This window comes from Lactiplantibacillus sp. C232 (assembly GCF_023806725.1).
Lineage (GTDB): Bacteria > Bacillota > Bacilli > Lactobacillales > Lactobacillaceae > Lactiplantibacillus > Lactiplantibacillus plantarum.
Window position 1 is genome coordinate 230329 of sequence record NZ_JAMSKZ010000002.1, and the last position, 57671, is coordinate 287999.

Sequence of the window (57671 nt, forward strand, 5' to 3'; positions counted from 1 at the left end):
AGTATTTATCACTATTATCAACAGTTGCTGCAGCTAAAGCAGTGCGCACCCTTTACTAATGGTCAGTTCATTATGCTCGGAAGTGCTGAACAACTCTTTACCTACCTCATTGATGATGGTCAAAAACAAGCAGCGATAGTTTGTAATTTAAGTGCGCAAGCGCAAACGTATCTGTTGCCGTTTGTTGGTGGTAAAGTGTTGCTTGTACAGGGTGGTGCAACATATAGGGGACGCCAAGTGACGTTACCAGCTTGGAGTAGCTTAGTCGTTAAATCGGCATAAGCAATGTGAGTGCATGATTATCCTAAAATTGGTATATATAAATCATGTGATGTATTTTAATTAACTTATCAATCTTTATATAAATTGGTATAAAGGTTGATGGACCAATAAATCCTAACGTTTTTAAGCGTTAGGATTTATTTTTGGTATGATTCTGTTAACGTTAACATTACGAAAACGCTTGCGAAAGCGTTTGCACAGTTGCATAATAAATTATGGTAAATGAATTAAGATACTTCGCAAGGAGGAAGCACTATGAGTACTTGGAAAAAGTTGGGGATGGGTGCCCTAGCCACTGGTTTAGCACTCACGCTCGTAGGTTGTGGTAATAGTAAATCTTCATCTAGTAGTTCAAAGATGGACAAGACGTTAAAGGTTTCAGCGGATCCTTCATATAAGTCATACATGAAATCGGTGATTCCAAAGTTTGAAAAGAAGTACAACGTTAAGGTTAAGGTTTCATACAAGGCCATGCTTGATGAAGACGATGCTTTGAAGCTGGATGGTCCTTCCGGCAAGGGTCCTGATGTTTTAATGGCACCATACGACCGGGTTGGTCAAATGGCGTCACAAGGTCAACTATCAACAGTCAAGTTGACCAGTGGTCGTTACAACGCAACGGGGAAGAAATCTGTTACTTATAAGAATAAGGTTTATGCAGCGCCTGTAACGATCGAATCTGACGTTCTGTACTACAACAAGAAGCTAATCAAGACTGCACCTAAGAACTTCAAGGAACTTGAAAAGTTAGCTTCTGACAAGAAGTATGCTTACGCTAATGATAAGACTAAGTCAGTTGCCTTCTTGACTCAATGGACAAACTTCTACAATGCCTTTGGTGTCATCAAAGGTTATGGTGGTTACGTCTTTGCTGATGGCAATACGAACGCCAAGAAGATGGGCTTGAACAATTCTGGCGCCGTTGAAGGTTTAACTTACATGACGAAGTGGTTTACGAAGTACTGGCCAAGTGGGATGCAAAATGTCACTTCTAACGAAAACTTTGTGACCTCACAATTTACGTCTAATAAGACTGCTGCTGTTATTGATGGCCCTTGGATGGCTGCAACTTACAAGAAGTCTAATATCGATTATGGTGTTGCTGTTTTACCTAAGTTGAATAACGGCAAAGATTATCAAGCGTTTGCCGGTGGTAAAGCTTGGGCAATCTCAAACTACTCTAAGCATAAGACTGCTGCACAAGCTTGGTTAGACTTCATCTCTAACAAGACTAACCAAAACAAGCTTTACAAGTCTGCTAGTGAAATTCCAGCAAACACAGCTGCTCGTAAGGAAGCTGTAAGTACTGGCGATGACATGGCTACGGCCGTTTCAAAGCAATACGACAAGGATGTTCCTTTGATCAACTTACCACAAATGTCAGAAGTTTGGACACCAGCACAAACGATGGTTACCAATGCTGCTAGCGGCAAGATGACACCAAAGCAAGCTGCTAATAAAGCGCAAAAGACGATCTTAACTAATATCTCACAAAAGTATGATAAGTAATTAAAATTGTAATTTAAGGGGGCTGAAACAAAATTCGTTTTGTCTCAGCCTTTTTAAAAGGAAAAATGCACGATATTTAGAATTTATTTAGGAAAGGGGTGCGGGCGACATGCAAGTCAAGGATGTAAAGAAAGCGCAACGCCTGTCAATTATTCCCGGGCTCGGTCAGCTGTATAACGGTCAGACCATAAAAGGTGTTGGCTTCATTATTATTCTATTGGCATTTATTGCTGAGTTCATCTTCGGGGGCTTTAGCGCATTTGCCAATTTAGTCACATTGGGTTCAGTCTCAATGGAAGACAACTCTTTGTTCATGATGATCTATGGGACGTTGCAGATTCTATTGACAATTGTGTTTATCGTATTTTATATTGCAAACCTTTACGATGCGAAACACGTTGCACAGTTAATTAATAATGGTAAAAAGGTCTCCCATACGTTTAAAGAGTTAGGTGCGAGTTTAGTAGATGGTGGCTTTGCTTATTTATTAACCACACCGGCCTATATTTTAATGGTTTTTACGATTGTGTTCCCAGTATTGGTTACACTACTGATGGCTTTTACGAACTATGATTTTGCGCATATTCCACCAGCTATGTTATTGGATTGGATTGGGTTCAAAAACTTCACATCAATGTTCTTCTTGAGTAGTTACCGGGCAACCTTCAACGCTGTTTTTGGTTGGACCGTTATTTGGACCGTATGTGCAACCACGTTACAAATTATTATTGGGATTGCCACCGCAGTAATTGCTAATCAAAACTTCATCAAAGGTAAGCGCTTCTTCGGAGTGATTTTCTTGCTTCCTTGGGCGATTCCAGCGTTTGTATCAATTATGAGTTTTTCAAACATTTTTAATGATTCAGCTGGTGCGATCAATGTGCAGGCCATCGGCTTATGGAATACGTTAGTTCCATTTGCTCACATTGCGCCGATCCACTGGATGACGGATACGTTCTGGACTAAAGTTGCTATTATTATGATTCAAGGTTGGTTAGGATTCCCGTACATTTACGTTATGATTACTGGTATACTGCAAGCGATTCCAGAAGATCTCTACGAAGCCGCAACGCTAGATGGTGCGACAGTAATGCAAAAGTTCAACAAGATTACGTTGCCAACGATTTTTGCTATTGCAGCGCCAATCTTTGTGACGCAGTATACGTTTAACTTCAATAACTTCTCGATGATCTATCTGTTTAACCAAGGTGGCCCTGGTGATGTCGGTGCTAACGCCGGTGGGACGGATATCCTGATCTCATGGATCTACAAGTTAACAACGGGGACGTCACCACAGTATTCATTGGCCGCGGCCGTTACGTTGATTATTTCCGTCTTAGTTATCGGGATCTCATTGATTGTCTTCAAGAAGACCCACGCGTTTGAAATGGGGGACTAGTGTTATGGATAATGCACAAGCAGTGGCACCTAAGAATGCCAATTCAAAGCAAAATAGCGCGCGTCGGCACCGTTTCTGGAAAGAATTCTTTACGTATCTGTATATGGTCATTCTCGGAATTATTATTATTTATCCCGTTTTGATCACATTCATCACGGCGTTTAAGGATGCTAACGTGCAAGCCTTCGTCCTTGATTTTGGTGGTAAGTGGACGTTGGTTAACTTTAAGAACTTATTTACGCAAACCCTGTATGGTAGCTGGTATTTGAATACCATGATTATTTCAGTCTCATGTATGGTCATTCAAGTCATCGTTGTGACGTTAGCCGGCTATGTTTATAGTCGTTACCGTTTTGCTGGTAAAAAGTTCAGTCTAACGTTTTTCATCGTAATTCAAATGGTACCAACCATGGCCGCTTTGACTGCTTACTACGTCTTAGCTAACATGTTGAACGCTTTGGACCATTACTGGTTCTTGACCGCAATTTACATTGGTGGTGGGATCCCACAGAACACTTGGCTGATGAAAGGTTACTTTGACAATGTTCCGTATGATTTGGATGAATCAGCTAAGTTGGATGGTGCTGGTAATTTCAAGATTTTCTGGTCAATTGTCTTACCATTAGTTAAACCAATGATTGCGGTTCAAGCGTTATGGGCCTTCATGTCACCAGTTCAAGATTACCTGATGGCGAAGTTCTTATTGACGTCTGAATCACATTATACGGTTGCCGTAGGGCTCCAGACATTCATTAATAACGCTCAAAATCAACAAGTTGTGCTCTTCTCAGCGGGGGCAATCTTAGTCGCGTTACCAATTGCTGCCTTGTTCTTCTACTTACAGCGGTTCTTCGTTTCAGGATTGCTCGCTGGTGGCAGCAAGGGTTAACTCAAATATTAGTAGGGGTGAAATTAGATGCAGAGTACGAAAAACAAAACAACCGCCTTTCCGGTCCGGTTTTTTGGCAGCCTCTTCTCACCTCGAAGAATGTTTGCCAACCGTGATCAGTTTAATTGGTTACAGATTATTGTTTTATTTATCTTTTTGACCGCGGTAATGGTCATGCCGATTCCGTTTTACTATAATCACCAAACGAATTTTAATCTGTCACCATTTTTACCACACATTGATAAAATGATGGTCAGTGATCAGATGCAAACGGCAATGAAAACTGCGAACTACCGTGATCAGCGGTTCAAGGATGTCAAACATCAAATCATTATTAAAACTAAGGATAATGTTGCAGGCTTCGATCTCACGAACGATGATATGGCAGGACGCAAGAATGTCATTAATTTACATGCTAGTACGTTTCAAGTGAAATCGGTCGGTAGTGAATTTAAAGCCAAGTATGTGCCAGGCCATAACTTAAAGACAAACGCTCATGCGTTTCTGGTTAATTCTTGGTATCAAAGCAATAAAGTGATGATTGGTCTATTTATGCTCATGGCACTTGGATTAATTATTGTGGGGGTCAACCTGATCCTCGTAAATGGGGCGGCGTTCTTCTTATTCTTGTCACGACATAATAAGATCACGCATATTCGGAATTTCCGCGAAGGCGTTAACTTAACGTTGATGATGATGGGGATTGGGAGTCTGTTAGCGATGGTGATTGGCTTAATTCATTTTGATGTCACTATCGAATTGACCGTGCAGTCCCTCAGCTTGGCCTTCGTTGTGTTGTGGGTATATCTGAAAACAAAATTCAAAGATCCGGAAGTTGACCAAACCATGTTGCTTTAGGTCAATTAGTAAGCATAGAAATGAGGAAGATTAATGGCACGCGATACGCAAACGCAATTACGCAATGAGATGATTTACTCAGTCTTTGTTAGAAACTACTCAGAAGCTGGTAATTTTGCTGGCGTAACTGCTGACTTACAACGAATTAAGGATTTAGGAACCGATATTTTGTGGCTACTGCCAATCAATCCGATCGGTGAGGTCAACCGTAAGGGGACACTTGGTTCGCCATATGCAATCAAGGACTACCGTGGGATCAATCCGGAATACGGGACTTTAGCTGACTTTAAAGCACTCACGGATAGGGCGCATGAATTAGGAATGAAAGTGATGTTAGACATTGTCTATAATCACACTTCGCCTGATTCAGTCTTAGCAACCGAACATCCAGAGTGGTTTTATCACGACGCGGATGGTCAGTTGACGAATAAGGTCGGCGACTGGAGTGACGTTAAAGACTTAGACTATGGTCACCATGAGTTGTGGCAGTATCAAATCGACACACTCTTGTATTGGAGCCAGTTTGTGGACGGTTACCGTTGTGATGTTGCGCCATTAGTGCCACTTGATTTCTGGCTTGAAGCGCGGAAACAGGTTAATGCGAAGTACCCGGAAACGTTATGGTTAGCGGAGTCAGCCGGCAGTGGTTTTATTGAGGAACTGCGGTCACAAGGCTACACGGGTCTGTCTGACAGTGAACTTTATCAAGCTTTTGATATGACATACGATTACGACGTCTTCGGTGATTTTAAAGATTACTGGCAAGGACGCAGTACGGTCGAACGGTATGTTGACTTGTTACAACGCCAAGATGCCACTTTCCCTGGTAATTATGTCAAGATGCGCTTCTTGGAAAATCATGATAATGCACGCATGATGAGCTTGATGCACAGCAAAGCTGAAGCCGTTAATAACTTGACCTGGATCTTCATGCAACGTGGTATTCCGTTAATCTATAACGGGCAAGAATTTTTGGCCGAACACCAACCATCATTGTTCGATCGGGACACCATGGTTGCAGATCGTCATGGGGACGTGACACCACTGATTCAAAAGCTAGTGACTATTAAGCAACTACCATTACTGCGTGCTGCGGACTACCAATTGGCAGTCGTAGAAGAAGGTATCGTTAAGATTACTTACCGTGCGGCTGGCGAAGCGTTAACAGCCTGGATTCCGTTAAAAGGTCAGGTCACAGCAGTTGCGACTAAGCTAGCAGCTGGTAGCTATCAAAATCTGTTAACAGATGGTCCTACTGAAGTTGTGGATGGCAAGCTGACAGTTGATGGTCAACCAGTATTAATTAAATATGTCACCAATACGGCGGTGACTAAAGTTGCTGACCAGTCCAATTAGCTGATTAATAGCTTTGAATAATCGATCAAAAAGCAACCGTTTGCGGGCGATTGCACGTGTAATAGTAGTTTAGAAGTGAGAAAACAAGGGAGTGGATTTCGATGGTTGAAATGAATCTCGATCACATTTACAAAAAATATGAGGGTAACGATAAATATTCAGTTACCGATATGAATCTTGATATTAAAGATGGGGAGTTCATCTTCTTCATTGGCCCATCTGGCTGTGGTAAGTCAACGACATTACGGATGATTGCTGGCTTGGAAGACATCACTAAGGGTGACTTCAAGATGAACGGTCAAGTTATGAATGACGTGGAACCAAAAAACCGTGATATCGCGATGGTTTTTCAAACTTATGCACTATACCCGAACATGTCAGTCTTTGACAATATGGCCTTTGGATTGAAGATTCGGAAAACTTACAGTAATACTGAAATCAAAAAGCGAGTGGATAACGCTGCTGAGCAATTGGGCTTAACCGATTATCTACAACGGAAACCAGCCAATTTATCTGGTGGTCAACGGCAACGGGTTGCTTTAGGACGGGCCATCGTCCGGGACGCGGGGACGTTCCTATTGGACGAACCGTTATCTAACTTGGATGCTAAGCTACGGGTCGATATGCGGACTACGATTGCTCAAATGCATCAACGCTTGAAGACCAACATGATCTATGTCACCCATGATCAAATTGAAGCGATGACGATGGCTGATCGGATCGTCATTATGAATGACGGTAAGATCATGCAAGTTGGGACACCGCACGAATTGTATAACGAACCGGTTAATCAATTTGTGGCTGGCTTCATGGGATCACCTTCAATGAACTTCTTCAATGCCACCTTACATGATGGTCGGGTAACTGATGGTGAGGGACTCGACGTAGCTGTCCCGGAAGGTCAATTGAAAGTTTTAAAGGCTCAAGGCTATGACCAGAAAAAGATGATTGTGGGTATCCGACCAGAGGACATTCATGCTGAGCAAATTGCGCTTGAAGCGATGTCAGATTCAATTGTTAAGACGAAGGTCGTCGTTTCTGAATTCTTAGGTGCCGAAAGCATGTTATATTGTACAGCTGGCAAATCTAAATTTACTGCCCAAGTGGATGCACGTGATTATCATAACCCGGGTGAGAATGTGGAAGTTGCTTTTGAAATGTCGAAGGCCCACTTCTTTGATTCTGAAACTAAAGATGTTATTCGGTAATTTCGAACGACGGAGGAGCAACAACAATGAAACGTATTTTTGAAGTAGATCCGTGGCACGTCATTAGTCATGAACTCGTACCGACGGATAAGCGATTGCAGGAAAGCATGACCAGTATTGGTAACGGCTACATGGGTATGCGGGGAATGTTTGAAGAGCACTATTCTAACGATACCCTCAAAGGGATTTATATCGGTGGGGTCTGGTATCCCGATAAAACCCGGGTCGGCTGGTGGAAGAACGGTTATCCCGATTATTTCGGTAAGGTGATCAATTCGGTCAATTTCATCAAAGTCAATATCACGATTGATGGTGATCAAGTTGATTTGGCGAAGGACACAGTCAGTGACTTTACGTTGGATCTTGATATGCATACGGGAATTTTACGGCGTTCATTTATTATTACCAAGGGTGAAAAACGCGTCCAATTCATGATTGATCGGTTCGTCAGCGTTGCACAAAAAGAGTTATTTGATGTGCACTATAGTGTTCACAATTTGGGTGCGGAACCGGTCCAAATTGGATTTATTTCGCAAATTGATGCGGACGTCTTCAATGAAGATGCGAACTATGATGAGCAGTTCTGGCAAGTGCTAGACAAGAGTCATGCGATTACTGGTGGCAGCATGTTTGCAGAAACGAAGCCGAATAACTTCGGAACACCGCGCTTTACGCTCGGCATGCAGATGCTTCATGAAACGGCTTTTCGAGGTATTAACGCCCCAGAAACCGAAAAGGCAGTTACAAATATCTTCCGGGGAACGTTAGCACCGGATGAAACCAAGAATTTTGAAAAACGAGTCCTCGTGGTGACTTCACGGGATTACGCGGATATGGCGGCGATGCGGACTGGCTTAGCCGAATTAAGTGAAACGGTCAGCACACAGTCATATGAGGACTTACGGCAGGCCCATGTTGATGGTTGGGCTAAACGCTGGCAGTTATCTGACGTGTTGATTGACGGTGACGATGCGGCACAACAAGGCATTCGCTTCAACTTATTCCAGTTATTCTCGACCTACTATGGCGAAGATAAGCGCCTGAACCTGGGGCCAAAAGGCTTTACTGGTGAAAAGTATGGTGGTGCGACGTATTGGGATACCGAAGCGTTCGGAGTACCGTTCTACCTTTCATTGGCGAAACCAGAAGTAACGGAGAACTTACTGGAATACCGGTATAATCAGCTTGCTGGAGCTTTCCATAATGCTAAAATGCAGGGCTTGGCTGGTGCCTTGTACCCGATGGTGACCTTCAACGGAATTGAGTGCCATAACGAATGGGAGATTACGTTCGAAGAGATTCATCGAAATGGGTCTATTGCGTATGCCATCTTCAATTACACACGTTATACCGGTGATGAGATCTACTTGAAGACTAAAGGAATCGACGTTTTGACGGGGATTTCACGTTTTTGGGCTGATCGGGTCCACTTCTCAGAACGGAAACAACAGTATATGATTCACGGTGTCACTGGTCCTAATGAGTATGAAAACAACGTGAATAACAATTGGTATACGAACTTTATGGCGCGCTGGACGTTAGAATACACGTTAGCGAGTTTGAAGAAAGTGGATGCCGCTAAGCGTGCAGCACTTCAAATCACGGATGCTGAGCTTGCAAAGTGGCAAGATATTGTTGACCGGATGTACTTCCCGTATGATGAAAAATTAGGAATCTTCGTTCAACAAGATGGCTTCCTTGATAAGGACGTCAAGCCAGTTTCAAGTATTCCTGCTGATCAACGGCCAATCAATCAACACTGGTCATGGGATCATATTCTACGGTCACCGTATATCAAGCAGGCGGATGTCTTGCAAGGAATCTATTACTTCATGGATAAATTCACGGCGGAACAGAAGAAACGTAACTTTGATTTCTATGAACCGTTGACCGTCCATGAATCTAGTCTTTCACCAGCCGTCCATGCCATTCTAGCAGCGGACTTGCATTATGAGGATAAGGCCGTGGAAATGTATGAACGGACAGCCCGTCTTGATCTTGATAATTATAATAATGATACGGTCGACGGCTTGCATATTACGTCGATGACCGGTTCATGGCTCGCAATCGTTCAAGGCTTTGCTGGTATGCGAGTTAAGGATGATACCTTAGCCTTTGCACCGTTTGTGCCTAAAGCGTGGACCCATTATCAATTCCACGTTAACTTCCGCGGTCGCTTGATTAAAGTGGATGTCGATCAACAGGGTACGACCGTTGAACTGGTTAGTGGGGAACCACTGACTATCGAACTTAATGGGCAAGCTATCGAGGTCGCTAGCACCGTAACAACTAAGTAAATATGAACGCTTGATTGTGGTCTGACCGTAACTGGCCACAATCAAGTTTCCAACCTAAGAATGAGCTCAATTCATTCCAACCTAACTTCTAAATCGGTCCGTATCAGCTGATACGGGCCTTTTTAGTGTCTGGACATAAAAGAGTCCCTCACTTGGAAATATCGATTTCCAAGTGAGGGGCTCGGCTGTTCTATTCAAATAGCATCGGTAGGGTTATTTGAGTGTTTGCGTCAATCCTAGCACGTCCATTTCGTAAATCCGAACGGCGGTGTCAGCAACTTGGGTTGGTTTATCGACGACTAACCGGACGTAGCGCGCCGAAGTAGCCGCGAAAGTATTGAGACTAGTGGCTTGCGTGTTATTGTAGGTCCGGGCAACGTCCGTGTAGCGTTTGCCATCAGTGCTGACCTGAATGGTCCAAGCGCGGGTGTTCATATCAGCACCTTCGCCACCAGCTTTGGCATGCGCTAATTTAACCGCACTCACAGTCGTTTGACGGCCTAAATCCAGCGTCAAGGTATGCGGTGCCTTACCGGTTGCACACCATTTAGTATCGAGTTTCCCATCCACCGCCATTTTAGGTGCTTCACTACTATTCGTGTATCCGGAGGCACTGGTCTTGGCGTTCTTGGATAGTAAGGTTAAAGCGCCTTGAGCTTTCGGTGTAATCGTAATGAGCTTTTTCATTGTAACGTGCCGTTGGCCATCCTTATTTTTAGCGGTTAATGTGACGTTATAAGTGCCAGCCTTACGGTAAGTGACCGTGGGGTTTTTGGCGGTGCTGGTCGTCTTTGTGGCACCGTCAAATTCCCATTTATAGCTGGTTGCGTTTTTGGATGAGGCATTTGTAAACTTGATCGTGTTACCGGGAGCTGCCAGGGTGCGGTTAACCGTAAATGCCGCTTTAGGTTTACGATTATCCGGCCATTTTAAGGTAACTTGGTCAGAAGCATCGCCACGTTGGTTCCAAATATCAACTGGAACGACCATCAGATTGGTCTCGTTGTGCTGCCCATTCCGTTTCAACGCGTTTAAATAGAAATTAGTCGTGTTAGTGGCCCCCAGAAATGAGCGAGAACCGTCATTGTTAACCTGATAAATTTCGTAATGATCCAGCTTATTTTTAGTGGTGGCTTGCCAACTCAGGTTGACACCGGCGTACTTGCCTTCTTCGTCGAAGGTCCGATTATCAATGGTGACCTGGTTGACCTTTTTCGGCGCGGCCTGCTGCTTGCCGGTAATTGCGAGGCGACCTAATTGAACGCTGTAGCTAGCATCAGTCTCGGCGGCACTGATTTTGAGGCTAAGGCCTTTGATTGTTTTTTTTGTTAACTGACTAACGTCATAGCTAACGGTCGTCCAGTGCTTGCTGAGTGTCCGGTCACCCGCGATGGTCTTAGTGCGGCCGTCCTTTAAGGTCACCACTAGTTTAGCTGTAGATTTACCAGATGCCTTAGCGGTTAAACTAACCTGGGTATCGGCAGTGACGTCTAGGTCCGTGGTGTAGAGTTTGATTGTGCTAGCGGTGTCCTTACGCATTTTGCCGGCTAACTTGATATCATTGCCACCTTCGTAGGCGTCAGTGTAGTCAAAGCTGGCCTTTAACGCATTACCATTGCCATTATTGATTAACCAGCGGTAAGTCGGATTGACTGCTTGCAGTGAGCGATTGTTCCAATCACGTAGCGAAACATTTTTCCCCTTAATGAAGTAGTTATAGCCATTGCCTAAGCTGAAATTAGTGACAAAGGGCTGTTTCGTAATGGCACTTTGTTCAACCGCGTATGTTGAAACACCCGGCCAATGTGTTGAAGTAGTTGACGGAATGCTACGGGACGGATCATTTTGATCATTGACCCACAGAGCACCTTCTTTGGCTTGAAATTCGTCAACCGTATCGGAAGAAGCGTGTGTCCAGTCCGGTGCGTACAATCCTAGCGACGTGTATGGCACATGTTGTTTATTAGCGAATAGATTCCAACGAACAGGGGTAGCGGTTCCGTCAGCTTGAACATCGATTCCTGCAAAGAGGTTGTAAGGACTAATCCCAAGCTTTTCGGCGCGTTCGTGTGACTTTTTGAGTAATTCTTGACTGGCGAGACGCTTCTTCGTCCACCAGAAGTTAAGAAACATCGAGTCAGCAACTGGTTTCATATTGGCATCGACTAGATAAGATTGGTTTTCTTTGGTCAATGCGTTTTGCCAATCCATTTTACCATCCTTCGTCATCGAGTCATACCACATCAGGTCTAGCTTGGAGCCGGCCTTTTGTTTGTATTCTTTGATTAACTGTTGCATTAGTTGGGCGTGCTTTTTGCTCAGCCCATTACTAGTTGAGCTGGTTGCGGTCTTTCCGGTGGAAGCCGAATCAAAACTTTTAACTTCGGGGTCGGTCTCTTGGTTGATGAACCAGCCGTCAAACCCGTAAGCTTTCGCAACCGCGACTAGTTTATCAGCCATCGGAAAATGTCCGTCAGCATCTTGTTTTAAGAAGTCATTGAGCCACTTTAACTTCCCGCCACTAACCACTTGTGGAAAGAAAACGGTTCCAAGAACGGGCACGCCGTTTTTATGAGCAGAATCGATGACATCTGCGGTCGGTGGCACAATCAAACCTTCGCCTGCCGAACCGCCCCAGTAGACGAGTTGGTCAATATACTGCCAGTTGGAGAAGACATTCGCATCGAACGTATTAATCCCGCGAGGCGCGTTGCCACTAGTTGAACTATTCATAATGGATAACGCGACGACCTTCATCTTTGGGTCCTGGGTCTTGTTAACCGTCGGCAGTTGCCATTTATCGATCCGTTTGGCTAGTGGAACCGAGGCGGTGTTGTACTTGGCTGCTTTATCCTTGCTCAACTGCCATTTCAGCAGTTGTTTTGGAAACCAGTACGGTGCTTCGGGTTGATTATCCATCCCCTTATCAAGGGTGGCCTCAGCCGTTTGACGGTAACTGATCTGCTGATTAGCTGACTGTTTCGAACAAGCTACTAAACCTACAGCAGTCGTTATCAAAGCTAGTGTGCCAACAATGTAGCGATATTGTCCATGTCTCATAGCGATATCCTCCTGTGAACTAAGCAAAATTGACATATCCGCGTTATGTGAGCGCTGATTGCATGAATCGTAATTAAAACGTGGCCTCGACTTAGATTTTTGACCACCGCGCTCTGGCAATTGGCAGAAATGCCTGGAGGTCGGTGTAGGGTGAACTAAGCATATTTACGCTAACCTGAACTCTTTCCAGCGAGCCTAAGCCGACTGCTTTTGACGTTAATTATTTTGCCTACTTTAATCATGACTCATGACAAATTAGCTAGCACAACGCGTGAAATACAAATCTCTATATATTGCTGGTATGTATGATATCGGTTTCGGTGACAGATGAGTATAGCTAAATTAAGGGAATTCTTCCACAAATTAAACTAATTGATAGGGTCAATCAATTTTGATGTAAGGAGAATGCTGGGTTTCAACTTGCGCGCAATGTGTGAATAATTGAGGATTGTTGCGGTGCCGATACAATTTAACGAACGCGAATTTTTGCGTGATGAATGGTATGTAGTATAATAACTAGCTAGGAAGGTGATTATTTATTAAGTATAAAGTTGATAATGGTGAATATCCCAGTGGTAAGGACGCTGTGGATCCCAAGCGAGTTAAATATCTGAAATTGATTAGTAAGTTAGCGACATTTACGTGTATTGCGATGTACGTGTCATATATTCCGCAAATCATTTCGAATTTCTCAGGTGACCCAGTATCGCCGCTACAACCACTCGTGGCAATGATTAATGGGATACTATGGACTGGTTACGGCTGGTTCAAGACTTATAAGGATTGGCCCGTTATTATTTCAAATGTTCCCGGGGTGATTTTTGGATTTATCACTGTTTTAACCGTATATATTCATTAACCGAATGACAAATTGACTGTAAACTAAAAGTCCGCTGATACGTTTAAACGCGTATCGGCGGACTTTTTTGCAAGGTGTTAAGCGTTCTTTAAAGCAGCCTGAGCTAACAATAGGCCACCGGCAATGCCAGAATTGTTACCCAGTCCAGCGGGAACGATATAGTCATCCAGTGGTGGGACTTCTTCGTAGCCATTTAGATAGGCGGCAAACTTTTCACGAATCATGGGAAAGAGCTGCCGTTGATTCATAACACCACCGTTAAGAATAATTTTATCAGGTGCGAAGGCGACGGTGAGGTTGACACATGCCTGTGCGATGTAGTCAGCGATGATTGGCCAGACCGGATCGTCGACGGGAATATCTTTCCCAGCTTTCCCCGTTCGTTTTCCCACTGCTGGCCCAGCAGCTAAACCTTCTAAACAGATGTCATGGTAGGGGCAGTTGGACTTGAAATCGTCCCCAGGTAACCGGTTGAGTCGCATGTGACCAAGTTCAGTATGAGTGCGACCATTAAAAATGTGGTTCTGACTAATGACGCCAGCGCCAACACCGGTACCAATCGTCATGTAGATGCTGTTAGGGACGTCCTTAGCGATTCCAATCATTGATTCGCCATAAGCGGCTTCGTTAACATCAGTGGTCCAGTAGAGTGGGATGTTGAAGCGACTTTTAAGATGGCCTAAAAAATCGAAGTCACCCCAGCCGGGTTTGGGAGTCGTGGTAATGTAACCATATTTCGGATCATCGGGATTAACGCCGATGGGGCCAAATGAACCGATACCAATCGCGTCAACGGGATGAGTCGTAAAATAGTCGTCTACCGCAGTCATGGTTTCAGCGGGGGTTGTCGTGGGGATCGAAATTCGGTCGCTAACTTGCCCGTTTTCAGCGCCCGTGGCACAAACAAATTTTGTACCACCAGCTTCAATTGCACCTAAAAGCATAGTGTGCCTCCTGTAGTTAAAAATGTAGTCTTATTTATTAATAGTATACTCTTAATTAGAAATTTTGTTAACGATTACATTAACTTTGACGTAAATGTTGCGTGCTAGGCCTGATTAAACCTGTCAGATCGTTTTATATCGCTGTAGCAGCAACTGAGCTAGCTGTCGGTTCAGTCAACGCAACGAGCTGTTCACCAGCTTGGACATTTGTGACTTTGAGTCGTTCAACATTAGCGTAGTTGGCCGTATTTGTGACGACTAGCATGACGGTTGGATCATAGTTAGCGGCTTTTAAGGCAGCGACGTCAAACGTTCCGAGTAGATCACCTTGATGAACGGTATCGCCCTTCTGAACGTTAGTAGTGAAGTGTTCACCATTTAAATTGACCGTATCTAATCCTAAGTGAATCAGAATTTCGGCACCAGCAGTTGTTTTGATGCCATAAGCATGATGGCTATCATAAGTGACAGTGATGACCCCGTCAGCTGGTGCGACGACCTGATCAGCGCTTGGCACGATTGCGGCGCCTTTACCCATGATTTCGGCTGAGAAAACTTGGTCGTTAACTTGTTTGAGACTTTCGCTAGTCCCCGTTACTGGTGCACTGATAATCTCATCATTAACATTGATGACGGTACTCGTTGGTGCTGGTGATTTTACTTGATCACGATCGTCACCGAGTGTTCGTTTGGCATAGATAAAAGTTGGAATAAATGCGACGACGAACGAGATGACAGCACTGAGCATGAATGCTGGAATCGACTTTGAAGCAATCGAAATGAACCCGATGACTGATGCGGGACCCATCGCCACGGACAGAACGTGGAATAGTCCTAAGAAAGCTGAAGCAATTCCTGAGGCAATCGCTGCAAAGACAAATGGAAATTTCATCTTGAGGTTGACCCCGAAAATAGCAGGTTCCGTAATTCCGAGTAACGCTGAGACCCCGGCTGAAGAAGTCAGGGCTTTTTGCTTTTGGCTCTTAGTGGCAAAGAAAATAGCTAAAGTGGCGGCACCTTGCCCAATGTTGGCCATCGAGGCGACTGGGAAGATAAAAGAACCTCCCGTTTTGGCGACGTTAGCCAATAACTGGGTTTCAATAGCCGGGAAGGTTTGGTGGAGCCCAGTAATGACAATGGCCGAGTAGAGAAGGCCAAAGATGCCCATGCCAATCCAACCAGTCGTGTTATATAAGCCTACTAAACCGTTAGTTAATGTGTCGCTCACCGTTCGTAAGACAGGACCGACGATTGTGAAAGTTAGAAAGCCAGTGATGACAATTGCAAACATTGGCGTGAACGTAAAGTCAAATGCACCCTTGATATGTTTGTGGAAGAACTTCTCCAAAGTAGCCAAAATATAAGCAACGGCCAAAACAGGGAGCACTTGGCCTTGATAGCCTGCTTGTGCAACGTGTAAACCAAAGACGTTCCAGTAAACCATCTTGCCAGCAGCCATGGTCGTTGCAACGCTATAGCCGTTAACTAGTGATGGTAAGACCATGATCATGCCCATCGTAGCACCCAGATAGGGGTTGCCACCGAAGCGCTTCGTTGCTGAAAATCCTAAGAGGATTGGCAAGAAAGTAAACGGCGCACTAGCCATCGCGTTAATCATTTCGGCGATACCTTTGAGGCCAGGGTAAACTTCAACAACTGACTTCGCCATAAAAAGATGCTCGGCAGTCAAAACGTTGTTTAGTGCCATTAATAGACCCCCAGCAACTAGTGCAGGGACGATTGGAATAAAAATATCAGATAAGACTTTGAGGAAGTCCATTAATGGATTTTTCTTTTGACCCGCAGCGGCAACTGCCTTGATGTCATCGGGGGTCGCTTCTTTAAGACCTGTTTTGGCGATTAAGGCGTCATAGACTTTATCGACATCGCCAGGGCCAATAATGATTTGGTATTGGCCGTTAGTTTCGAAGGTCCCCTTAACGTCCGCGTCGTCATCTAAGGCTTGTTGATCAATCTTGGATTCATCCTTGATGACCAAACGAAGGCGTGTCGCACAGTGGGCGGCGGCTTGAATGTTGTTTTTACCAATTGCATTAAGTACGCGGTCGGCAACTTCTTGATGATTCATAATAATTCACTCCCTGAGTCTAAAATTATTTTTAATTTAATAATGCAAGCGCTTTACAGACCCAATAATAACAAGTTTGGAAAATATGTCAAGCGTTTGATACAAAATTGAATTGCTTGATAATCTTGTTAAAAAGCCGAATTTGAAACGCTGACATGAAAATATAATATAAAAATGTCAAACGATTGACATATCAGTGTAAGCGGTTTTATAATAGTGACAATTAAGTCGAACGTTAAAAAGGAGCTCATCGTCATGATATGGAATCGTAAAACCCGTTATACCCCTTATGAACAGTGGCCAGCAACTAAGCTACCACAGCTCGTTGCCCAGGCACGCCAGTCTAAGTGGCGGATGCAACATCATATTCAGCCTACATCAGGTTTGTTAAATGACCCCAATGGCTTTTCATACTTTGATGGTCAGTGGCACCTGTTCTACCAAGTCTTTCCGTTCGGTCCGGTACACGGACTGAAGTCATGGCAACACGTGACCTCTAAGAACTTGGTGGATTGGCATGATGAGGGCTTAGCGATTCGACCAGATACGCCGTACGACTCACACGGCGCGTACACGGGTACAGCACTACCAATTGATGATCAGTTATTTATTATGTATACGGGTAATGTCCGTACTGCCGACTGGCAACGTGAATCGTATCAATTAGGTGCCTGGATGGACACGGATAATCACATTAAAAAGCTGTCCCGGCCACTAATTGCGCATGCTCCGGCTGGGTATACGAGTTCGTTTCGTGATCCGGACTTGATCCGGACTGACCACGGCTACTACGCGCTAATCGGTGCGCAGACGACTACTGAGATCGGTGCTATCTTGGTTTATTTCTCAAAGGATCTGACCACCTGGACGTGTCAAGGCGAGTTGAACGTTCCCGCAAATGCGCGGGGTTATATGATTGAGTGTCCAAATCTGGTCTGGATCGATCAACAGCCCGTCTTATTGTTCTGTCCCCAAGGGTTATCACAAACAACGACCCCGTATCAGAATATTTATCCGAACATGTACCTAGTTGCCGATCAATTGGATCTGGCTCAGGCACAATTCACTGAACCCCACGCCCTGACGCAATTGGATGACGGCTTTGACGTGTATGCCACGCAGGCAATCAATGCGCCGGATGGCCGCGCGTTAGCCGTCAGCTGGATTGGGTTACCTGAAATTTCCTATCCAACTGATCGTGAAAATTGGGCCCATTGTTTGAGCTTAGTTAAGGAACTAACGCTTAAAGATGGGCACCTCTATCAAAATCCAGTGGCAGCGGTGGATGATTTGCGGACGACGGCGCATGACCTAGTCTTTGAGCAACAACGGGCGACGGTGGCCGCTTTGAATGGCAGCTTTGAACTCTTACTGACGGTTCCCGCTGATAAAACGGTCACGGTTAACATTGCTGATCAGCAGGAAAGTGGCCAGCTGCAGGTGACTGTTGATGCCAACCATGGTCAGGTTATGATTGATCGGCGGCATACGGGGAATTCGTTTGCTGAAGATTATGGTCAGACTCGTCAAGTTGAGTTAACGGCCCATAAGACGATAAAAATCCGGCTAATCATAGATGTGTCAGTCTTTGAATGCTATATTGATAATGGCTATTCCGTGATGACCGGCCGTTTCTTCTTAAACGCTACCCCGAGTCGCCTTAACGTTCAAGGTGACACTACGGCAGTTACCGGTAAAGTCTGGGAATGGCGCCAATCAGAGCATACTGGAGTCGATAACAATGAAACCAAAATTAAATGATGTTGCGAAGCTAGCGGGGGTCTCAGCGACAACCGTTTCTCGGGTTATTAATAACCATGGCTACCTGAGTAGTCAGACTAAAGAAAAAGTTTTCGCGGCGATGCGAGAACTGCATTATCAGCCGAATAATATGGCACGCTCACTGCAAGGAAAGAATACGCGCTTAATTGGCGTCATCTTTTCAGATATTAGTAATCCGTTCTTTGGTGAACTGGTGTCCCGGATTGAAAAAATCTTATTTGCTAAAAATTATAAGGTGATTTTATGTAATAGTGCGGATGATCCGCAAAAAGAACGCGACTACCTACAAATGTTGATGGCTAATCAGGTCGATGGGATTATTGCTGGTGCCCACAATTTAGGTATTGAAGAATATCAACAATACGGTCTTCCGATTATTTCATTTGACCGGTACTTATCCGACAATATTCCCATCGTTAGTTCGGATAATTACCAGGGGGGCTGGCTAGCAACCCAGACATTGCATCAGGCGGGGGCGACTAACGTGGCTATTTTTACTGGTAAGTCACACGCTGGTTCGCCAACGAATGGTCGCCGTGAAGGATATGAAGCCTACTTGACTGCCCAACAGCTAACACCCCATGTCCATGAATTACCGTTTGAATTGACCCCCGCGCTGAAGATGATGGAAATTAAGACGATTATGACACAACATCAGTATGATGGTATTTTTTGTAGTGATGATTTGACCGCTTTACTAGTGCTCAACGTCGCGCGACAACTGTCATTAACGGTTCCTGAGCAATTACGCGTTGTTGGTTATGATGGCACGGCGCTCATACGTGATTATCATTCTGAATTAACAACAGTAGAACAACCGTTAGCGGATATTAGCACGTTACTGGTTTCTCTACTATTGCAGCGGATTGAGGATGCGAATTGTACACTGGAATCAAAATATACGTTACCAGTTAAGCTCATCAAGGGCCTTACCGCGTAACTAAGGAGTTAATCGTAATTATGGCAGCAACAATCAAGTGGTGGCAACAAGCCGTTGTCTATCAGGTCTATCCACGGAGTTTTCAAGATACCAATCATGATGGTATTGGTGACTTAAAGGGGATCACGGCCCACCTAGACTACTTAAAGCAATTAGGAATCGACGTCATTTGGCTCAATCCCATTTATCGTTCACCCAACGATGATAATGGTTATGATATTAGTGATTATCAACAAATTGCGGCCGACTTTGGCACTATGGCTGATTTTGATGAATTATTGCAAGCCGCCCATGACCGGGGCTTAAAGATCATCATGGACTTGGTTGTTAACCATACCTCTGATGAGCATCCATGGTTCAAACGCAGTCGCCAGGACCGCACCAATCAATATCGTGATTTCTACTTTTGGCGCTCAGGTAACGGCAAAAAGGCGCCCAATAATTGGGATGCGGCTTTTGGTGGTTCAGCATGGCAATATGATGAGCAGACCCAGCAGTATTATTTACACACGTTTTCAACAAAACAACCTGATTTAAACTGGGAGAATCCGACCTTACGAGAGTCAGTTTATACGATGATGACCTGGTGGCTGAACAAGGGTGTTGACGGTTTTCGAATGGACGTCATTAACCAAATCTCTAAGTTACCCGGGTTACCAGATGGTCCACTGAAACCGCACAGTCAGTTTGGCGATGCTCGAGTAACGAACGGACCGCGAGTTCATGAATTCTTGCAAGAAATGAACCAAGAAGTGTTGTCACAGTTTGATATCATGACGGTTGGTGAGACCCACGGGGTGACACCAGCGGATGCGCTGAAGTATGCGGGCGCTGATCGGCACGAATTAGATATGGTCTTTGAATTTCAACATCTGCGACTTGATAATAGTCAGCATGGTCTTGGTAAGTGGAGTACGCGTAAGACACCGTTAGTGGCGCTAAAGAAAGTCATTAGTGACTGGCAAGTCGGACTTGAAGGGCGGGCTTGGAACAGCCTGTTTTGGAACAATCATGATACGCCACGAGCGGTCTCACGTTTTGGTGATGACCGACCAGCATATCGGGTACGTTCGGCTAAAATGCTCGCAACGTGTTTACACATCTTGCAGGGAACCCCGTATATTTATCAAGGTGAAGAACTGGGGATGACTGACGCTCATTTTACTGAATTAACCAGTTACCGGGATATTGAATCGCTCAATGCCTATCGTGATTTAGTGACTGAGCGCCAACTACTATCACCGGCAGATATGATGGCCCGATTAGCGGCGCGTTCTCGGGACAACTCGCGAACGCCGATGCAATGGGACACGGAGGTTAACGCGGGTTTTAGTGACGCGGCGCCATGGCTCACGGTCAATCCCAACTATCGTCAAATCAATGCTGCCGCAGCTTTGGCTGATCCGGATTCAGTGTGGTACTATTACCAGCACTTGATTCAATTACGACATCAATACCCCTTAGTGACGTTAGGTTCGTTTGAGCTCTTGTGGGCTGATGATCCGCAGGTATTCTTATATGCACGGCAATGGGAAGGGCGAACCTGGCTAGTTTGTTGCAATTTCACAGCCGAGACACTGTCCCGACCACTGGATCAATATCTGACGCCCACGGCCAAATGCTTGATTAGTAATTATGGCGAGCAGCAGCCAAATAAATTACGGCCTTATGAGGCTTGGGTCTACCAACTCGCATAGGTATCCAGGACTTGGCTAATTGAGGCGGTCTTTGAAATATACCCAATCGTTACGATTAGTGTGAATTGGGTTGCTTAAAATTCTGCGATGGTCTTAATAAGCGACCACCTGACTAAAAAACTGCTTTCAAAAGGATAACTTTTGAAAGCAGTTTTTTTAGCGCGCGACGACCACTTGACCCACGTGAGGCTCATCTAGTCGTTGGTGACCTTGAATGAAGCCCGTGAGGTTAAACGGTAGTTGTTCATTGATCGTCGTGGTCAATTGACCAGTATCTAGCAACTTGAATAGCAATTGTAAGGCGGCCTGATCAGAAATCACTTCGGTCGGTTGGATTGCTTGGAAACGAATTGATTTACTGGTGGCTGGCAAGTGACGGGCAAACGAAGCGATGGTCGCATCAAATTTGGCCATTGCTAAGTCATCTTTGCCACCAACGCCATCGATAGCGACATTGATTACGACGTCACCGCGGTCGGCTAACACGTGAACTGGATTTTGATGCTGATAGTCGACGAATTGGTCGACTCCCAGTGTCGCAATCAAGTTAGCATAACGGTCACTAGCAATCGCGATAACGTGGGCACCTAATCGTTTGGCTAACTGAATAATTAACAAGCCGACTGGGCTGCCAGCGCCTTTGACAATCACCGTTTGGTCGGCTTGGATGTCCGCAAAGTAGCGCACCGTTTTGTAAGCGACAATCCCTGGAGTGACTAAGCTGACGGCGGTGACCGGATCAAGATTAGTTGGCATGGTCACCGCTAGATCGCTATCTAAACAAACCTGGTCCGCGTAAGTATGGTTCGTGCGGGCAGCCACCACTGTCCCAACGTCCAAGTCAGTGACAGCGGCGCCAACTTGAATGATTTTCCCAATGACATCATGCCCAGGAATATGCGGTAGTGCGACGCTTTGGATAGTACCTAGCCGTTCTAAGCGGTCTTCCTCGGTTAGGTTAACGGCTAAAGTTTTGATTAATAATTGATTATCTGTTGGAATCAGCTGTGATTGTGGTAGTTCTTCAAATACGGTAGGTCCCCCAAATTTTTGATACCCGTATGCAAGCATTGTAATCCCCCTCCTCATATCTAAGTTCGTTAGTTGACGTGGTGCCGGGATGTGACTTATTAGTAAATAAATCATGCAGTATCAATTGACGAATTGTTAGATTGATCCAAAACATGCTCTTGTCTAATTGTAGCCAGCAGTGGGGGCGAATCACAAGCAGTAACAATTATATTCCGGGATTGGTTCGGTCACCGATTAAATTAAACAACCTAGTTTTAAATTAACCGGCTTCGTTGGCTGGCTGATGCTTCAGGCCCCAGCCAGTGAAACCACTGATAATTGAGAATACCGGTGATAGTAAGCTGAAGAAACAAAATGGCAGGTAAGCTAAGGTTGATACCCCGAGCGTGTTAGCGGCAAAGGCCCCGGCAACGCCCCACGGAATCAGGTAATTGATGACAGTTCCACCGTCTTCAAGGACTCGACTGAGGGCTAAGTTAGCCAATCCTCGCTGATTGAAGGTCGTTTTGAACGCTTTACCAGGCAAGATAACGGAAAGGTACTGTTCACCTACAAAGATGTTGACACCGATTCCCGCTAAAATCGCAGCCGTAACAGTTGCCCCGGCACCTTTCAATCGCTTAGTTAGCGGCACCATTGCTGTCTGAATGAGGTTGAATTTCATTAGTAAACCGCCTAACGACAGGGTTAATAGGATTAAGGAGACCGTGCTCATCATGGCACTGATACCGCCACGTGAGAGTAAGGCGTCCACCCCGGCGTTGCCAGTTTTGGCTACAAAGCCGGTTTCGATCATCGTGGCGATCTTAGTTAAGGCAATATGAGGTTGCTCGATAAAAATCATGACGATGGCAAGACCGATATTCATCAACAAGGTTGCAATGGCTGGAATTTTAAGTAGGGCACAGGCAAACATGACGACGAGTGGCAAGGCCGCCCACCAGCTGATGGTAAAGTTATTGTTGAGGACGGTCAACGTCGTTTGAATCTTGCCCAAATGGCTTTGTGTTGCGGCTCCGGCACCTAAAACGGCGTAGAGTACTAGTGATACGACAAAAGCAGGAATCGTAGACCACATCAGATTACGAATGTGGTCGAATAAATCTGCTTCGGCAATGGCTGCGGCCAGGTTGGTCGAATCTGACAACGGTGAAGTCTTATCTCCAAAAATGGCTCCTGAGATGATAGCTCCGGCAATCAAAGCTGGGTTGATGCCCATCGTTGTCCCGATTCCAAAGAGGGCAATCCCAATCGTTGAGATAATCGTGAAGGCACTCCCGATGGAAGTTCCAATAATTGCACAAACGAGAAAAACGGATGGAACGAACCACTGCGCAGAGATCAGATGAAACCCAAAGACCATCATTGAAGGAATGATGCCAGCTGCAATCCAAACGCTGATGAGTGCCCCGATGAGTAGAAAAATAAAAATTGGGATAATCCCAGTTTTAATACCATCGATGATGCCACCGTGAATGTCATCCCAGTGGGCACCGCGAATTCGGGCCCATAAAATGATGAGGGCGATAACGAGAATAACGGGGGTCTGTGGTGACAGGCCGAACTTAATAACGCCAAGTCCCATAATTGCAAGCATAATGAGTAAAACGAGTAGGGCTTCTGGTAACTGAACTGAACGCCATTTCTTTGAATTAGGCATAATAATTAACTCCTTTGAGGTCGTTAAACCAGCAGTGAATAGCCCGACACGGACTGCTTCAACAGCGGTTGTACGCCGATAATAGTGGGTGAATATAAAAAATCGTCCCTGTTGCATAATAATGCAACAGGGACGATTGATTAGACCGTGGTACCACCCAGCTTGAGCCACAATATGACTCCACTCACTAGCAGTTAACGGCTCTAGTTGTTATCCGCCGGGCGTACCCGGACCTCTCCTACCGTATTTCATCGAGATTAACCTGATCGGTTCGCAGCACCCACCGACTTCCTGACGCACAGTTAATTCGCTACTTGAAAGTAAGATTATCGTTCGTTATTTGAATATAAGCGATAATAGCATGGCGTTTTTGATTCGTCAACTAAGATATGGCTAGAAACGTGTTAGGCTAACAAATAAATAGCGATTAGTGGGTACGCTCAAATGACCGACAATGGTAGAATGGTTAGTGTTGTAAGCGGTACCTTTTATGGTTGACCGTGACAAGTTTTTTAAAGCAAACTTTTTTAGGGGGATAATCATATATGGCTAATCAATGGTGGCAATCAGCGGTTGTTTATCAGGTTTATCCACGGTCGTTTCAGGATTCAAATGGTGATGGAATCGGTGATTTGCCAGGAATTACACAACGGTTAGATTATATTAAACAGCTCGGCGCGGATGTGATTTGGCTCAACCCAATTTACCGTTCACCCGGTGTCGATAATGGCTATGATATTAGTGATTATTACGATATTAATCCAGAATTCGGGACGATGGCTGATTTTGATCAATTATTAACAACGGCCCATGCGAAAGGGTTAAAAATCATGATGGACATTGTTGTCAACCATTCATCTGATCAAAATAAGTGGTTTACGACGAGTGCGCAAAGTAAGGATAATCCGTACGCGGACTATTATATTTGGCGTGATCCTGTTGATGGGCATGAACCTAACAACTGGGGTGGCTTTTTCGGTGGCTCTGCTTGGAAATATGTTGCCAGCCGTGATCAGTATTACTTACATTCATTTGCGGTTGAACAGCCAGATTTGAACTGGGATAATCCGCAACTACGGCAAGCAGTCTATGACATGATGAATTTCTGGGTCAATAAGGGCGTGGACGGTTTCCGCTTGGATGTCATTAACTTGATTTCCAAGCCTGATAGCTTTGCAGATGGGCAGCCAGAAGCTGGGGAACCATACGCGGCAATCGGTGGAATTATTGCCAATGGTCCGCATCTCCATGAATACTTACAAGAAATGAATCAGCAAGTGTTTGCAGGCCATCAACTGATGACGGTCGGCGAAACGCCTGGGGCTACGGTTGCTGATGCTAAGCAACTGGCAAGCGGCCAAGGTCAGGAATTAAACATGGTGTTTGAATTTGAACACATGGGCCTGGATGGTAATCCAGATCCGGCGCTAGGTAAGTGGAATGACCAGCCCGTCCGACTGGTTGACCTAAAGCAGAGCTTGTCTAAGTGGCAAATGGGCTTACAAGGGACAGCCTGGAATAGTCTCTATTGGAATAATCATGACCAACCGCGAATTGTGTCACGATTCGGGGATGAACGGCCAGCTTATCGGGAACGTTCAGCCAAAATGCTAGCGACCCTATTGCACTTTCTTCAAGGGACACCCTACATCTACGAAGGTGAGGAGCTAGGCATGACGAATGCCCATTTTACCAAGTTAACCGACTATCAAGACTTGGAATCACTGAATGCGTATCATCACTTTGTTGATGACGAACAGGTCGTTCAACCTGAACAGATGTTAGGTTATCTCGCCCATATGTCGCGGGATAATGCGCGTACACCGATGCAGTGGGATGATAGTCAGAATGCTGGGTTTTCAACGGCAACACCGTGGCTAGCGGTTAATGCCAATTATCCGCGGATCAACGCGCAACTCGCGCAACGAACGCCCGGTTCAGTTCTGAGCTATTATCAGCGGCTGATTAAGCTCCGGCACCATTTACCAGTCATAACGACGGGAACTTATCACCTATTATCACCTGATGATGCGGCCGTTTATGCCTATGTGCGGCATATGGGGTCGCAGCACCTGCTAGTAATTTGTAACTTTACTGCGGCAACCCAGACGCGACACTTTGCAGAATTACCCGCTGATGCGCATCTGTTGATCAGTAACTACGATGAAGATCATCAAGACGTATTACGAGCGTACGAAGCGAAAGTTTACCAGTTTTAGGTCACAATTAGCTTCGCTGCTGGAGTTGTGAATGTGATTTTTAACGGCGGTTGTGTGATTACGAGCACGAGTTGGTCGTGTAAATTTAATCGTGATGACTTAACCAAAAATGCGCCCCAATAAGAACGCCCAACCTATCATTCTAGATAAGTTGGGTATTTTTATTGGAGCGCATGTATGATTATGATCAAGTTTGTGGTTAAGATTTTTGTTCGGCATTGTCAGCCGCAAATGTTTTTTCAATAATGTCGATAACTTGTTTGACCAAGCCAATTGGAAATTGGTGGGCCCGACGAATCAAGTTGATATGCACGCTAGGAACCTGAACGTCGTCGAACGGAATCTCAACGAGACCATCGTCTTCACCATCGTTGGGGGTCGTGATGTCGGAAATGAAGCCTAGTGCCAGGTTCTCTTTAACTAATCCCTTGATCAAGGTGCTGCTATCAGATTCGAAGAGAACTTGGGGTTCAATCGAAAGTTGTTCAGCAAGTTGCCGGAAGACTAGTTTATTTAAGTAAGTTGCATTAAGCAGTACAAAAGGCGATTTTAGCGCTTCTGCAAAAGTCGGATGCTCAGCCTTTGCTAAGGGGTGCGCAACATTAGCGAGAATGCGAAATTTAAAAGGCCGTAATGGCGTTACTGCTAGCCGTTCATCCAATGTTTGATCCAAGTTACCACTGATGGCTAAGTCGAGTTGGCCGGCTAAAACCTGTTTGACGAGTTGATTAGCCCCCATTTCAACCGTGTGGACGCTACTAAGCAAATCTTGCTCGATGATTGGTTTTGTTAATGCCGGTAAATAATGTTCACTGACGGATGGTTCGATACCAAACCGCAGTGTATGTTGACGCAAATGACTGATTGATTCATTGACATGCTGCCAGTTGTTGATAATGTCGTTGGCTGCGAGCAATAGTTGCTGGCCACTAGGTGTTAACACCAGCGCCTTGGTCTTTGCTTGGCGAAAGAACAGTGTCACTTGAAAATGACGTTCTAGTCGTTTAATTGCTTGGGAGATTGTGGGTTGGCTAACGTGAAAATCAGCAGCCGTTTGCGTATAACTCTGAGTGCTGATTAAGCGTTGGAAGTAATACAAGTCTTTAATGTTCATGAAAAATGTAGCCTCCATAAAATATTAATGTTGGTTGCGCAATTAATAGTCGCAGGTAAGCAGGCTCCGACTGATTGATTAAAGCTGGTTATTATACGTCATGTTAATCATACCATTGTTATAACGAATAGTGTCAGGATAATTAGTGAAAATTAATTTACAAAATAGTTAACGCGCTTAAACTATAATGATTATTAATAAGAATGTTAGTGCTGATTGGTACAGATGTAGTGTTGCTGGTAAATTAAGTTTTGAGTCATTATATAATTTTATCAGTTAAAGGGCTGCCACATCGTTTTGATTATCATGACGTGTCGGTTGGTCTGATTAATCACCGGAAAAAAAGTTGCATTGCTTAAGTGGGAGTCGTTAGAAATAAAGGTTAAAGTGTTAAAGCGATAAGTAAACATTATGCAGATTAAAAAGCATACAAGTTAATGGCAAACTATTAGTAATAAAGCTATAAAAAATACTTATCAGTTAAGGCGCTGTTATATATCGCTCGATAAATCAATAATTGGTCTACGTGTCATCGGTAGCGCCAGTCTGCCCCGTTTCTCGACGTAATTAGTTGACAAGCAACTAAAGCAGTTAATGGGTTTAAATTATAAATGAAACGAATGACATCATTTTTACTGATTGCAATTAGTTAAATCTATATTAATCAGCATAAATTATTTTAATTAGCTAACAACTGTCACGAACTCGTCAAAATTGATGGCATACAACTTTTGTATAAAATATTATAATACTAATTATGATTCATGTCTTTAAAATGTTGATATATCGGTAAATTAATTAAGTGTACATAAATAAAAATTATATAGGTGTAATGAGCCTTTTGAACAAATATTGCTGGTATGTAACTGCTATCTGTGAGCGACGAATTTTGACAAAAAGTGTCTTCAAATTTGCGGAATGTGGTTTATAATTAAGGCGTGTAATCGGTTTAAAAGTTTTAACTTATATAAGAAAGGGGGGATATCATGCGATTAATCGATTTCAAAACTTGGATAATGGGAACGGCCGCCATGTTGACATTGATTGTGACAAATCAAACAGTGAGTGCGGCGGACACGGCTACCACTGCCACTGAAACGACGCAGACTTCTGGCTCGAGTACACTTGCTAATCAAGTGGTGTTGCGACAAACTACGAGCAGTAGCAGTAGCAGTAGCAGTAGCAGTAGCAGTAGCAGTAGCAGTAGCAGTAGCAGTAGCAGTAGCAGTAGCAGTAGCACGAAAGCATCGGCAACTGGTGCGGCGAATGAAACGGCGACTAGCAAAGCGGTCACCACGTCTGAGTCATCAACCCAATCATCTAGCACAACAGCTACTAGCCAAACGACTTCAGGTGTGACAGCCGCTCAGGCAACAACGGACAGTACTGATACGACAGCGACGTCCCGGGCGACGGCTAATGCCAAAGCGGATCAACGAGCGGCTAGTGCGAAGGCGAACAACGAGCAAGCAACGACCCAGAATCAGCAACAAACGACTAATATGTACAGTGGTGTCGTTACCAGTCAAAAAGACTCGGCGAGAACGGCAACTACAACGGATCAAGCAACTGCGTCTGTCGCGACACTGTCCAGAATGAGCCGGGCCAGTCTTCGCAGTTTAGCACAACGGGCAACGGTTGCGGTTCAGGGGCTCGATGCTACTGACGCAACGGTGACTGACGATGATGGTGTTACGTATAGCGCTACGGATGTATTGAGTCTGTATGCGAACTATATCGCGAAGTATCATTGGTCAATAGCCGATGATGTTAGCGTAACTGCTGGCAGTACAGCAACGGTGACCTTACCCGATAATGTTGTCTTTACCAATGGTACGCAGCATATTGATGTCCAAAAATCAGATGGAACGGTCGTCGGGACTTTTACGGCCGAGACCGGTAGTCAAACCGGAACACTAACTTTTAATGATTATTATGCGACTAGTGATCGTTATAATCGTCAAGGAGACTTAACGTTTTATGTTACTGGGACTAGCGCAACCACTGGCAGTAGTACGACTGGGATTAATAAGGTTGGCTGGGCCGATAGTAATAGTTTAGATCCTGATGGTAATCCCGCCAAAATGATCTGGCAAGTTGTCGCAAACATTAATAGTGAAAAGTGGCAGCAAGTTGCGATTGTTGATCAGCTGGGCCTTTATCAAACGCACGAAGGTACCATGACGTTGGAAACTGGTCATTATACTGACGGTGCCTTTGTTAAAGACGCGGCACTGGGCACTTATGATTTTGCAACGCAGCAGTTTACCTACGCTGATGGGGTATCAACACCACAAGTAACCGTGACGGTTGTGGGTCAGCAGATGACAATTAATATTGACCAATTAGATGTAGCGGTCAATATATTTTATGAAGTTGGTCTGACAGTAGGACATACGTACACCAATAATGCGGGTGTAACGTATGCACCTGTCATTGGAGATGCGACTGATCCAAATGAGGGCAGTTCGACAGGCGAACCAAAGAGTGAACAATCGAACGTGGCCGTTAGATTTGGTGGTTCCGGAACCGCTAGTGATGACATTCAGAGTTACAGTTTGGTCATTAATAAAACTGATGGTGACGGCCAGTCAGTTGCTGGTGCCACTTATCAGTTAGAGGATAGTACGGGTACGGTACTTCGGACCGATTTGGTGACTGATTCAGTTGGACAGTTACGCATTGGTAACTTGTCGGCTGGGACGTACATGCTGGTTGAGACGGCGGCTCCGAGTGGCTACCAAATCGACACGGCCAAGCACGTCTTCACGGTATCCGCAGCGCAAGCAACGGCTAACGTGGTCACAGGTAGTGTGGTTGACAAACGAATTGCTAAGACGGCGCTGACTGTTAACAAAGTTTGGGCTGACGTGCCAGCTGGAGTGCAAACGCCGACCGTTGAAGTGACGTTGCAACGCAATGGTCAAGCTTATCAGACCTTGCAATTAACGTCAGCAAATGGCTATACGGGCACTTTCAGTGATTTGGATGTGACGGATGTTTATGGCAATGCGTACACTTATACGGTGATTGAAACGGCCATTGCTGGCTATATCAGTAGTCAAACAACTAGTGGTGAGACGGTGACATTAACGAATACGTATCAAACCGGGAAATTGACGGTGATTAAGACGGATTCGAGTGGCGCCAATCGCTTGGCCGGGGCGGTTTTTGCCGTGAAAAATGCTGCCGGAACGCTGGTTGCTCAGTTGACAACTGATGCGACTGGTCAAGCACAGCTTACAGGTCTAACGCAAGGCGCTTATACGGTTAGCGAAATTCAAGCACCGGACGGTTACTTGATCAATACACAGGCGCAAGTGCTTGTGTTGAATGAGCAAAGCGCTTATCAAGGCCAATTAGTTTTTGCCGATGAGGTCGAACCAAGTGAACCGAGCGAACCAAGCGAACCGAGTGAACCAAGTGAGCCGAGCGAACCGAGTGAACCAAGTGAGCCGAGCGAACCGAGCGAACCAAGTGAACCGAGCGAACCAAGTGAACCAAGCGAACCAAGCGAACCGAGCGAACCGAGCGAACCAAGCGAACCGAGTGAACCAAGTGAACCAAGTGAGCCGAGCGAACCAAGTGAACCGGTGCTACCAGGACACGCTGACGAGGATAGTGATTCAGATCAGGTTGTCACAACGAAGACTGAGACAGCTAAGTTAGTCAAGCAAACTAATTTAGTAACCACGACTCAGCCAACGAAATTGTTAGGACAGCCAATAAAATTAGTAGCAACTTCTAAACCAGTTGTTAAAGTTACAAAAGCAACTAATCGCAAGTCGGCGCAACAATTGCCACAGACTAGTGAACAATCAATGGATTGGCTAATGATTTTGGGCTGGTTCTTGCTAGGGCTAACAGTTGTTAGTCGTCAACGGCGATTTAATTAAACAAAAAGGCTACTGGAATTTCGCTTCCAGTAGCCTTTATTTATATCATAGATAAGTGTCGCCACATTATCGACGATTTTGAGATGTGCGTTGGTCATGCTTAATTCTGACTGGTTGGGCAGCGGGAACACGGGCGCCAGCCACGACGCCGGCAACGGCAGCTAGTCCGGCTGCGGCCAATAAACCTGCTAATAACATGGGCAAGACCTCCTCAATAGTTGTAAAAACTCGTCTTTTAATACTTGCAGTTTAGGCGACTTATTAACAAAAATCAATTATTTAACCGTAAATTAGTGAGAATCTGAATAACTTGAAATATTCTTAAGTAATTGCCGGTTATTGTTCATTCTGGCAAGGGCGGCCGCATCATTTAAATATTCATGAATTTGATCCGGTTCATCGGATAATTGAGCCTGTAAGAATTTGATCCGCGCTGCGTAATAGGTAACGTGGAATCGCGCACAAATCTCAATCCCGTAGTTTAATAACTGCAAACTCCGCGGTGTATCATTAATGTTAGCGTAAAAAGCCCCCGTATAATAAGCTAAGTTAATCACGCGCCAAACACTAGCGGTCGTTTCTAGCGGTAGGTTCGGTAGGGCGTGGCGTACTTTTTCAAAATAGTACTGGGCTTTATCGTTATCCTGGTTCTGCTGATAAGCAATCCCGATACCACAGTAGGCCAGCTGTGTATAGATTGTGATGTGAGCCTCGTCCAAATCGGTGATGATTTGGTCAAAATTAAAGATGACATCACTGATCGGGTGGTGGTTAAGGGCAGCAACATAGCCTTTTAGATAACAATATTGTAATTTGGTTTCGCGGTCATGTCGCGGCATATCCGCAGCCTTTTCAAGTTGTACTTCGGCATCTTGATATTCAGTTGTAATGAGGTCGAACTCGACCTGTTCCAAAATCTTCAAAACAGCGGCATCAGCGACGCGTTCGGTTGGAAAGACATCTTCCAATTGTAGGTTGAGTCGCTGACAAAGTTGGGCAACGATTCGTATGGCAGGTGCTTTGCCATTGTTCTCGAACTTACTTAGTGTCGCCTGAGTACAAATACCATCTGCTAGGGCCTTTTGTGAAAGTCCTAGGGCTTTGCGGCGGGCGATGAAAAGCTCAATGTTCATACCATCAACGCTTCCTTTACATATTTAAGTCATAATTGAAACAGCTTTCATTTACCCTAATTAAAAACTTTTTATATAATTTTGTCAATATTTAAACATAATCTTGCATATTCTAAAAATATATCTTGACTATATAAAAAACGCTCGCTAGTCTTTGCTAGTGAGCGTCTGTGAGTTATCTGATGGTTTATTTTGCCATATAGGCGTCTTTGAAGTTATAGTTGGTACCAGAAGTGTTATAAATCAGGCCCTTTAACTTAGGGTTGACCATCTGTGCCAGCGTTGTTTGAGTTAATGGTGCAACGCCTTCATCCGTCCCAATAATTTTTTCAGCTTTGCCTAGAGCAGTCCAGCGTACTGTCGGATCAGTTGCTTGCTCGGCCTGCTTGACAGCAGCGTCATAATCAGCATTTTTCCACTTACCAAAGTTGTAATCATTCGTGGAAGTGAGAATGCCTAGGTCAGAGATGGGGTCGGCGAAGTCAGCTTGCCAGCCAGAAATAGCGAGTTGGAAATCACCCGATGTTTCACGTGCAAGTCGGTTTTTGAATGGCAAGGTAATATCGGTAATCTTCAAACCGGGTAGTTCCTTTTCTAGCTGTCCCTGAACATATTCGGCCGTCTCTTTGGTTTGGTCAATATTATCGTGCGTAAGCGTTAAGGTTAATGACTTTTTGCCGGTTTCTTTTAATCCTTCTGCCCACAGTTTCTTGGCCTTAGCGGTGTCTTGAGTTGTCGCCGCACTAACTGCATTTTCAGTAGCGAAATCTTCACCAGTCGTTGGATCGGTTGCGAGCCCGGTGGTGACAAAGCCCTTTGGAACTGCTGAGCCATCCGCTAGTACGTCCGTGACAAGTTGGTGCCGGTCAATAGTTAAGGACATCGCTTGCCGGAGCTTGGCATTAGCTAGCGCGGGCACCTTTTTCTGATTAAACTCGAGGTAGTTCAGACGGGATGTCTTACGGAGCACTAACTTGGGATTATTCTTTTCGTTTTTGACTTGTTCGCCGCTCAGGGTGGCCATGTCGAGTTTGTTGCTCTGGAATAAGTTGAATCCGGTCGTGGTTGACTTAACGACTTGGTCATTGATCTTTTCTAAGTAAACGTGTTTTTTATCCCAATATTTAGGATTGCGGTTCAGGGACCATGTCGTATTAGTGCCTTTCCAGCCCTTCATGGTAAACGGCCCATCGTAGACCATCTTGGTGGCCGTTGTCCCATAGTCCTTGCCGTATTTCTGTACGGCGTGTTGGTTCTGCGGGAAGAAGATGGCAAAGCCCATTAGGAGTTTAAAATAAGCCATGGGTTTATCAAGTGTCACGGTTAGCTTGTATTTACCGTCAGCTTTAATTCCTAAACTATTGGCTTTAGCTTTACCATTGGTGATTTGGTCGGCATTCTTGATACCAGAATAAAGATAAGCATATTGCGAAGCGGTCTTGGGATCGATGGTTCGCCGCCAACTATAAACGAAATCTTGAGCGGTTACGGGATCGCCGTTGCTCCACTTGGCGTCTTTGCGCAATGTGAACGTATAAGTTTTTTTATCTTTGGAAATGACAGTATGGGTCGCAATGCCCGGTGTGATTTTATTATTATTGCCAATACGGTAGAGGCCCTCCATCGTGTTATTGATCATATTGGCACTGATCGAATCGGTGACTAGCGAAGTATCCAAAGTCGTTAGTTCGGAGCCATTTTCTGACCAGTTCAAGACTTGCTTTTGTGCCATTCCCGCGCGTAAGTTCCCCGCATTATCTGACTTGGACTGACCTTGACTACAGGCAGCTAACAAAAGGCCGGTCGATGCGGCCGCAGTAGCAGTTGTCAACATTACTTTCCATTTCATAGTAAAACTTCCCCCCAACTTGAATGGTCACGAGAATACATTAAAGCAAGATTAAAATCAATGTTTTGATTCTAATAATTAAAGTAATTAACAGCCGCAAAATGTGTCAAGGAACACAAAAAAAGTACCGTAGTTTGTTGCTACGATACCTTTTATTGTGCGATTTAAGGGTAGTTTGACGTGAGGCGATGCTAGTTAGGTCACCTTATTTGTCCATATAGGCACTCTTGAAGTTATAGTTAATGCCCGCCGTGTTGTAGACTAGGCCTTTCAGCTTAGGGTTGACCATTTGTGCGATGACGTTTTGTGAGAGCGGTGCGACCCCTTGATCCGTCGCCATCGTCTTTTCAGCGGTTGCGAGTGCTTGCCAACGCTTCGTTGTACTGGTTGTACTATTTGCTGTGTTGATAGCACTATCGAAAGTCTTGTTGGTCCACTTACCAAAGTTGTAATCGTTAGTTGATGTCATGATACCGAGGTCTGAAACTGGATCAGCAAAGTCGGCTTGCCATGCGGAGATGACCAGCTGGAAATTACCCGCAATTTCTCGGGAAATTCTCGTCTTATAAGGAACGGTGACACTTTGCACTTTAAGTCCCGGTAACTCCTTTTCCAATTGTCCCTGAACGTATTCAGCGAGGGCCTTCATCTGATCTGTATCGTCATGAGTTAACGTTAAGGTAACCGACTTCTTGCCGGTTTCTTTTAGTCCTTGTTTCCAGAGCTTTTTAGCTTTGGTGGTGTCCTGAGTAACAGCTGATTTACCCGTATTTTCGGTGGCAAAGTCCTTACCAGTCGTTGGATCAGTAGCAAGTCCGGTCGTAACAAAGCCCTTTGGAGTGACGGAACCATCGCCGAGGACATCGTTGACCAACTGCTTACGATTCAAAGTCAGTGACATTGCTTGACGAATCTTCTTATTGGCGAGTAACTTCACCTTCTTTTGATTGAATTCCAAGTAATTTAGACGTGAAGACTTACGGATGACCAGTTTGTTATTATTCTTTTCGTTCTTGACTTGTTGTCCAGATAACGTTGCCATGTCGAGCTTATTACTCTGGAAGAGGTTAAAGGCTGTCGTCGTCGACTTCACGACTTGGTCTTTGATCTTAGTTAAGTAAACGTGTTTTTTATCCCAGTAATTAGGATTGCGCTTAAGTGTCCAGGTTGAGTTGGTCCCTTTCCAACCAGTCATCTTGAATGGCCCGTTGTAAACCATCTTGCTGGAACTGGTCCCGTAGTCCTTTCCGTATTTTTCCACCGCGTGCTGGTTTTGCGGGAAGAAGACCACGAAACCCATCAATAATTTGAAATACTGCATGGGCTTTTCAAGTTTGACGGTCAGCTTATACTTACCATCGGCCTTGATGCCCAAGGTACTAGTCTTGGCTTTGCCGCTGACGATTTTGTCAGCATTTTTGATACCGGAATATAAGTAGGCGTATTGGGAAGCCGTCTTCGGATTAACTGTACGACGCCAGCCATACACAAAGTCTTGTGCGGTCACTTGATCGCCATTACTCCATTTGGCATTTTTACGCAGGGTAAAAGTATAAGTCTTTTTATCTTTGGACACGGTCGTTTTAGTGGCAATACCTGGTGTGACCTTACTGTTTTTACCTAATCGATACAAACCTTCTTGCGAATTACTGATCATCGTCCCACTGATAACATCAGTGGCTAAGGACGGGTCAAGGGTGGTCAAATCCTGGCCGTTTTCCGACCAATTGAGGACTTGAGTCTTGGCCATTTTGGCCGTTGTGTTGCCGGCATTGCTTGAACTGGATGAGGACTGACCACAGCCGACGAGTAAAACGCCGGTCGTTGCCGTTAACGTGGCAACTGTGGCAAATAATTTCCATTGCATATATGTACCCCCTGCTTCAAATGATTATGATATGTAGATGAGAATACATTAAAATTAGATTAAATACAATATTATTTTTTTAATCATTAATATTATTAAGCAAATAAAGCCAGTACGACTCGTTAAGAATCGTACTGGCTTAATTAAGAAAACTAACGTTGCCATTGCAGCGTATATTCTGGTTGCTGGGTTGCTTGGTCACTAGCCTGATCAATGACACGGAAACCGTGATAGTGATAAAAGGCAATGGCTGGGCGATTAGCAACATAGACGTTTAATTGTAATTGATGATGGTCAGCTTGGGCAGTCGCCAATAGCGCCGTCCCCAGACCTTGATGTTGAGCATCATTGCAAATGAAAATTCCGGCAATGTAATCGTTTTGTAAGCCTATAAAGCCCAGAATATAAGCTTCAGGTCCGTCGGTCAGTCCGACAATGAGTTCGGCTGATTGTAATGCTTCACGTACTAAGGGGGCTTGTTGACGCCAGTAGTCGGCACTGACAAAGTCATGGGCCGTTAAATTACCACTTAACCAGATTGTCATTAACTGATCGAGTTGGTGAGTTGTCGGGTGTTGTAAGTGTTCAATCTTCATTCGACGCTACCCCGTTTTAATAGTCGAACGCGACTCACTGCCGGAATTTTAGACAGTTCAGCTATTAGGTCGGCTTGTTGTGGCTGCTGTAGGTCGTCGACGTCAATGATGGTGTAAGCAATCTGGTGCTTAGCGGCGTTAGCCATGGTAGTGATGTTGAGGTTGGCCGCTGCTAGTTTGGCCGTGATTTGGCTCACCATGTTAGGCACATTTTCGTGAATGACTGTAAAGCGGTAAGCCGCGTTGAACGGGACGTTTAAGTCTGGCAGATTGATGGCCGCATGAACGTTACCGGTTTCCAAATAAGTCATGATAGTGCGCGCAGCTTGTGTGGCACCGTTGATTTCAGCCTCGATAGTCGAGCCACCAATATGGGGTGTCACGGTAACCGCGGATTGGTTGGCAAGCTGGGGTTCGCCAAAATCGGTGTAGTAGTGGGCAACTTGTCCCGTGGCTAACGCATTCATCACGGCAGTATTGTCGACGATGCCCAGCCGTGAATAATTAAATAATTGAACGCCTCTTGGCATGGCGGCTAACGCATCTTTATTAATCAGATGAAGTGTGTCGGCATTTTTAGGAACGTGGATGGTGACAAAATCAGCTTGTTTGACTGCATCTGGCAGCGTGGCCGCTCGCTGGACTTGTTTGGCAATGTTCCAAGCGGCATCTGCGGATAGATAGGGGTCGTAACCAATTACATTCATGCCTAGACTCAATGCTGCATTGGCAACGAGAGCGCCAACATGGCCGAGTCCGATGACGGCCAAGGTCTTACCCGTTAATTCGATACCATTAAATTGCGTCTTGTCGTGTTCTGTGCGTTGAGAAATATCAGCTTCGGTATGCTGGGCCGAATAGGTCGTTGCAGCTATTAGATTACGGGATGCCATAATGAGCAGGCCGATGATGAGTTCCTTAACGGCATTAGCGTTACTTCCCGGGGTGTTGAAAACTGCAGTCCCGTTGGCGGTTGCCTGATCGATAGGAATGTTGTTAACGCCGGCACCAGCGCGCACAATGACTTTCAACGATGACGGTAATGTCTCGGTATGTAGGTTGACCGAGCGAATTAAGTAAGCATCCGGATGCTCAGATTGATTGAGCGTGTAATCAGCAGTAAACGTGTTGAGGCCGGCTGGGGCGATGGCGTTATAGGTTTTAACTTGATACATAAATATCCTCCTTGATTAACGATGGTGTGCTTCAAAAGCAGCTAGATAGTCAACTAATGCCTGAACACCGGCTAACGGCATGGCGTTATAGAGACTGGCACGCATACCGCCAACTAAGCGGTGACCCTTTAGGTTTAATAACCCGTGCTCACGGGCACCTTGAATGACTGCGGCATCGAGGTCGGCCTGACCTGTGACGAATGGAACGTTCATGGTCGAACGGTCGCTGGTCTTGACTGGATTAGTAAATAATTGTGACTGGTCTAAGAAATCATAGAGTAAGGCGGCTTTAGCGTGATTGCGAGCAGTCATTGTGCTGAGCCCGCCTTGGGCCTTTAGCCACTTGAGTACGAGACCCGCGGCGTAAATAGCAAAAACAGGCGGCGTGTTGAACATCGAATCTTTAGCCGCGAATAGCTGGTAATCCAGCATGCTTGGCAGGTTGGCGACTTGACCAATTAAATCATCACGGACAATGACGATTGTCAAACCAGCGGGACCCAGATTCTTCTGAGCACCAGCAAAGATGAGCCCAAAATCGCTGACTTGGTAAGGTTCACCTAAAAAGTTTGATGACATGTCGGCTACCAGTGGTACTTGACCCGTAACTGGCAGGCGCGTCATCATGGTTCCTTCAATAGTATTATTAGTTGTAAGATGAATATAATCGAGGGATTGATCGATGGGCTGGACGACCGTTGGCAGTTGGTTAAAATGGTTGGCAGCGCTACTCCCCAGTATCGTGACTTTAGTACCGACCCGTTTAGCTTCATCGGCGGCGCGTTGTGCCCAGTGACCGCTGTCAAGCAACCCGATACGATGATGAGGCGCCAGATTTAGTGGCGCAGCTGTGAATTGTAGCGTGCCCCCGCCTTGAAAGAAGAGCACGTGATAGTTGTCAGGAATGGCCATTAAATCGCGAAGATCTTGTTCGGCATCTTGAAGGACTTGCGCAAATAAATCGGAGCGATGTGAGATCTCTAAAATGCTCATGCCGGAGTCTCGAAATGATGGTAGCTCCGCTTGAATTTGAGTGATGACTGGTTGTGGTAGAACGGCTGGCCCAGCAGAAAAATTATAAATTGGCATGAAAAATCCTCGCTTTCAGTAGTTTAATCAAGGTAATAAAAAAGTCCTCGCAGTCGGTTTCGACTACCAGGACGGATAATAACGAGATTAAGCAATTCCACCTGGTAGCGAATGTCTTAGCATCCGTGCTCAGGCTGATTTGCGTACGCAAAATTAGGCCGACACAGATGGGTGTGTAGACCAGGAGGAACTGATATGATGATTGATAGGATTAGTTAGAACCATCAGTTGGACACTCCTTCGTTAAACTGGTGTTGGCACCAGTCGGTTAATTGCGTTGGTATTAATTTAGCAAGCACGTAACCATTTGTCAAGCTAGATAATGAGAAAAGACTGTGGCACAATTAGTATTATTAATAATAATTTAATCTTGGAGGTGCACGATGACAACCTTTTACGTGGTACGACATGGACAAACAGCGGCCAACGCACAAAATTTAAAACAAGGCACGATTAATACAGCCGTCACGCATTTGAATTCGGTTGGCAAGCAGCAAGCGCAAACGTTGCACGATACGTTTGATATTAGCTTCGCGGACCGGTTGATTTGTAGCCCGCTTGACCGAACCCAGGCCACGGCGGCGATTTTGAATCAAGGTCGGCAACTACCTGTTAGCCAGGACGAGCGGTTATTGGAAATTTCATACGGACAGTGGGATGGACAGGATAATGATCAGTTGCTAGCGGCCTATCCGCAGTACTTTGATCCACTTTTACAGGACGTTTTGCCAAGCTACGTGGAGGTTGCGACGGATGGCGAGACTTTTGAGCACGTGCAACAACGGGTAGCGGCATTTTTGAAGACAACAGCACAAGCCCATCCAGACGAGCAGATCATTGTCGTGACCCATGGTTTTACCGTCAAAGCCATGGCCTTAGCGATACTAAAGCCGACCGATCCGATGAGCTTACCGGAACCAGCTAATACGAGCGTCACTAAAGTAATGGTGGATGCTGTCCATGGTCGCCAATATTTAGCATATTATAACCGCCTACCTCAATTCTGACGCGCAATGACTTAACGAACGGGCGATTCCGGGCTACAATAGATGGTGGTTTGAAATAGCCACGCACTGTTGAACCTTATTTCAAATCAAAGTCTAATTAGGCAGCAACAGCAGACATCACATATAAACTCCTAAGTGAGGTGGTCCTAGCATTTGGCGAGGATCGCCTTTTTGTATCCGCTTAAGCGTTTGATCAGTACCAATATTACAGGCGCGGTATAATATAAATAGTATTCAAAAATTAGATGAGGTGAGTAATGATGACATATTCAGCAGCATCAACGCGCTATGACGAATTACCGATTCGACGCGTGGGTAAGACGGGGCTACAATTACCCGTTGTCTCGTTAGGGTTATGGCGAAATTTTGGGGATGAAGCGCCGTTTGCCAATTCACGAAAAGTGGTTCTAGATGCCTTTGATCATGGCGTCTTTAGCTTTGATTTAGCAAATAATTATGGACCATCGAAGGGATCGGCAGAGCGGACGTTCGGACAAATTATGCAACGAGATTTAAAGCCGTATCGTGATGAGCTCGTCATCACGACTAAAGCCGGATATCCGGCCTGGTCAGGGCCGTATGGGGCTTTCGGCTCACGCAAAACGTTGATCAGTTCATTGGATCGTAGTCTTAAGCAAATGCATTTAGATTACGTCGACATTTTCTACTCACATCGTCCAGACCCTAACATCGATTTGTATGAAACTGCCGCAGCCCTTGACCAGTTGGTTCGTCAGGGGAAGGCGTTGTATGTCGGAATTTCAAATTATGACCGCGACCAAACGGCAACGATGATTAAGTATTTCAATGAGATGCACACGCCGTTTACGGTTAATCAGTACTCATATAACATGTTGAATCAACAGGCTCAAACAGCGGGCCTGATTGACTATCTCGGCCAGCATAATGCGGGCTTGGTGGCATATGGTCCATTAGCTGAAGGATTATTGACGCAGCGCTACTTACAAGGAATTCCAGCCGATTTTCCGATTCATCGAACGAATAAATATTTATTTGATCAGGGGACTGCAGCCGTTGTCAATCAGTTGAATGCCCTGAACAGAATCGCTGAGCAACGGGGACAAACCTTGGCCCAAATGGCTTTGGCTTGGCTACTACGGTCACAGGTCGTCACGAGCGTCATCATTGGTACGACCAATGTCGACCACTTGCACGCTAATCTTGAAGCAACGCACAATTTAACCTTTAGTGATGATGAAGTAAAAGCTATTACCGCGATTCTAAAGTAAATTGCATTAAAGGCCACTCCCCCAATATGCCGGGGAGTGGCCTTTTTATTAGCGCGTCCTGTTTATTAAGGTCAAAAATAGCTCACTCTTAGGCTCGTTAGGTAGACTCCTGTTCTTCAGCAATAATCGCCCTATTTCCGACCTCCGGGGCGGAGCGACAATTGCTGGAACGTAAACCGACATCGATTTGAGCCCGAACCCGCCCAGTCTCAAATACGAGACTTATTCTAAGCTGGCGGTTTTTGAATTTAATGACGGTCATGTTTTGAACTGAGCCATAGCCGTGCGCTAACTTCAACTGACCGAATCCGGGCAATTTTAAAATAATTTGGGCGAATGTTCGGTAACCTCGGTAGTTAACGGCATAATTAGTTAGCTGGTGAAATTACTGATTGGTACAAGTGACCGGTTTATCAACGTCATCAAAATGTAATAGTTTTTATCGAACGTACGTTCTAAAAATGTGCTATGATGGAGCTACTATTTCGATGAGGTGATCTAATGGAACAGCTGAAACCAATTGAAGCGTCGTTATTGCAAGCTTATGAGTTAAACTGCGTGGTTCGGTTAACTTTAAGTGATGGTCATCAGCCGAGTGGCTTAATTGCGGCTGTGGACGACCAGCAGCTTTTTTTGAATCAGCAAGCGGGAGTCGTTAAGCCGATTGCGTTGAGTGACGTAACCGCCATTGATTTTCTTAAACAGTCTTGGTGGCAGCGGTAATCCTAAAGGTCGTATTTCGCTATGATTTCGTGACGACGGAATTCGGTAATAGCAGTAATCAATTCAAGTGGTAGGGGCTGATCCAGCGGAAACTGGATGGCCCCTTTGCTTGTTTTATAGGTGATTAATTGATCATGAAAAGTCTCAATTGCACTTGGCGTTGGGTACAAGCCAAAGTGATGTTTGAATAAAGCAAAATGGATGACGTTTTCGTGCCAATAGAAGGTCGGCATCTGGTACTTTAACTGCTCTTGCGCCTCTGGTAAGACCGTTGCAATGGTTTGCTGTAAGGCTATTAATTGCGATTGATAGGCTTGTGGTGTGTTAGCAATATAGGTCTCAATCGGCGTCATGGTGAATATCTTCCTGGTCACGTAATTCAGTAGCTAAAGTAGCATCAGGGACAACGGTGATCGTGCGTGCAGGACCACTAAAGGTGACAAGCCCAGCCTTAGCACCCTTGGGTTTACGCATCTGGCCAACGGTGAGCACATCAACAGGTACGCGGTTCATCTGACGACCCTTACTGTAATAGGCCGTCAGTACGGCCGCTTCCTGCAAGGTTTGTTCACTCGGATGATTACTGTGAATAACCACGTGTGAACCGGGAATTTCACCACCCGCGTGCATCCAGTAGTAATCTTTACGGGCCGTCAATGTTAGGTGGTCGTTTTGACGACTATTTTTACCAACTTCAACCAGCACGTGGTCGTGCGTGTAAAAGCGGCGGGGATGGGCGGGTGTTGGGGCCTTAGATGAGTGTAAAACGTGGGTATGAATCGCGCCCGCAGCAATCAGTGTTTGCTTAAGCGCGGCGACCGCTTGTGGATCATTAGGGTCGAAAGCTGCTTGAGTTGCTAATTGCTGGTATAGTTCGGTCTTGGCCGTCGCCAAATTTTGTTGAACGGTCGCTTGACCGCGTTTGCTTTTGTGATAACGATGAAAATAATCCTCGGCATTTTCAATAATTGATTTTTTAATATCGAGTTTAATACTGAGTTGGTGGCCTTGATAGTCGGGCAATTCGACGAAATGATGGTGCCCCTCGATCTGGCTAGCATACGTCTTCAATAACGTGCCCTTGAGTTGCAAATCACTGACATCAGGCAGGTGGTCTAATGCTTTAGTTAATGATTCGATTTGTTTACGCGTGTGGTGAATTAAGTGCGCTAATCCAGTTTGGACTAGGTCGACATCGGTTGTGGTCGTCATTAATTGGGTTCCTCTAATCTGTAAAAGTTAACGTCTTAATAATAACATGTTCTGGTTAGTTAACAGTGGAAGATTGGGACTAGCGAATGAATTAAGATGTCAAATGACACGATTGAAAAAAGTTGAGCAATTTTCAGAAAAGTTCGGTATTCTATTACATGGGAGTTGATTGAGAAATGCAAAAAACATTAATTATTAACGCAGGTAGTTCATCATTGAAATGGCAATTATTTGCTATGCCTGCTGAAACGGTGGTTGCTAGTGGTCTCGTTGAACGGATTAGTATGCCCGGTTCAATTTTCACCATCAAGTATGGTGACCATCAAAAGTTTGAAACGACAGTCGATAATTTAGATCAAAATCATGCGGCGGAGATGTTATTGGCTGAATTACAGCGATTAGCAATTATTGACTCATTAACGGAAATTACGGCAGTTGCTCACCGAGTCGTTGCGGGTGGCGAAACGTTCAAGCAAGCAGTTGAAGTGACGCCAGCGGTACTCGAGGCCATTAAGGGGCTTAGTGACTTTGCACCATTGCATAATCCGATGGAGGCACGTGGTATTGAGACGATGGCTCAGGCTTTACCGACCGTTAAACAGTACGCGGTATTTGATAGTCAATTCTTTACCGATTTACCAGAAATGAATGCAATTTACAGTTTGCCATATGAATTGACCCAAAAATACCATATTCGCCGTTACGGTGAACATGGTATCTCGCATGGTTACTTAACCGGTCGGGCTGCAGAACTGCTGGCTAAGCCGAAAGATGACCTCAACCTGGTGACGTTACACTTAGGTAGTGGCGCGTCATTAGCTGCCGTAAAAAATGGCCGGGCCTTCGACACATCGATGGGCTTTACGCCATTAACGGGTGTCACAATGGGAACGCGCGCGGGTGACGTTGATCCGGCCGTATTGCCATTCCTCATGAAAGCTTTAAAGATCGATGATCCGAATGAAATCATGATGATGCTTAACAATCAGTCTGGGTTGTTAGGAATCTCAGGAATTTCACCAGATATGCGTGAAATCCGTGCGCAAGAAGCCACGAATCCCCAAGCCCAACTAGCTGTTGAAATTTTTGTCAATCGGATTGTTAAGTATGCCGGTAGCTATTTGACAGAATTAAAACGGGCGGATGCGCTGATTTTTGCGGGCGGCATTGGCGAGCATAATGCGACCTTGCGCCAGCAAATTATTGATGAACTGAGCATCTTTGGTGTGACCCTGGATCCGAAATTAAATGAAGCGGGTCAAGAAGGACTCATCAGTGGCGCAGATTCCAAGATTAAAGTGATGTTGATCCCAACTAACGAAGAATTAGCGATGGTGCGACAAGTTGCGGCGTTGCAAAATTAAGCTTCTCTTAATTTACGACTGCAATCAGTCTGCCGCTGTATAGCGCGTGCTATACTAACTGGCAAGGTACCCATGATGGGACTTGTAAGGAGGGAAGCTCTCTTCGCAGAGCGCATAGATGATCGGTTTATTGATTGCTTTAGTAATTGGTTTATGGTTGCTCAAAGTTATCTTTAAAATTGGTTTTAAAATTATCGGTTGGGTGTTCATGATTGTGATTGGGTTGTTTTTATTTAAAATCGCATTATGGTTAGGCCTGATCGTCGTGGCGATTGCCGGCGTTGCATTATTCGGAAATGCCACCACGTAATTTGAAAGATAAAGATGAGCGTTGTTAAAACTAGTGTCATCGGCACGCTAGCCGTAAAGGCGGCTTGTTGGAACTAAATAGTCATTGAACAAAAACAGGAAATCTCAGTTAGTTTTGTGAGACTTCCTGTTTTTTGAGTTAGATTAAAGTTCCGAGATAAACCATGACTAGGCCACCGACGAGACTCAAGCCAAAGTATTCCCAGGCGACCCGTTGATGGTGGTTACGGCCGAGCAACACGAGTTCGTTGATCATTGTTGAAAAAGTCGTATAGCCACCCATAATCCCAGTTCCTAGAAAAATCTGCCAGTTGGGCGGTAATGAGCTGGTTAAAATCCAACCGAGCAATAAAGCGCCGGTTAGATTGATAAATAACGTGGCAATTGGTAACGGCCATCGATTGAGAGGTAGTGCTAAGCGCATGATGCCGTAACGACTTAAGGCCCCTACAGCTGCGCCGGCACCGGCCAATCCGACTAGGACTAACATTAAAATTCCTCCTTTGGTAGCCAATAGGTGCTAAGGAAGTTTCCAGCTAGCCCCGCTAGCAAACCCAACCCTAAGCTAGCAGCGACATAACTTAAAGCTAAAACGCTATGACCACTTTGAAACGATTGTAGCGTTTCAAAAGTGAAGGTGGAAAAAGTAGTAAAGCTACCAACGAACCCGACACTCATACCGATAACAATATCTTCAGAGACGGGTAACCGCGCTGGTAACAAGTTAGTAATCAGGCTAAGAACAAATGCTCCCACAATATTAATCAGACACGTTATCCAGAAATGCTGTGGCCAAGTGACGAGCAAACTAAGCCCCTCCCGGAGACCACCACCTAGCATTGCGAAGCCGGTAATTGCAATGATCTTTTTCAAGCTGACACCTGCTTTCTGAAAGTAATTTTAGTTTACTGAAAAAACTTTTAAAAAACAATGGTTCTTGCAAATTGAAATTAAACATGCTAATCTACAAAGTAACTTATAAAACACGAGGTATTCAGCCAATGCGCAACTAATTAATTCTAGTAACTGAACAGAGCCATGCCTAGCGATAGGGGTGGACTGTCCGTTTTGGGATTAATTAGGGTGCTGGTGGAATCAATTGCCAGCGTTCTCATTTTGAGGACGTTTTTTTGTGCCATAAATTAGTCCCTGCAACTAAGGGGATGCTTATTAATGACAATGATTAATTTAAAAAATATTCAAAAAGATATGGCGGGACGGCCACTATTTACAATTGACCGATTAGTCGCCAATGCCGGGGATAAAATCGGCGTGGTTGGGCGGAACGGTGCTGGTAAATCAACACTGGCCCATTTACTGACGGGTACTGATCGTGATTATACGGGACAAATTATGGTGGACGAGCCAGTCAGCTATGTTGCCCAAATCGCACCGACTTTTGACCAAAGTGGTGGTCAAGCTATGCTAACCAGAATTCGGCAGGCTTTGAGCGCCCGGCCAACAATTTTAATTCTAGATGAACCGTCATCTAATTTGGATAAAACACATCAGCAATGGCTTATTAATCAGTTACAACGTTTTCGTGGGTTGCTGTTGTTGATTTCACATGATCGGCAATTATTAAATGCTGTGACGACACAGACTTGGGCGGTTGAACACCAAAAATTCACCGCATATGCAGGCAATTACGCATATTATCAGACGGTAAAAGCGCAGCAACTCGCAACTCAGGAAGCCGCGTATCAGCGCCAAAACACTCATCAGCGTGAGTTACTAGTAGCGCAGCGTCAACGTAATGAAAAAGCCCAGCGGATTCGAAAAGGCAATCGGCGAATGTCGCAAGTAGAGCGTGCCAAGACGAAAGCGACTAGGGAAGCTACTGCGGCCAAGATGGAACGAACGGCTAAACGCATGGTCGCCCGAGGACAACGGGAACCGCAAGTTGCTAAGCCCTTTACGACTTCAGGCTTTAAGTTAGTCGCGACAGATTTTCCGACGTTTACAGGTAAGACCGTGGTAACTGGTCTTAATGTCACATTGGCTGAATATGGAAAAACGTTGTTAGCACACGCTGACTTTCAAATCAGGCCACATGATCGGGTCGCTATCGTGGGGCCCAACGGTAGCGGTAAGACCACATTACTGCGTGCAATTTTAGGTGGCCGGGTGTCAGGATTACGATTGGCTCCGGCGGCACGAGTCGGAGTATTCAACCAAGATATGACAGTGCTCGACGGTAAACAGTCAGTGTGGCAAACGGTGCGGCAAGTCAGTCAGTTACCGGATCAAACGATCCGTAACGTCATGGGCGCGTTGGGCCTGCCAGCACGATTTTATCCGCAACTAGTATCGGCGTTAAGTGGTGGTGAACTAGTTAAATTACAGCTAATTTGTATTTTAGTCGGTCAATATAACGTTTTAATGTTAGATGAACCAACCAATTATTTGGATGTGGACGCGCTGGATGCGTTGGCCGATTACTTACAAAATTATCCTGGAACCGTAATTTTTGTTTCACATGATGAACCGTTTCGCCAGGCCGTTGCTACTCGGGTGTTGCAATTCGAGACGCACCAATTAGTTGATCCTGACAAAGTTGTTAAAGCGCCGCAACCGGTAGAAGCTGACTTAGCAGTACTTCAGTTCAAGTATGATCAATTAATGGCAGACCCGACGTCTTCTACAGCTGCTATTCAGGCGTTACGGCAACAAATTGATCGGCTGAAAGCATGAATTAAGGTCAACTTGTTATTGTTGTGTCCCGACCTAAGTGGGGAATATTACCCAAAAACAGGTTTTCTCATAATTGAGAAAACCTGTTTTAATTTAGTGTTTATTCAGTGAATGAGACCACTAGCGCCACGGAATGACGAAGGCGCCGACTTGTAAAAGCAAGCCGCCGCTAATCACAATGGTCCAATCCAACTTAGTCAGTGGAATCTGACGATAGTGAGTGCGGGGTGCATCTTCGACAAAGCCATGGGAGCGCATGGCCCGGGCAAGGTTCTGCGACCAATTGATAGAGACCAAAATTGCTTTAAAGTAGAGCTGTGGCGACCAGAAGGACAGGACCTGCCCACGCATCAGACCAGCAGCCCGAATCACTTGAACTTCGTGCTGAATCCGTGGTACCAAGTTATACGCGGCGAGGACGCCATATGAAAATTTGGCGGGTAAATGCCAGTTTTGCTCAAGCGAATCGGTTAATTGTAAGACGTCAGTCGTGAGCGTAAAAGTAGCGCCCGTAAAAACAAACGCATAGATTCGTGTGAACAGGACCCAGGCCATCAAAGTCTTGTCACCGCTACCGTTAATGTACTGGGTACTCCAAAGTCCAATTGCTGGTAGCAACGGAATGAGTAGCAACCACCCTAATGTTCGAAGCCGCGTTCGGTGACCGAGCAGGTAAATCAGTGCCAGAATAATCAGTGCCACGTTCAAACTTACAATTGTCGTGAATGAAATTTCTAGCGCAATGATGAGTAGTAATAATAATTTCATGCTAGGATTCATGATCGCACCACCCAATCTAAATGGTGATTTTCAAAGTGTAGCTGATAGTCAATCAATGGCATCAGGCCGGTTAACTGGTGACTAATAATAATCAGCGTCTGCTTAGTTGCCGCTTGGGTGGTCTGTAATAACGCGACCAGGGCATTGATCGAATGCAAATCTAGCCCTTTTAAGGGTTCATCCATGAGTAGAACTGGTGACTGCATGATTAACATGAGCAGAATTTGTAGTTTCTTTTTCTGTCCCTCACTCAAAGTATAGATGACTTGTTCATCACGACCGGATAAGTTGAGTTGCACTAAGGCCGTTTGAATACGGTCTGCGGTAAAGTAGTCGCCATACGCATAGCGTTTACTTTGAGCCAGTTCTTCAGCGACCGTGATGTTTAAAAACTGGGTCTCAGCGTCCTGAAAAAGCAAGGCGACGTGGCGAGCATAGCGTTTGCGTTTTAGCTTGTCGATAGGTGTCCCTTCGTAACGAATTTCGCCAGTATAAGGGTGCAGACGGACGAGGGCTTCAAATAACGTGGATTTACCGCTACCGTTAGGACCCGTGATCAGCGTATTGTGTTGTGCTAACAATTGACGCGTTGTCGGTACTAATAGTTGACGATCACCTGCCTGTAAAGTGACGTGATCAAGTTGAAAACAAGGGCGTTCAACGCGTTGCGGTGCTGACCATGACCGTTGTGGCTGCTCAGTAAAGGCTGCAAATAACTCAGACCAAGTGGTGCGATCAATGAGCTGTAAGTGCTGGTCCTTGATTTGGACGACTTGATCGACGAGCTGTTCGTAACCTGTTAGGTCATGATCCGCCAAGATGATTGTCTTCCCATGTTGATTGCGTAGTTCCACGAGTCGGTCTAACAAGACGGCTCGTGCGGTCGGATCGACACTGGCAAAGGGCTCATCTAGTAGGATGACATCGCTATCCATAGCGACAATGATTGCAAGGGCCACTTTCTGTTTCTCGCCACCGGATAAATGATTTAATAGTCGTGACTGTAAATTTCGGATACCAACAAAGTCAAGCGCACTAAGTAAGCGGGCCGGTATTTGGTCACGGGGCACTTGTAAGTTCTCAAGTGCGAAAATTAGTTCATTTTCAACGGTATCCATGGCAAACTGCTGATTAGGATTCTGAAACATCATGGCAACGTGCTGAGCGCGCTGATTAGCGGTGCTAGCAGTTAATGACTGACCATCAAAGGTAATGGTGCCGTAATCTGGAGTCAGGGGTAGTAAGCCTGCAATCAGCTTTAGGAGCGTCGACTTACCTGTTCCCGATGGCCCTGTCAATAGGATGAAGCTTTGCCGTGGTAGTGTTAGGTTAACGCGATCCAGAATGGGTGTCGACGCCTGTGGATAGGTGTAAGTTAAATTATTCAGCGCGATACTAGCCATTCGAGAAAGCCTCCATTTTATAAAGTGTATTAATGCGTTGATTTTAAAACATGACTGCGATCAAGTAGGTCCGTGATGGTTTTAGTTAACAGACCCCCGAAAACAAACATCGAAATAAAGCGAACGACCACGTATAAAATCAAGAGCCATAGCTGTAATTTATAGTAACCATTACGGGCAAGGTCCCAGCCAAAGGTGACCACAGTAGTTGTTGCGGCCGCAGCCGTTAAGCCTAACCAGTCATAGTGTTTGTAGCCAGTGACGATATAACCTAGTTCGGCCCCAAATCCTTGCACGACACCAGAAATCAATGTGGTGATTCCCCATTGACCACCGAAAAACATTTCGACGGTTGCTGCGAGGAGCTCACCTAGCGTTGCCGAACCCTTTAGTCGAATGAGGTAGCCAGCTAACATGCCGGGCATGCACCATAAGCCAAGTAGTAGTTCATTAGCCAGACCGCTTAGACCAAATGGTGTCAGGGCCGCACTTAAAATGTTATAAACAAAATTAGTCCCCATAAAGATGGCACCAAAGAAAATACCAATTAGTGCCAGTAAAATAATATCGTTCAAGTACCATGATTTAACCCATTTCATTGTTAAATCCTCCCAAAAGTAGTTTGTCATTCACGCATCCAAGCGACAAAAAACGCCTACCACGATTATCGGTGGCAGGCGGCTAAGTCTGAATTGATGGTTCCCCAAATAAAAGCATTGCTCCCTGCGCTGGCATTGTCCAGATTCAGGTTCAATGGGTATTATCTCAGCCGTGATGGCACCCCAGTTGCTATGAATGATACGTTTAGTGTAACGGATAATGACATTCAGTGCAATCAATTTTCCGGAAACTAAAGCAAAGTATGATGAAAAGTCACAATTTTGTGGTTTACTATGGATAAAGCAATGTATTTGGTTAATATTCTTAGGAGGGATCTCGATGGCAGAATCAGTGTATGATTTTACAGAAACTGAGATGAGTGGTGCGCCACTTGACTTGTCACAATATCGCGGTCAGGTCTTGCTAATCGTGAATACGGCTAGCAACTGTGGCCTGGCGCCACAGTTTAAAGGATTAGAAGAACTTTATCAGAAGTATCAGCAGGAGGGCCTAGTGGTCTTGGGATTGCCATCCAATCAATTTCATCAAGAAAAGGCGGATGACGATGAGACCCATGACTATTGTCAACGGCACTACGGGGTAACGTTTCCCATGACCAAACGGGTGATGGTTAATGGTGATGACGCTGATCCGTTATTTACTTACCTCAAACAGGCGGCGGGACATGGTCGAATCAAGTGGAATTTCACAAAATTCCTGATTGGTCGTGATGGCCGTGTGCTCGAACGCTATGCCCCAACGACACGGCCGGCAACATTTGAAGCAGCGATTCGTGATGCCTTGGCTGATCGTTCAGAAGATTAACGATCAATTTAACAATGATCGTTTAATTTAAAAGAAAGAAGTGGCTTAAGTTGGAAACTTATACGTTACGTGATGGTTTAACAGTACCTAAAATTGGCTTTGGAACATATAAACTGAATGGTGCTCATGGTGTGCAAGTGATCGACTCAGCGATTGATCGCGGCTACCGATTATTAGATACGGCCTTTAACTATGAAAATGAAGGTGCTGTTGGTGAAGCGGTTCGGCGTTCGTCAGTACCGCGTTCGGAACTCTTGATTTCATCAAAACTTCCTGGTCGCCACCACACCTACACGGAAGCTATCAATACGATTCAAGAATCATTATATCGAGCTGGCCTGGATTATTATGATTTATATCTAATTCATTGGCCTAACCCTAAGGAAGATCATTATGTTGAAGCTTGGCAGGCACTGATTGATGCCCAGAAGTTAGGCTTGATTCGTTCGATTGGGGTCTCAAATTTCTTACCAGAACATTTAGAACGATTAAACAAAGAAACGGGTGTTTTACCCGTCATTAATCAGGTCGAATTACATCCGTACTTTAACCAGCAGGCACAACGGGATTATGATCAAGCACACGGTATTTTGACGCAAGATTGGAGTCCCCTTGGCCGGGCCAGTGAGATGCTTCAAAATGAGACGCTCAAAGAGATTGCAGTGCACTACCATAAAAATGTTGGTCAGTTGATTTTACGGTGGGAACTACAGTTAGGGACCTTGCCGATTCCAAAGTCGTCAACGCCGAGCCGTCAAGCAGGTAATATGGACGTGTTTGATTTTGAAATCAGTGCAGCTGATATGGCAACAATTAATGGTTTGAGCCAAGTGGATGGTCGCTTGAATAATCAAGATCCAGCAGTGTACCAAGAATTTTAATTTGAATGATATAAAAAGATAGCGACGTTGTGATGATAACTCGTCGCTATCTTTTTATGGGCAACTGCTTGTTGATGATTGGTTTGTGATATCAGCGTAATCGCAATACATGGTGCAGTAGCGATTGGCTGTTTTCATCTTGAAAGGTCGTGGTAGTATGACAAATACGTTTCCCACACTAGGAAAGGTTTTCAGCCGTGGTCACTCTACCTGTTCGGTTTGCTTTCTTGCAAATCATTTTGAGCATCGCACTAGCGATGTATCAGGTATGGAACTCCAGAAACAAAAAATAGCCACCCCAAAACTTTGGCCGGTATTGGGTGACTGTTCTTTGATTATCTAAATTTAAAGCCAACTGCTCTTAGAGCGGGCCTTGATTCAAGTCGGTATTAACGTACCGGCTTTTTTACTGCCTTTATTTTAGCACGTATACGCTTCAGAAAGTGTATTTTTGATTCAAAAAAATAAAGATAAGCTTCCGATCGATTGGCATAACTATTTTATTACGCGCGCTTAACCGCGATTACCTTAACTTGATAAGCCCCGTTCGGTGCGTTCACAGTGACCACATCGTCAACAGTATGATTAGCGAGCGCTTGACCGATGGGAGATGTGAATGAGATTTTTTGTTGTTCGAGATTGGCTTCCTGTTTTCCAACTAATTGATAGGTGATTTGGTCATGATCATCCAGAAATTCGATGGTCACGAATTTACCGATATCGAGTTGATTGTTGTCAGCTGGTTGAACGATTTGGGCGTATTGCAACTGCTTGTTGAGATAACGCAGGCGGCTTTCTAAGCGACCTAAGTCCCGTTTGGCACTACTATATTCGGCATTCTCAGAACGGTCACCTAGTGCCGCAGCCGCAGCCAGAATTCTGATTCGCTCGGGCCGTTGTTGCTTTAAGTCTTCAATTTCCTGTTCGATGGCATGGTAGCCGGTCGCAGTCATTTTGTTAAAAGTTGGTTCCATAGCAAAAACCTCGTGTCCGTTGAATTTCTGGGAATAGTTTACCGCAAATGTGATTAGAATGGTACCGTCTAGGTGATATCTGATGTTAATCACGATCGCGCAGGTGGTTGCTATACAGCATGATACCGCTAGTGACGGTGGTCAGGGCGATACCAGCGATCAGACTAATGAACGGCTGATTTATCGCAATCAGGAAGTAGAATAGGGCGGTGAAACCGATTAGTTCAATGAGTGCCCACAGGCCAAGGTAGCGCCATGACCGTTTGGGTTTGTCTTCTATTGGGGTGCTGACATTAACAGACAAAATGATCATGGTAAAAACGGCAATCATCAGGACAATATACAACGGATTGTCGTACGTAAAGGCTTTCTGAAGATTGTTTTTTTGCCAGCCTTGCCAAAATAAAATCAGTAAGATAGCACTATTTTCAATTAACAACGTGGTACGGATGTTCTTGAAATTTTGTAAAATTAAACGTTCGTCACGAATCTTTTTCATGGCAGGGATCTCCTAACTGGGTTCGACCCAAAAGACAGTATCGAGTGTTTGGTTGAGTACGTGACAGAGGTTGAGGCATAGTTTCAGTGATGGGTTATAGGTGCCCTTTTCAATCAAACTCAGGGTTTGACGGGTGATGCCAGTCTTGCTGGCGAGTTCTTTTTGTGAGAAGCCGGCCATTAACCGGTATTGCTTGACATGATTCGCGGTTAACACCTCCCTTTATGTAATATATATCTTCCATACAAAGCTAATTTTAGCCGTTACCAATTGCAATGTAAATATTGGATAGTTTGATTGAAATGTGAACAAATAAATGGTTGGCGTAGAGGTATGAGCGCAAAAAAATAGCCAATGACTTTGCAGCCTTGGCTAGTCGTGGAATTTCTCACGTTCCACGGAGTTACGAACATGTTAAGTATAGGCAAAATTATCGAAAAATACAATTAATTTATTAAAGGAGTTTGGCTTGACAGTTTAACAATGATAACGATTGCAAAAAATAAAAGTGAAATATTTCAGACAAACCTCTTGAATTTTAGTCTAGACCAATATACAATTGGACTATACCAAACAAAGAGGGAGTCAGTTAATTATGAAAGTTATCGTAGTAAAGGATCAAGCTGCCGGCGGAAAAGAAGGTTTCAAAGTATTTAAGAATGCTTTAGACAATGGTGCGAAAGTATTTGGGTTGGCAACTGGTTCGACACCCGTTACAACTTACAAAGAAATCGTTAATAGTGACTTAGATTTCAGTGACTGCACATCCGTTAACTTGGATGAATACGTTGGGATTGCACCAGACAACGACCAAAGTTATAAATACTTCATGCAAACTCATTTATTCAATGACAAGCCATTTAAGGAATCATTCTTGCCAAACGGTTTAGCTTCAGATCCAGAAGCTGAAGTTAAGCGTTACGACAAAGTGATTGACGAACACCCAATTGACTTACAAATCTTAGGGATTGGCCGTAATGGTCACATTGGTTTTAACGAACCAGGTACTCCTCGCGATATTACGACGCACGTGGTTGATTTAACTGAATCAACGATTGAAGCTAACGCGCGGTTCTTCGCCAGCGAAAATGATGTTCCTAAGCAAGCCTTCTCAATGGGCTTAGCTTCCATCATGAAGAGCAAGCACTTATTGCTCGAAGCATTCGGCGAAAACAAGGCTGATGCGGTCAAGGGTATGATTGAAGGCCCAGATACCCCTGAATTACCAGCAAGTATCTTGCAAAACCATCCAGACGTTACCGTTATCATTGACGAAGCGGCTGCTAGCAAGTTAAGCAAGAAGTATTAATTTTAATTAAGTTAAAAATGAACTGAAAGCCGTGCTTCATAACGATTGCGTTGTGAAGCACGGCTTTTTAATAAGTACTCATGTAAAGTAAAAAATGATTCGACTACTAGGATAGTTAGCAGTTGAATCATTTTTGGCTTATTCATAGATTTTGTCCTTTTTCCCAAGTCGTTTTCGATAACAACAGCCCTTGCTTAACCAAAGTATCAAACAACGCATGGGTCCGGTTGGAAATTTCGGCGGCGGTTTCGCTATTGGCTTTGGTCAAGAAATCGGTCGGATTGCCGGCAATGGCTGCGTCGGTTGCGGCAACCCGGCCACGGGCATATGATTGGCACCCGTCGCGATAGGCATTGACCGTTTCAGCAAATTCATGCCAGTGTGGTTCAATCAAGACGGAGAGCGTTTTTGATAACCAGTAGACGTTATCAACGCTGACCGTGCTAGTTGTATTGCGATAATCAATCGGCGTGTCATTGATGTTGGTAAAGAAGGGCACGTATGGGGCGTAAGCGAAGAAACCTAGTGCGATCCATTGAATGGCGGCTTGCTTAGCAGGCACGTCATTCCGGATTTGCAGAATAGATGAGCACTGATTGCGATCCATCGCGATAGACCGGTAACGTGTTTGTTCACGGGCGTTACCAGAAGCGAAAGTGCCAAATGGATCGTAAGGCGTCCCGTTATAGTGTGAAGATAAGAAGAACTGAACGTCTTCAATAGCCAATTTTTTGCTTGGTTGTCGGAATAGCGGCATGTTTTGATCAGTGGGATTCTGTTCGATTTCGGGATTAAATAGTTTTTGACCATACCATGTTCGCGGAGTGTTGTAATAAGCATCCGCCTCACTTTGGGTACCAAAGATTTCACGGAAATTAAAGTGACCGGGTGTTGGGTTGAGGTGATACTTTTCAACGAAGTCCACTAAATCACTGGCACCTAGGAAATTGTCGGTATCGTTGAGATCCATCTCTTGCACCACGGTTTGGTTGGGAACAATTGCGTAGGTGTCTTCGGGCATCCGAACTGCCCCCCAATGGTGACCACCAGCGGTTTCGAACAACCAGATATCGTCGTGATCGTTAAAGGCGATACTGTTGCTTTCACCAGTTCCGTATTTTTCAATTAGGGCACCTAAGCGTTGGACACCTTCCTTAGCACTTTTAATGTAGGGTAAAACGAGGGTGACCATGGCTTCTTCATCTACGCCATCATGGACGAGCGGATCATAACCGAGTACGCGGGCATTGGTGGCAGTGGTTTCAGTTGCGCTCATCCCGACATTTAATTCGTTGATCCCAGCTTCCTCGTACTGCCCATCGCTTTGATCGGCTTGGGGGGTTGCGGTGTAGCGGTAGGCATGGTCAGGCAGCGGAACGGTGACGCCGGTAGTTACGGAAGTGTAGCTGGCGTTAGTTTGGTCGTGGGCTTCGTGCACAATAAACTTAATCGGATTAATTGGGCCGTAGCCATCTTCGTTGCGGGCAACGATGGTCGAACCATCCATGCTAGCAGCTTTCCCAACCAATATTTCGGTACAATCAGTATCTTTTTTCATTACATAGGTCACTCCTTAGTTAATTATAAGTATAGGAGCTTGCGAGGGGATTTCAACGTTAAATCGTATTCGTAATCATTTAAATAATAAAATGATGAGAGAATTGCCAGGTGTTTTCTGCATAAAATGTTGAATTTAATTGTGAAAATGAAATCATAGCTGACGAAACAAGTTTAATTAGTCTGCTGGTATTGCCGATATAAAAGTGTTTATCGATACTGTGCCAAATTTTAACTTTGTGAATTAGTGAGTTTAATTGTGGCACAGTTTCCTGTGCCACGGGTCTAACTAGAAGTTCTTGAAACCGCTTACCACGATGGATATGATTAAGTTGTTAAGAAAAAGGAAGGAGCTTTACCTAATGAGTGAAAATGTAAATACGAATGCAACCCAAAGCGCTCCTGTTGCGAAAAAGAAACTGGGCGTTAAGGCACGCGTTCAAAAATTTGGGAGTGCACTAAGTAATATGGTTATGCCGAACATCGGCGCCTTCATTGCTTGGGGCTTAATTACCGCCATCTTTATGGCTGGTGGTTGGTGGCCTAATGCTGGATTAGCTAAGATGATTCAACCAATGGTCCATTATTTATTGCCATTATTGATAGCGTTTACTGGTGGGACTTTGTTTGCCGGTCATCGTGGTGGGGTCGTTGGTGCGATTGCCACTATGGGGGTCATCGTTGGTTCTTCAATCCCAATGTTTATCGGTGCCATGATTATGGGGCCTTTAGGCGGTTGGTGCATTAAGAAGTGGGATGACGCCATTTCCGATAAGATTAAGAGCGGGTTTGAAATGTTGGTTAACAACTTCTCCGCTGGGATTATCGGGATGTTACTAGCAATCCTGGGTTACTTTGCAATCGGCCCATTGGTTGCTGGTGCAAGTGCTGCTATGGCTGCCGGTGTTGACTGGATCATTAAGATGAAGCTATTGCCATTAGCCAACGTCTTCATTGAACCAGCCAAGATTTTATTCTTAAACAATGCGATTAACCAAGGTATCTTAACACCGCTTGGGATTCAGGCTGCATCTAGTGCGGGTAAGTCAATTCTGTTCTTGCTAGAACCAGATCCAGGTCCAGGTCTTGGGGTCTTATTAGCCTTTGCCTTGTTTGGTAAAGGGACTGCTAAGGCTTCTGCACCCAGTGCGATTATTATTCATTTTCTTGGTGGGATTCATGAAATTTATTTCCCATACGTATTAATGAAGCCAGCATTGTTCCTAGCTGTTATCGCTGGTGGGGTTACTGGGACAGCCACATTCAGTTTACTAAACGTTGGTTTACGTTCAACACCTTCACCTGGTTCCATTATTTCATTACTATTAATGTCACCAAAGAGTATTTCTAACTACATTGGTTTAATTATCGGGGTAACGTTAGCAACCTTAGCATCATTTATCGTTGCCGCAATTGTCTTGAAACGTGACAAGTCGACCGGTGATGATGACTTAGCCGCTGCTCAAGGTAAAATGAGCGACATGA

At 44.9% G+C, this 57671-nt stretch carries 48 protein-coding genes and 1 riboswitch (2 of these 49 only partly in view); of the genes, 24 read left to right on the plus strand and 24 right to left on the minus strand.

Annotated features, from left to right (window positions below; genetic code table 11):
• The 8 genes from MZO41_RS03405 to MZO41_RS03440 form a co-directional block, all read left to right on the plus strand.
• Window positions 1–282, plus strand: the final stretch of a protein-coding gene (locus MZO41_RS03405) for an alpha-glucosidase (RefSeq protein ID WP_003641769.1). Its footprint begins 1392 nt before the window's first position; 282 of the gene's 1674 nt are visible here — the last part of the coding sequence; its start codon lies off the left edge, out of view; it ends in the stop codon at window positions 280–282.
• A 255-nt stretch (window positions 283–537) separates the two neighbouring features.
• Entirely contained in the window at window positions 538–1791 is a 1254-nt protein-coding gene (locus tag MZO41_RS03410) for an extracellular solute-binding protein (RefSeq protein WP_003641770.1), read from the plus strand.
• Between the two features lie 109 nt (window positions 1792–1900).
• Entirely contained in the window at window positions 1901–3190 is a 1290-nt protein-coding gene (locus tag MZO41_RS03415) for an ABC transporter permease subunit (RefSeq protein ID WP_022638084.1), read from the plus strand.
• Window positions 3191–3194: 4 nt separating this feature from the next.
• Window positions 3195–4079 carry a sugar ABC transporter permease gene (locus MZO41_RS03420; RefSeq protein ID WP_003641772.1) on the plus strand — a complete coding sequence of 295 codons (885 nt, stop codon included), beginning with the start codon at window positions 3195–3197 and terminating at the stop codon, window positions 4077–4079.
• A 27-nt stretch (window positions 4080–4106) separates the two neighbouring features.
• The gene (locus tag MZO41_RS03425) at window positions 4107–4937 is read left to right on the plus strand and encodes a DUF1189 domain-containing protein (RefSeq protein ID WP_003641773.1); all 831 of its coding nucleotides are present in this window, start codon (window positions 4107–4109) and stop codon (window positions 4935–4937) included.
• Between the two features lie 33 nt (window positions 4938–4970).
• Window positions 4971–6293, plus strand: coding sequence for an alpha-amylase family glycosyl hydrolase (locus MZO41_RS03430; protein ID WP_003641774.1), 1323 nt, complete (start codon window positions 4971–4973; stop codon window positions 6291–6293).
• A gap of 101 nt (window positions 6294–6394) precedes the next feature.
• Window positions 6395–7501 carry an ABC transporter ATP-binding protein gene (locus tag MZO41_RS03435; RefSeq protein WP_003641775.1) on the plus strand — a complete coding sequence of 369 codons (1107 nt, stop codon included), beginning with the start codon at window positions 6395–6397 and terminating at the stop codon, window positions 7499–7501.
• Between the two features lie 26 nt (window positions 7502–7527).
• Window positions 7528–9798: a glycoside hydrolase family 65 protein gene (locus MZO41_RS03440; protein WP_003641776.1), complete on the plus strand. Its 2271-nt coding sequence runs from the start codon at window positions 7528–7530 to the stop codon at window positions 9796–9798.
• 213 nt (window positions 9799–10011) lie between these two features.
• Here the strand turns inward: MZO41_RS03440 and MZO41_RS03445 are convergent, their stop codons facing one another.
• Window positions 10012–12858, minus strand: coding sequence for an endo-beta-N-acetylglucosaminidase (locus tag MZO41_RS03445; RefSeq protein WP_011100911.1), 2847 nt, complete (start codon window positions 12856–12858; stop codon window positions 10012–10014).
• Between the two features lie 586 nt (window positions 12859–13444).
• Here MZO41_RS03445 and MZO41_RS03450 point away from each other — a divergent pair.
• Window positions 13445–13717 (plus strand): SemiSWEET family transporter, encoded by a 273-nt coding sequence (locus tag MZO41_RS03450; RefSeq protein ID WP_003641779.1) that lies wholly within the window; start codon window positions 13445–13447, stop codon window positions 13715–13717.
• A gap of 77 nt (window positions 13718–13794) precedes the next feature.
• On the opposite strand, the gene MZO41_RS03455 is transcribed toward MZO41_RS03450, so the two are convergent.
• Window positions 13795–14661: a fructokinase gene (locus tag MZO41_RS03455; protein WP_003641780.1), complete on the minus strand. Its 867-nt coding sequence runs from the start codon at window positions 14659–14661 to the stop codon at window positions 13795–13797.
• Between the two features lie 133 nt (window positions 14662–14794).
• Entirely contained in the window at window positions 14795–16750 is a 1956-nt protein-coding gene (locus MZO41_RS03460) for a sucrose-specific PTS transporter subunit IIBC (protein ID WP_013355117.1), read from the minus strand.
• 255 nt (window positions 16751–17005) lie between these two features.
• Between MZO41_RS03460 and MZO41_RS03465 the strand changes: the two genes are divergently transcribed.
• Genes MZO41_RS03465 through MZO41_RS03475 form a run of 3 tightly spaced genes read left to right on the plus strand, consistent with a single transcriptional unit; the run spans window position 17006 to window position 21169 of the window.
• Window positions 17006–18511, plus strand: a complete 1506-nt coding sequence (locus tag MZO41_RS03465; protein ID WP_003643684.1) for a sucrose-6-phosphate hydrolase — start codon at window positions 17006–17008, stop codon at window positions 18509–18511.
• Complete coding sequence (locus tag MZO41_RS03470) at window positions 18492–19472, plus strand: LacI family DNA-binding transcriptional regulator (protein WP_003641783.1); 981 nt, start codon at window positions 18492–18494, stop codon at window positions 19470–19472. Before MZO41_RS03465 ends, MZO41_RS03470 begins: the two co-directional genes overlap by 20 nt.
• A 20-nt stretch (window positions 19473–19492) precedes the next feature.
• Entirely contained in the window at window positions 19493–21169 is a 1677-nt protein-coding gene (locus MZO41_RS03475; RefSeq protein WP_003641784.1) for a glycoside hydrolase family 13 protein, read from the plus strand.
• A gap of 156 nt (window positions 21170–21325) precedes the next feature.
• Here the strand turns inward: MZO41_RS03475 and MZO41_RS03480 are convergent, their stop codons facing one another.
• Both MZO41_RS03480 and nhaC read right to left on the minus strand, forming a co-directional pair.
• Complete coding sequence (locus MZO41_RS03480; RefSeq protein WP_003643686.1) at window positions 21326–22240, minus strand: NADP-dependent oxidoreductase; 915 nt, start codon at window positions 22238–22240, stop codon at window positions 21326–21328.
• Between the two features lie 220 nt (window positions 22241–22460).
• The gene (gene nhaC / locus MZO41_RS03485) at window positions 22461–23861 is read right to left on the minus strand and encodes a Na+/H+ antiporter NhaC (RefSeq protein WP_003643687.1); all 1401 of its coding nucleotides are present in this window, start codon (window positions 23859–23861) and stop codon (window positions 22461–22463) included.
• Between the two features lie 545 nt (window positions 23862–24406).
• On the opposite strand from nhaC, the gene MZO41_RS03490 reads away from it, so the two are divergent.
• On the plus strand, window positions 24407–26080 hold the full coding sequence (locus MZO41_RS03490) for a glycoside hydrolase family 13 protein (RefSeq protein WP_003641787.1): 1674 nt from the start codon (window positions 24407–24409) through the stop codon (window positions 26078–26080).
• Window positions 26081–26279: 199 nt separating this feature from the next.
• On the opposite strand, the gene MZO41_RS03495 is transcribed toward MZO41_RS03490, so the two are convergent.
• A complete protein-coding gene (locus tag MZO41_RS03495; protein WP_003643688.1) occupies window positions 26280–27194 on the minus strand; it encodes a LysR family transcriptional regulator in 915 nt (304 codons plus the stop codon).
• Between the two features lie 986 nt (window positions 27195–28180).
• On the opposite strand from MZO41_RS03495, the gene MZO41_RS03500 reads away from it, so the two are divergent.
• The gene (locus MZO41_RS03500) at window positions 28181–31090 is read left to right on the plus strand and encodes a SpaA isopeptide-forming pilin-related protein (protein WP_058906745.1); all 2910 of its coding nucleotides are present in this window, start codon (window positions 28181–28183) and stop codon (window positions 31088–31090) included.
• Between the two features lie 66 nt (window positions 31091–31156).
• Here MZO41_RS03500 and MZO41_RS16765 read toward each other — a convergent pair whose 3' ends face one another.
• The 7 genes from MZO41_RS16765 to serC all read right to left on the minus strand — a co-directional run bounded on the left by MZO41_RS16765 (window position 31157) and on the right by serC (window position 38799).
• Window positions 31157–31288, minus strand: coding sequence for a hypothetical protein (locus tag MZO41_RS16765; RefSeq protein WP_003641790.1), 132 nt, complete (start codon window positions 31286–31288; stop codon window positions 31157–31159).
• Between the two features lie 92 nt (window positions 31289–31380).
• A complete protein-coding gene (locus MZO41_RS03505) occupies window positions 31381–32223 on the minus strand; it encodes a helix-turn-helix transcriptional regulator (RefSeq protein WP_003641791.1) in 843 nt (280 codons plus the stop codon).
• A gap of 187 nt (window positions 32224–32410) precedes the next feature.
• A complete protein-coding gene (locus MZO41_RS03510) occupies window positions 32411–34072 on the minus strand; it encodes a peptide ABC transporter substrate-binding protein (RefSeq protein ID WP_003646361.1) in 1662 nt (553 codons plus the stop codon).
• Window positions 34073–34277: 205 nt separating this feature from the next.
• Window positions 34278–35939: a peptide ABC transporter substrate-binding protein gene (locus MZO41_RS03515; RefSeq protein ID WP_013355119.1), complete on the minus strand. Its 1662-nt coding sequence runs from the start codon at window positions 35937–35939 to the stop codon at window positions 34278–34280.
• A gap of 152 nt (window positions 35940–36091) precedes the next feature.
• The gene (locus MZO41_RS03520) at window positions 36092–36535 is read right to left on the minus strand and encodes a GNAT family N-acetyltransferase (protein ID WP_013355120.1); all 444 of its coding nucleotides are present in this window, start codon (window positions 36533–36535) and stop codon (window positions 36092–36094) included.
• Entirely contained in the window at window positions 36532–37710 is a 1179-nt protein-coding gene (locus MZO41_RS03525; RefSeq protein WP_252129643.1) for a phosphoglycerate dehydrogenase, read from the minus strand. Before MZO41_RS03525 ends, MZO41_RS03520 begins: the two co-directional genes overlap by 4 nt.
• A gap of 15 nt (window positions 37711–37725) precedes the next feature.
• Window positions 37726–38799 (minus strand): 3-phosphoserine/phosphohydroxythreonine transaminase, encoded by a 1074-nt coding sequence (serC, locus tag MZO41_RS03530; protein ID WP_003641796.1) that lies wholly within the window; start codon window positions 38797–38799, stop codon window positions 37726–37728.
• Window positions 38800–39182: 383 nt separating this feature from the next.
• On the opposite strand from serC, the gene MZO41_RS03535 reads away from it, so the two are divergent.
• The 3 genes from MZO41_RS03535 to MZO41_RS03545 all read left to right on the plus strand — a co-directional run bounded on the left by MZO41_RS03535 (window position 39183) and on the right by MZO41_RS03545 (window position 41779).
• Entirely contained in the window at window positions 39183–39806 is a 624-nt protein-coding gene (locus MZO41_RS03535; RefSeq protein ID WP_003641797.1) for a histidine phosphatase family protein, read from the plus strand.
• A gap of 260 nt (window positions 39807–40066) precedes the next feature.
• On the plus strand, window positions 40067–41056 hold the full coding sequence (locus MZO41_RS03540; RefSeq protein WP_033099007.1) for an aldo/keto reductase: 990 nt from the start codon (window positions 40067–40069) through the stop codon (window positions 41054–41056).
• A 501-nt stretch (window positions 41057–41557) separates the two neighbouring features.
• Window positions 41558–41779 (plus strand): hypothetical protein, encoded by a 222-nt coding sequence (locus MZO41_RS03545; protein WP_003641799.1) that lies wholly within the window; start codon window positions 41558–41560, stop codon window positions 41777–41779.
• A gap of 2 nt (window positions 41780–41781) precedes the next feature.
• Here MZO41_RS03545 and MZO41_RS03550 read toward each other — a convergent pair whose 3' ends face one another.
• Together MZO41_RS03550 and MZO41_RS03555 are read right to left on the minus strand one after the other, a co-directional pair.
• The gene (locus tag MZO41_RS03550) at window positions 41782–42132 is read right to left on the minus strand and encodes an iron chaperone (RefSeq protein ID WP_013355123.1); all 351 of its coding nucleotides are present in this window, start codon (window positions 42130–42132) and stop codon (window positions 41782–41784) included.
• The gene (locus MZO41_RS03555; protein ID WP_013355124.1) at window positions 42119–42991 is read right to left on the minus strand and encodes an NFACT RNA binding domain-containing protein; all 873 of its coding nucleotides are present in this window, start codon (window positions 42989–42991) and stop codon (window positions 42119–42121) included. Before MZO41_RS03555 ends, MZO41_RS03550 begins: the two co-directional genes overlap by 14 nt.
• A gap of 176 nt (window positions 42992–43167) precedes the next feature.
• Between MZO41_RS03555 and MZO41_RS03560 the strand changes: the two genes are divergently transcribed.
• On the plus strand, window positions 43168–44355 hold the full coding sequence (locus MZO41_RS03560; protein WP_013355125.1) for an acetate/propionate family kinase: 1188 nt from the start codon (window positions 43168–43170) through the stop codon (window positions 44353–44355).
• Between the two features lie 130 nt (window positions 44356–44485).
• Window positions 44486–44665, plus strand: coding sequence for a hypothetical protein (locus MZO41_RS03565; protein WP_015639870.1), 180 nt, complete (start codon window positions 44486–44488; stop codon window positions 44663–44665).
• Window positions 44666–44803: 138 nt separating this feature from the next.
• Here the strand turns inward: MZO41_RS03565 and MZO41_RS03570 are convergent, their stop codons facing one another.
• The gene (locus tag MZO41_RS03570) at window positions 44804–45154 is read right to left on the minus strand and encodes a fluoride efflux transporter FluC (RefSeq protein ID WP_003641805.1); all 351 of its coding nucleotides are present in this window, start codon (window positions 45152–45154) and stop codon (window positions 44804–44806) included.
• Window positions 45154–45537, minus strand: coding sequence for a CrcB family protein (locus MZO41_RS03575; protein WP_003641806.1), 384 nt, complete (start codon window positions 45535–45537; stop codon window positions 45154–45156). Before MZO41_RS03575 ends, MZO41_RS03570 begins: the two co-directional genes overlap by 1 nt.
• 300 nt (window positions 45538–45837) lie before the next feature.
• Between MZO41_RS03575 and MZO41_RS03580 the strand changes: the two genes are divergently transcribed.
• Window positions 45838–47358, plus strand: a complete 1521-nt coding sequence (locus tag MZO41_RS03580) for an ABC-F family ATP-binding cassette domain-containing protein (protein WP_128650870.1) — start codon at window positions 45838–45840, stop codon at window positions 47356–47358.
• A 120-nt stretch (window positions 47359–47478) separates the two neighbouring features.
• Here the strand turns inward: MZO41_RS03580 and MZO41_RS03585 are convergent, their stop codons facing one another.
• From MZO41_RS03585 to MZO41_RS03595, 3 genes are read right to left on the minus strand one after another with little or no spacing between them, the layout of a single operon-like run.
• Window positions 47479–48138: an energy-coupling factor transporter transmembrane component T gene (locus tag MZO41_RS03585; protein WP_022638576.1), complete on the minus strand. Its 660-nt coding sequence runs from the start codon at window positions 48136–48138 to the stop codon at window positions 47479–47481.
• The gene (locus tag MZO41_RS03590) at window positions 48135–49541 is read right to left on the minus strand and encodes an ABC transporter ATP-binding protein (RefSeq protein WP_013355130.1); all 1407 of its coding nucleotides are present in this window, start codon (window positions 49539–49541) and stop codon (window positions 48135–48137) included. The genes MZO41_RS03585 and MZO41_RS03590 overlap by 4 nt, the downstream gene beginning before the upstream one ends.
• Before the next feature lie 29 nt (window positions 49542–49570).
• Window positions 49571–50140 carry an ECF transporter S component gene (locus MZO41_RS03595; protein WP_003643692.1) on the minus strand — a complete coding sequence of 190 codons (570 nt, stop codon included), beginning with the start codon at window positions 50138–50140 and terminating at the stop codon, window positions 49571–49573.
• 102 nt (window positions 50141–50242) lie between these two features.
• Window positions 50243–50336, minus strand: a riboswitch (TPP riboswitch).
• A gap of 144 nt (window positions 50337–50480) precedes the next feature.
• On the opposite strand from MZO41_RS03595, the gene MZO41_RS03600 reads away from it, so the two are divergent.
• Together MZO41_RS03600 and MZO41_RS03605 are read left to right on the plus strand one after the other, a co-directional pair.
• Window positions 50481–50966, plus strand: coding sequence for a glutathione peroxidase (locus MZO41_RS03600; protein WP_003646371.1), 486 nt, complete (start codon window positions 50481–50483; stop codon window positions 50964–50966).
• Between the two features lie 50 nt (window positions 50967–51016).
• Entirely contained in the window at window positions 51017–51847 is an 831-nt protein-coding gene (locus MZO41_RS03605; protein WP_003646372.1) for an aldo/keto reductase, read from the plus strand.
• Window positions 51848–52350: 503 nt separating this feature from the next.
• Here the strand turns inward: MZO41_RS03605 and greA are convergent.
• From greA to MZO41_RS03620, 3 genes are all read right to left on the minus strand, one after another.
• A complete protein-coding gene (gene greA / locus MZO41_RS03610) occupies window positions 52351–52821 on the minus strand; it encodes a transcription elongation factor GreA (protein WP_013355131.1) in 471 nt (156 codons plus the stop codon).
• Window positions 52822–52906: 85 nt separating this feature from the next.
• The gene (locus MZO41_RS03615) at window positions 52907–53320 is read right to left on the minus strand and encodes a hypothetical protein (protein ID WP_003641815.1); all 414 of its coding nucleotides are present in this window, start codon (window positions 53318–53320) and stop codon (window positions 52907–52909) included.
• 12 nt (window positions 53321–53332) lie between these two features.
• Window positions 53333–53536 (minus strand): helix-turn-helix transcriptional regulator, encoded by a 204-nt coding sequence (locus MZO41_RS03620; protein ID WP_013355132.1) that lies wholly within the window; start codon window positions 53534–53536, stop codon window positions 53333–53335.
• A gap of 379 nt (window positions 53537–53915) precedes the next feature.
• Here MZO41_RS03620 and MZO41_RS03625 point away from each other — a divergent pair, with 379 nt between their 5' ends.
• A complete protein-coding gene (locus MZO41_RS03625; RefSeq protein WP_003641817.1) occupies window positions 53916–54629 on the plus strand; it encodes a glucosamine-6-phosphate deaminase in 714 nt (237 codons plus the stop codon).
• Window positions 54630–54771: 142 nt separating this feature from the next.
• Here the strand turns inward: MZO41_RS03625 and MZO41_RS03630 are convergent, their stop codons facing one another.
• Window positions 54772–56187, minus strand: coding sequence for a C69 family dipeptidase (locus tag MZO41_RS03630; protein ID WP_003641821.1), 1416 nt, complete (start codon window positions 56185–56187; stop codon window positions 54772–54774).
• Window positions 56188–56548: 361 nt separating this feature from the next.
• Between MZO41_RS03630 and MZO41_RS03635 the strand changes: the two genes are divergently transcribed.
• Window positions 56549–57671 carry the 5' portion of a PTS mannitol transporter subunit IIBC gene (locus MZO41_RS03635; RefSeq protein ID WP_013355133.1) on the plus strand. 716 nt of this gene lie beyond the right edge of the window, so 1123 of the gene's 1839 nt are visible here — the first part of the coding sequence; its start codon is at window positions 56549–56551; the stop codon falls past the right edge of the window.

What these genes read in the sequence shown, in the direction of transcription:
- MZO41_RS03410 (WP_003641770.1), top strand. Translation starts at nt 538, where the DNA reads ATGAGTACTTGGAAAAAGTTGGGGATGGGTGCCCTAGCCACTGGTTTA.
- MZO41_RS03415 (WP_022638084.1), top strand. Translation starts at nt 1,901, where the DNA reads ATGCAAGTCAAGGATGTAAAGAAAGCGCAACGCCTGTCAATTATTCCC.
- MZO41_RS03420 (WP_003641772.1), top strand. Translation starts at nt 3,195, where the DNA reads ATGGATAATGCACAAGCAGTGGCACCTAAGAATGCCAATTCAAAGCAA.
- MZO41_RS03425 (WP_003641773.1), top strand. Translation starts at nt 4,107, where the DNA reads ATGCAGAGTACGAAAAACAAAACAACCGCCTTTCCGGTCCGGTTTTTT.
- MZO41_RS03430 (WP_003641774.1), top strand. Translation starts at nt 4,971, where the DNA reads ATGGCACGCGATACGCAAACGCAATTACGCAATGAGATGATTTACTCA.
- MZO41_RS03435 (WP_003641775.1), top strand. Translation starts at nt 6,395, where the DNA reads ATGGTTGAAATGAATCTCGATCACATTTACAAAAAATATGAGGGTAAC.
- MZO41_RS03440 (WP_003641776.1), top strand. Translation starts at nt 7,528, where the DNA reads ATGAAACGTATTTTTGAAGTAGATCCGTGGCACGTCATTAGTCATGAA.
- MZO41_RS03445 (WP_011100911.1), bottom strand. Translation starts at nt 12,858, where the DNA reads ATGAGACATGGACAATATCGCTACATTGTTGGCACACTAGCTTTGATA.
- MZO41_RS03455 (WP_003641780.1), bottom strand. Translation starts at nt 14,661, where the DNA reads ATGCTTTTAGGTGCAATTGAAGCTGGTGGTACAAAATTTGTTTGTGCC.
- MZO41_RS03460 (WP_013355117.1), bottom strand. Translation starts at nt 16,750, where the DNA reads ATGAATCATCAAGAAGTTGCCGACCGCGTACTTAATGCAATTGGTAAA.
- MZO41_RS03465 (WP_003643684.1), top strand. Translation starts at nt 17,006, where the DNA reads ATGATATGGAATCGTAAAACCCGTTATACCCCTTATGAACAGTGGCCA.
- MZO41_RS03470 (WP_003641783.1), top strand. Translation starts at nt 18,492, where the DNA reads ATGAAACCAAAATTAAATGATGTTGCGAAGCTAGCGGGGGTCTCAGCG.
- MZO41_RS03475 (WP_003641784.1), top strand. Translation starts at nt 19,493, where the DNA reads ATGGCAGCAACAATCAAGTGGTGGCAACAAGCCGTTGTCTATCAGGTC.
- MZO41_RS03480 (WP_003643686.1), bottom strand. Translation starts at nt 22,240, where the DNA reads ATGCTTGCATACGGGTATCAAAAATTTGGGGGACCTACCGTATTTGAA.
- nhaC (WP_003643687.1), bottom strand. Translation starts at nt 23,861, where the DNA reads ATGCCTAATTCAAAGAAATGGCGTTCAGTTCAGTTACCAGAAGCCCTA.
- MZO41_RS03490 (WP_003641787.1), top strand. Translation starts at nt 24,407, where the DNA reads ATGGCTAATCAATGGTGGCAATCAGCGGTTGTTTATCAGGTTTATCCA.
- MZO41_RS03495 (WP_003643688.1), bottom strand. Translation starts at nt 27,194, where the DNA reads ATGAACATTAAAGACTTGTATTACTTCCAACGCTTAATCAGCACTCAG.
- MZO41_RS03500 (WP_058906745.1), top strand. Translation starts at nt 28,181, where the DNA reads ATGCGATTAATCGATTTCAAAACTTGGATAATGGGAACGGCCGCCATG.
- MZO41_RS16765 (WP_003641790.1), bottom strand. Translation starts at nt 31,288, where the DNA reads ATGTTATTAGCAGGTTTATTGGCCGCAGCCGGACTAGCTGCCGTTGCC.
- MZO41_RS03505 (WP_003641791.1), bottom strand. Translation starts at nt 32,223, where the DNA reads ATGAACATTGAGCTTTTCATCGCCCGCCGCAAAGCCCTAGGACTTTCA.
- MZO41_RS03510 (WP_003646361.1), bottom strand. Translation starts at nt 34,072, where the DNA reads ATGAAATGGAAAGTAATGTTGACAACTGCTACTGCGGCCGCATCGACC.
- MZO41_RS03515 (WP_013355119.1), bottom strand. Translation starts at nt 35,939, where the DNA reads ATGCAATGGAAATTATTTGCCACAGTTGCCACGTTAACGGCAACGACC.
- MZO41_RS03520 (WP_013355120.1), bottom strand. Translation starts at nt 36,535, where the DNA reads ATGAAGATTGAACACTTACAACACCCGACAACTCACCAACTCGATCAG.
- MZO41_RS03525 (WP_252129643.1), bottom strand. Translation starts at nt 37,710, where the DNA reads ATGTATCAAGTTAAAACCTATAACGCCATCGCCCCAGCCGGCCTCAAC.
- serC (WP_003641796.1), bottom strand. Translation starts at nt 38,799, where the DNA reads ATGCCAATTTATAATTTTTCTGCTGGGCCAGCCGTTCTACCACAACCA.
- MZO41_RS03535 (WP_003641797.1), top strand. Translation starts at nt 39,183, where the DNA reads ATGACAACCTTTTACGTGGTACGACATGGACAAACAGCGGCCAACGCA.
- MZO41_RS03540 (WP_033099007.1), top strand. Translation starts at nt 40,067, where the DNA reads ATGACATATTCAGCAGCATCAACGCGCTATGACGAATTACCGATTCGA.
- MZO41_RS03545 (WP_003641799.1), top strand. Translation starts at nt 41,558, where the DNA reads ATGGAACAGCTGAAACCAATTGAAGCGTCGTTATTGCAAGCTTATGAG.
- MZO41_RS03550 (WP_013355123.1), bottom strand. Translation starts at nt 42,132, where the DNA reads ATGACGCCGATTGAGACCTATATTGCTAACACACCACAAGCCTATCAA.
- MZO41_RS03555 (WP_013355124.1), bottom strand. Translation starts at nt 42,991, where the DNA reads ATGACGACCACAACCGATGTCGACCTAGTCCAAACTGGATTAGCGCAC.
- MZO41_RS03560 (WP_013355125.1), top strand. Translation starts at nt 43,168, where the DNA reads ATGCAAAAAACATTAATTATTAACGCAGGTAGTTCATCATTGAAATGG.
- MZO41_RS03570 (WP_003641805.1), bottom strand. Translation starts at nt 45,154, where the DNA reads ATGTTAGTCCTAGTCGGATTGGCCGGTGCCGGCGCAGCTGTAGGGGCC.
- MZO41_RS03580 (WP_128650870.1), top strand. Translation starts at nt 45,838, where the DNA reads ATGACAATGATTAATTTAAAAAATATTCAAAAAGATATGGCGGGACGG.
- MZO41_RS03585 (WP_022638576.1), bottom strand. Translation starts at nt 48,138, where the DNA reads ATGAATCCTAGCATGAAATTATTATTACTACTCATCATTGCGCTAGAA.
- MZO41_RS03590 (WP_013355130.1), bottom strand. Translation starts at nt 49,541, where the DNA reads ATGGCTAGTATCGCGCTGAATAATTTAACTTACACCTATCCACAGGCG.
- MZO41_RS03595 (WP_003643692.1), bottom strand. Translation starts at nt 50,140, where the DNA reads ATGAAATGGGTTAAATCATGGTACTTGAACGATATTATTTTACTGGCA.
- MZO41_RS03600 (WP_003646371.1), top strand. Translation starts at nt 50,481, where the DNA reads ATGGCAGAATCAGTGTATGATTTTACAGAAACTGAGATGAGTGGTGCG.
- greA (WP_013355131.1), bottom strand. Translation starts at nt 52,821, where the DNA reads ATGGAACCAACTTTTAACAAAATGACTGCGACCGGCTACCATGCCATC.
- MZO41_RS03615 (WP_003641815.1), bottom strand. Translation starts at nt 53,320, where the DNA reads ATGAAAAAGATTCGTGACGAACGTTTAATTTTACAAAATTTCAAGAAC.
- MZO41_RS03625 (WP_003641817.1), top strand. Translation starts at nt 53,916, where the DNA reads ATGAAAGTTATCGTAGTAAAGGATCAAGCTGCCGGCGGAAAAGAAGGT.
- MZO41_RS03630 (WP_003641821.1), bottom strand. Translation starts at nt 56,187, where the DNA reads ATGAAAAAAGATACTGATTGTACCGAAATATTGGTTGGGAAAGCTGCT.